Origin of the sequence: Cupriavidus sp. 2SB, from assembly GCF_005503625.1 — a bacterium.
In the GTDB taxonomy this organism is placed as follows: domain Bacteria; phylum Pseudomonadota; class Gammaproteobacteria; order Burkholderiales; family Burkholderiaceae; genus Cupriavidus.
Genome location: NZ_SCMX01000060.1, coordinates 1 through 43,767 on the forward strand (window position 1 = coordinate 1; position 43,767 = coordinate 43,767).

The window sequence follows — 43,767 nt, forward strand, 5'->3', positions numbered from 1 at the left end:
TTCACGGCGTCAGCCTTGAACTCTTCCGTAAAGCCCTTGCGTGCCATTTTTCACCTCTCCAGTTGACTCGAAGTCTACCTTTTGAGGTGTCCAGGTTTATTGGACCACTACACCCCGCCCCTCTCCCGCGAGCGGGAGAGGGGAGAAAACCAACAGTGTTCGAGATGCTCGTGGTTGGCTCCCCTCTCCCATGCAGTGGGAGAGGGGAGAAAACCATCGGTCAAGGAAAAATCAGCCCTTGCGGCACATGCCCTGCGCGATATACGTCCATTGCACCGGATCGGATGCCTTGGCATTGACCTCGGCATAGTAGGCCATAGTCTGCGCGTCGATGGGCATGAACACCTGCGTGCGAAGGCCGCTTGCGGCTTCCTGCGAGATCCAGTTCACTGACAGGACACCGGGTACGGCAGCAGGGAGCATCATGCCAATCAGATTATTGGCCGCATTCAGCGTCACCGCCGCCGACAGATTCGTGCGTGCACTGACGATCAGACCCGCATCGTCGATCGTCAGTGTTTCCTCCTGCACCGATCCATCCAGCGCAACGCGCAGGCCGATGCCGGTGGGCGCGTCATACGATACACCGGGTTGCCGGCAGACCCACTGGCCTGCCACCTGATTCATCGTGAGGGTCTGCGCCTGCCGGAAGACACCCGATCCCGCGATGCGATTGCCGCCGGTGTCCATCTGGTTGTGATCGAAGTACAGCGTCGTCACGCCGTTCTCGCGCCGCGCAAACACACGGCCCCACACCTTGCCGCCCAACGTCAGCGTGTAGGCACCGGGATAACTGGTCTGGTCGGCCAGCACAAGCGTGCCAGTCAGGCCCATGCCGCAGGCATCGCTGTAGGCGCTCGTCTGGCACATCCGCACGGCCCCGTCCGCGCCGACGCGCATCTGGCCGCCGTAACCATACTGGACCTGAAGGTTGCCGGAACTGGTGTAGTACGTGGACTGGGCGCGCACGAAGGTGTACGTGGCAGCCAGATCCGTGGCACTGACCGGCGCGGTCACACTGCTGGCCGTTACCTGGCCGGTGAGCTTGCCATTGCCAAGCTGTTTCGGCAGCCCCGCGATTTCACCGGTCAGCGTGGTGCCCGATACCGTGAACGTTGCCGTGACCGAACTGAGTAACGCAGTGACAAAAGCAGGCGGCGGCTCGGCATCGTCCGCCTTGAGGCCGCTAACGGTGTAGACATCGCCGCTCCTTGCGTAGTTGCCGATCACCGCACCGGCCAGACCGAAAGCGGAATCGGAGAAGCGGATACGGACCTGACCCGCAGCGGGCGCGTCGAGCGTCACGGCGATGGTGTCGCCGAAGCTGATCACGCCCAGGTATGTCACGGCCTGCGGCGTGGTGGGTGTCTCCGGTGTCCCTGGTGACTGCGGCGTATCCGGTGTGGAAGGAGACGAAGGCGGGGTGCCACCTCCGCTCCCGTTCCCCGCGCTGCTTCCCGCACCGTCGCCATCTCCACCGCACGCAGCCAACGCCAAGCTGACCGTCACGGCCCCTGCGATCCGCCACACCCGCCACCTCGACAACCCGCTGCCGTGCTTCATTTGCGACCCCTTCCCCGTCCCGTTGAGTTCTTGACTCCCAACACCAGGAGCCTGTTGTTTTGGTGCATGCCCCCATGGGCTGTCTTTGCATACAGTCCCATGCGTGCAACAATTCGGCTGGATCATAGCCCTGGCGTTTCGGGCTGTATGTCCCCTGATCGTGCGACGGGCGTGCATTTCTCATGCCCCCACTTCGGAGGGGGTATAGCGGTAGCACGAGCCGCTGCTTGTCGTGCGTCGATTCGCTCGCTCCGCACCTACACCCGCCGTGTCCACTGCCCCCTCCCTGCCAATCCGCGTTGCACTGATCGAAGACGATTCCCGTTTTACGGCCGCTTTTCTCGAAGCACTGGAAAGCGCGCCCGACATGTGCAGCGCAGGGACGGCGGCAACGTTGGACGATGGGCTCGCGCTGCTGCGGCAATTGCCTGCCGCAGACATTCTTGTCGTGGACCTCGGACTGCCCGATGGATCGGGCATCGATGCCATTCGCGCCGTACGCACCGCGTGGCCGGCATGCAATGTCATGGTGGCAACCGTCTTTGGCGACGAGAGCCACGTCATGCGGTCCATTGCGGCGGGCGCCACCGGCTACCTGCTCAAGGACAGCTCCGCCGCGCATATCGTCAGCGAGTTGCGCTCGCTCCATGACGGCGGCAGTCCGATCAGTCCGCTGATCGCACGGCAGGTGCTGACGCGATTGCAGGCGCCCGCGGCCGACGCGCCGCAGACACCCACGGGCCCCAAACCCACCGAACTGTCGCCAAGGGAATACGAAGTGCTGGGCGATATCACGCGTGGCTTCTCGCACGATGAAATCGCGCAGCGCATGGGGGTATCGCGGCACACCTTGCTCACGTATGTCCGCCGCATTTACGTCAAGCTCGACGTGCATTCCAAGGTAGAAGCCATCAACGTGGCGCGCCAGCACGGATGGCTGCGCGATGTGTGAGCGCGCCTTGCCGCTGGGCTGGCGACGGTGGATCGTCGCCATGGTGCTGTGCCTCGCCGGCTTGTTGCACAACGCCGCCGCCGAATCCCTGCCGTGGCACGTGATCACCGGACAGGTGCTTGTCACGCCGGACGGCACGCTCGGCAGGCTCTCGCCGCAGCTTGCCCTTCCCGACGTACGCGAAGATTGGGAAGCCACGTCATTGCCGCTGGTGATACCGCGCCATGTCGCGCCCGACGACGTCAGCGCAGGCCAGATCGAAACCGTATGGCTGAAGCTCGACCTGCCGGCCGCGCGCGCATCCGCGCGTACCAATGAACCGCTCTACCTCTACGCGCCGCGCTGGCAGACCGTGGGGCGCCTGACCGTCTACGCGGATGGCCTGCAGCTCTGGCAGTCGCGCGGCGGCCCCGTGTGGAACGGCTATAACTATCCGCTGTGGATTGCACTCGGCCATGTGCCGAAGGATCTCGTCATCCGCATCGACGTGGTCGGACAGGTGGGCGCGGCGATGTCGACGGTGCGCATCGGCACGCGCGGCGAACTGTTCTGGCGCTACGCGATACGCAGCTTCCTGCAGACCCAGTTTCCATACTTGTCCAGCGGTGGCCTGCTGGCCGTGGGCATCTTTTCCTTGCTGGTCTGGATCAGGCGTCGCCACGAATCGCGCTACCTGCTGTGCTTTCTGGCCGCGAGCGCCTACTTCCTTCATACGCTGCAATACCTCGTCGGACAGGACCCGCTGCCCATCCCGGAGGAGTGGTTCAGCTGGCTCGCGTTCAACAGCATCGCCTGGCTGATTCTGACCTGCTACATCTTTGTCTTTCGCTACCTCGGGCTGCGCTACCGGCGCTTCGAGGCCGTGTTGTTCTGCACGGTCATCTTCCTCGGCACGAGCACATTGCCGCTGTCGTGGCTCACGCACCTCGTCTTTCTCTATCCGCTGTCGCAACTGCTGCTGGTGGCCTTGAACCTCGTCGTCTCAGTGGCCGCACTGCGCGCAGCGTGGCGCGCCAGATCGCAGGAAGCGCTGGTGTTTTCGATCTGGAACGCGATGAGTACACCCATCGCCTTGCACGACATCCTGCTGCAGAACTATCGCGTCGATATCGAGAGCATCTACCTGCTGGCCTACCTGGGATGCGTGCAGCTTCTGCTGTTCATGTACCTGATGTACCGGCGCTACGTCAGTGCGCTCGACGATGTCGCGCAGGCCAACGCCAATCTTTCGCTTCGTCTCGCACAGCGCGAAGCGGAGCTTCTGGAAAGCCACCGGCAGCTGCGCGAGGTGGAGCGTCGCGACACCCTCACGCGCGAACGGCAACGCCTGCTGCAGGACATGCACGATGGCCTGGGATCATCGCTGATCAGCGCGTTGCGCGTGGTCGAGCGCGATCCGGGTGGCACGGCGCGCGCCGATGACATCGCGCAGATTCTCCGCGAATGCATCGACGACCTGAAGCTGACCATCGACTCGCTCGAACCCGTTTCGACGGACCTGTTGCTGCTGCTGGCAACGTTGCGCTATCGGCTGGGGCCGCGACTGGAATCGGCCGGTATCGCGCTCGCCTGGGACGTCGGCGATATTCCAGAACTGCAATGGATTGATGCGCATAGCGCGCTGCACATCCTCCGCATCTTGCAGGAGGTGTTCACCAACCTGCTCAAGCACAGTCACGCCACCGCCATTCGCGTGCAGACGCGACACGACGCACAGTCCGTGACGGTGCGCGTGCATGACAACGGCACACCGTTCGATCCCGCTCACGTACCCGCCACACACAGCGGCCGGGGACTGGCAAACATGCGGCGCCGGGCGCAGGCACTTCACGCGGAAGTGTCCTGGCAACCCGACGCCACCGGCACATGGTTCACGCTGCAATTGCCGTTGCAATATCCCGTCATGCCTCCCGCTACGCCACCGCGTGGGCTTCCCGTGGACGCGGCTTGAGCCATGGCGTGAGCACCAGCAGCGCAATCGATGCGGCCACGAGCAGCCCATACGGTGCGCGATAGGCGCCAGTCACATCGCGCAGGAAGCCGAACACGAACGGTCCCAACGCTGCGACGAGGTAGCCGACGAACAGCATGAATGCGGTCCACTGGCTGGCTTCATGATGCGATGTGGTGTTGTCCAGCGGCAGCGTCATGGCAAGTGCGAAGCACACCCCCTGCCCTGCCGCGATGGCGAGCACGGGCATCGCGCCCAACGTGCCCGGCGACAGCCACAGTACCGCCGCACCACCAATCGACAGGATTGCGGACCATGCCAGCCAGCCCCGACGATCCAGCGCCCCCCTTGTCACGATGCCTGCCAGGAAACTGCTGAGCGCGATCATTGCGGCGAACAGACCCAGGTTGACACCGGAACTCAGCGCGTTGATCTGCAACTCGCGGCTGCTCTCACCCACCCACGCAAAGCACGCGTAGCAGATGAACTGGCCGACGCCGAAGTACACCGCAATCAGCCATGCACGACCGGATCGCAACGGTGAACGGGCCGGCGCAGCACTCACATGCGATGCATGCGGCTTCGAAGGATACGTGGACGTCAGCCGCTTCCAGCTCACAATCGCCAATACGCAAACCACTGCCCAGATACCGGCACCCAGCCGCCAGCCGCCACCGGCCAACGCAATCGACTCGCTACCCACCGCAGCCAGCGTGGCACCGACACCGAGCCCTGCCGCGTAGATCCCCATGAAAAGCGCCGCCTCGCCCGAGAAATGGCTCTTGATCCAGCCGCCGATCAACGGCCCTGAAATCGCGACGCCGATGCCGACCAGCAATGTCGCCAGCAACAGGCTGGCAGGCGATCCGGCCAATGCGCGCAGCACGAGCGCCAAACCGAGCAACACCAGCGAGAACAACACCACACGATCACTGCCGAAGCGGCGCCCCAGTGCCGGCACGAAGATCGCGAAGACGCCCATGCAAATATCGGGAATGGCGGTCAGCAGCGCGGCTTCTGCATGCTTCATTCCAAATTCCGTCTGAATGGCATGCACGAGCGGGCCGATCGACACGATGCCGGGCCGCAGCGCCAATGCCATGATGAACAGCCCCACGCCCGCGAACAGCTTGAGCGCCCTCGATTCCCGCCTGTCCTGTCCGATTTCCGCTAACACTGGCTTCTCCCGAAAATTGATCCGATGAACGCGTGCGTTCCGTGATCAAATGGTAGGCGCGCCCCACGATGACAAGAACCGCATGAATGCCAGAATTCGTCGCCAAAGTGACAAACCCGCCGTGACCGGCCGGAGCGACAACTACCACGACTATCAGGAAGTCCCCCGCGTCATTACGGCTTTCGCGAGCGAGAAAAAGGCAGGCAGCTACAACGCCCCGCACAGCCATCCGCGCGGACAGTTGCTCTACGCGAGCAAGGGGTTGATGCGCGTGGCCAGCGCAAACGGCATCTGGTTCATTCCGCCGCAGCGGGGTCTGTGGATTCCGGCGGGAATCGTCCACGATCAGGCGATGCTTACCGCGACGCAGATCCGTACGATCTACATCGACCAGAAGAAGGCGCGGCAATTCGGAGATCGCGTGAAGGTGGTGGAAGTGGATGCGCTGCTGAGCGAGCTGATCCTCGCGCTGGTCGAGCAGCCGATGCTCTATCCCGACGATGCGCGCAACCGGAGCATCGTGACGCTGATCCTCCACAAGCTCGCGACGTCACAGACACTACCGATTGAAATCCCGTGGCCGGGAGACCGGCGACTGATCGCGATCTGCGAAACCATTCTCGCGTCGCCGGGCGATCAGCGCACCATCGAACAATGGTCGGAAGTGGTCGGCGCCAGCAGCCGCACCCTGATTCGTCTCTTTATCAAGGAGACAGGCATGACGTATCGGCATTGGGTGCAGCAGGTCCGCCTCGCGCAGGCACTCACCATGCTGGAGGCGGACACCCCCATCAACCGCATTGCCGACGAACTGGGCTTTGCCAGCCCCAGCGCGTTCTCGGCCATGTTCAAGCGGATGCTGGGCGAAGCCCCCCGCAACTATCGCAGCGAAGCGTGAATGCCTGCTGCGCCTGGATCGATCGGCGCAGGCGGCGTGCCGCGCGCCTCGATGGCCTTGCCCGCCAGCAGGCACAGATCTTCGCGGAAATGGCTCGCCACGATCTGCACGCCAACCGGTACGGAGTCGATCAGGTTCGTGGACACCACGAGTCCCGGCAATCCCATCGCCGGCAGCGCGCGCATGGTCAGTTGTGCTTCCCATACCCGTGCGAAACCTGCCGCACCCTGCAAGTCCAGTCCATCGGGGAACGGTAGTTCGCCCGACACCGGAAGCAGCAACACCGGATACTTCGCGAGGAACAGGCGCCACTGCCGCGTCAGCGTCGTGCGTCGCACCAGCGAACTGTTCACCACATCGGCAGGCATCGCACTGACCTTGGCGCGCACTTGCTCCACCACGGCGGCAGCACCGGGATCGCCATCACGCGCCACCGCGTCGGCAAACGCCGCGAAACCATCGCCCAACCACAGGCGCTCCTGCACTTCGGCAGCGTCGCGGATCAGCGGGGTATCGTCGATTTCTTCCACGATCCATCCCGCATCGACCAGCCTGCGCCCCGCATCGCGCAGCGCCGCTTCCACTTCCGGCGAGATCGTCATGCCACCCGGACGCAGACAGATGGCAGCGCGCAGCGGCACGTCGGGACCATTCAGCGGTGCAGGCACCCACCATGGATCACGGACATCGGGCGCCGACATCGCCGCCAAGGCGACTTCGAGATCCGCCACGGTCCGTGCCATCGGACCCGTTGCGGACATCAACTGCGCGCCGATAGGACGCTCGGGCAGCGCAGCATTGAAAGCCGGAACTCGACCGAACGAGGGGCGCAAGCCATGGATGCCGCATGCATACGCGGGATAGCGGATCGAGCCGCCGATATCGGTGCCCAGTCCGATGCAGCCGATGCCGGCTGTCACCGCCGCTGCACCGCCGCCGCTCGAACCGCCAGGCGTCAGTGCCGCATTGCGCGGATTGAGCGTCTTGCCGTGGACAAGGTTGCTCGTGAACCAGCGCAGCGCAAACGTCGGCGAATTACTGCGCCCCAGCAGGATGGCACCGGCACGCGCGAGGTTATCGACGGCCGGACTGCTGGCCTTGGCCACCACGCCCTCTTGCAGGCGCGTGCCGTTGGTCGTGGCATATCCCGCATGGTCAGTGTTGATCTTGGTGGTGACGGGCACACCAGCCAGCGGGCCGGGGTCTTCGCCGCGCGCCAAGGCCTTGTCGATATCGTCCGCCTGCGCCATCACCCATTCCGGACGATGCGCGACCACGGCGTTGATCAATGGATTCACCGCGTCGAGGCGTTCGAGCGCCGAGGCAGCAGCCTCGCGCGCGGACACCTCGCGATTGCGAACCAGCGATGCCAGTTCGGTTGCCGATAGACGCCAGAGTTCGTTCACGATCACGCTCCGGTGTCAGTTCAGTTCGGCAATCAGTTCGATTTCGAGGCAGGCATCGAGCGGAAGCTGTGTCACGCCGAACGCGCTCCGCGCATGCTTGCCGCTCTCGCCAAACACCTCGGCGAAGAATTCCGATGCACCGTTGGTCACCAGATGCTGCTCGGTAAAAGCAGGCGTTGAGTTCACGAGACTCGTCATCTTGACGATGCGGCGCACCTGGTTCAGATCCTTGATCTGCGCATGCAGCGTGGCCAGCAGATCGATGGCCACGGCGCGCGCGGCAAGCTGTCCGTCCTGCGTCGTCAGCGTTTCACCGAGCCGGCCCTTCCACACGATGCCATCCTGCTTGGCCAGATGGCCCGACAGATAGGCGAGCTTGCCGCTTTGCGTGCACATGGTGTACGCCGCTGCGGGAAACGTTGCGGTGGGTAGCGCCACACCGAGTTCCGTGAGTCGCGTGTAGATGTCGGGCCGGTCCATATTGTCTCCTTGGTATTGGCAGGGACAATAGCCTCGGCGTGGTGTGCCGCATTCCCGTCAGCGATGGAAATTGTCGAAAACGCACGGCTTTCCCCCGCAGGCACGCAGTAGAATGGGCGCCCGCCCACTCCCGGTATTCTGCAATGCAGATTCTCGTTGACGCAGACGCCTGCCCGGTTGTCATCAAGGACATCCTGTTCCGCGCCGCCCAGCGCGTGGAAATCCTTGTCACGCTGGTGGCGAACCAGTATCTCCGCACGCCGCCTTCCCGTTTCATCAAGTCATTGCAGGTGCCTGCGGGCTTCGACGTGGCAGACCAGCGCATCGTCGAACTGGCGGAGTCCGGCGACCTCGTCATCACCGCCGACATCCCCCTTGCCGCTGCCGCGCTCGACAAGGGCGCGCACGTACTCGATCCACGCGGCACCTGGTTCAGCCGCGAGAACATCCAGGAGCGCCTGACGATGCGCGACGTGCTGGACCAGCTCCGCGCCTCGGGCATCGACACGGGTGGCCCCGCGCCGTTCTCGCCGCAGGACAGCAAGACCTTCGCCAGCCAGTTGGACAGGTTCCTGGCGAAGAATGCTGCCCGTTAGCGATCAGCCGCGCCCCTTCCACGGCACCAGTCGACGTTCGAGCCAGCGCATGACCACGTCGAACAACAGAGCCATGGCGCCGATGACGAGGATGCCCATGATGACGACATCGGTCACCATGAACTTCGATGCGCTCAACACCATGAAGCCGAGCCCGGCCGTGGCAGCCACCATCTCTGCGGCCACCAACGTGGTCCAACCGAATCCGATGGCGATCCGCATGCCGGTGAGGATGTCGGGCAACGCCGCAGGCGCGATCACGTACCAGAGCACTTGCGAGCGCGTGGCACCCATCGAATACGCGGCGTGGATCTGCTCGATGGCTACCGAGCGTACGCCCGCACGGGCACTGAGCGCGAGCGGCGCGAACATCGCCAGATAGATCAGTACGATCTTCGAGACTTCGCCAATGCCGAGCCAGATCACCACCAGCGGCAGGTATGCCAGCGGCGGCAGCGGGCGATAGAACTCCACCAGCGGATCGAGCAGACCGCGCGCCACGCGGTTCACGCCCATCATGACGCCAGCGGGCACTGCGGTCAGCACGGCCAGCACGAATGCGCCGAAGACCCGCATCGCACTCCATCCCACGTGCGTCATCAGCGTGGCATCGGCAAACCCTTCGGTCAGCACGTCGATGAACTGCAACCAGACCGATTGCGGTGACGGCAGGAATAGCGGTTCGATGTAGCCGAAATGCGTGGCAGCGGTCCACGCCGCCAGCACCACGATCACCGTCAGCAAACTGATACGCCAGCTCGACCCATTGCCGGGCGCGCCGTATTGCTCGCCTGGCCGCGCCGGGGCCGCGCGACGCATACGTGCAAGCAGACTCGTGCGCGTTGGCGCAGCCATGGGAATGTCCGTCATGCCAGACTCGCTGGATGCGGGATTCACGGATTGGATGCTGTTCATGCCGCGATCTCCTCATCGCCGTGGATGATGCCCAGCACGCGTTCCCGCAATGCGATGAATGCCGGACTCGACTTGACCTCTCGCGCGTTGCGCGACTGCAGGAACTGCCGCCCAAAATCGATCGGGATCTCATGACTGATACGCCCTGGCCGCGGCGACATGATGATCAACCGCGTACCCATGAACAACGCCTCTTCCACGTCGTGCGTGATGAAGAACATCATCTTGCTGGTGCGATGCCAGATATCGAGGATCAGTTCCTGCAGACGCTCGCGTGTCAGGGAGTCGAGCGCCCCCAGCGGTTCATCCAGCAGCAGCATGTGCGGATCATTGGTCAGCGCACGCGCAATGCCCACACGCTGCTGCATGCCGCCCGACAACTGATAGACGGCGTGATGCCGGAAATCCGCCAGCCCTGTGAGCGTCAGGAAATGCATCGCCCGCTCTTCCCGCTCCTTCTTTGCGACACCTTTGAGCTTGAGCCCGAACGCTACGTTCTCCAGCACATTGAGCCACGGCAGCAGCGCGTGTTTCTGGAAGACCACGCCCCGATCGGCGCCCGGTCCGGTGATCTGGTCGCGCAGACCCGTGCCAGCCTGGGCGTCCACCGGCGGCGTGCGGGTGTAGTGCCCCAGCGTCATCAGCCCCCGGGTCGGCTGGATAAAGCCAGCCATGAGGTTCAGCAGCGTTGTCTTGCCACAGCCCGACGCGCCCAGCGCCACAACGAAATCACCGGCAGCAATCTGCAGGTTCACGCCGGACAGGGCAACGACCTGCTGGCCCTTGGTCCGGCCGGGATACACCACCGACACATCGCGGAGGTTCAGATTCAAAGTCATGTTGCCGCTCCCGGCGTGTACGTGATTGCCATGCTTACTTGACCGTCCCAACCGCTTCGACAAAGGCCGGATTGATGGCGACGCTGTAGTCGGGCAGCACGGCCGGCACCTTCTTCTGTTCCTTCAGGAACTCTGCCGTCGCGGCCAGCGCGCGCGCTGCCACACCATCCTTGCCACCACCGAGCCATGCCTTGCCCGATTGCTCTGCTGCCAGCGGAAACTGGTAGAGCGCCAGCACGCCGGGCACTTCCTCCGGCGTGGCGCCCGATTGCTTCGCCACTTTGATCACCTGCTGCGAGCTGGCCGTCCACGACTTCGGTGCCTTCACATAATCGGCAGTCGATTGCTCCAGCACACGCGTGAACGCCTTCATCCCGTCGGCGTTCTTTGCCGCGAAATCCTTGCTGACCACGAGCGCATCGAACGTGGCCTTGCCCAGCTTGGTCAGGTCACCCGACGTCAGCAGCACCTTGCCGTCGCGCTTGAGTTTGCCCAGTGCCGGGTCCCACACAAACGCGGCATCGATGTCACCGCGCGACCATGCGGCCGGCATGTCAGAGGGCTGCAGGTTGATGACCTTCACCTTACCGGCGATGCCGTAGTGCTCCAGCGCGAACAGCGTATGGAAGTGCGTCGTCGACACAAACGGTACGGCCAGGCGCTTGCCCACCAGATCCTGCGGCTTGTCGATCCCCGCACCGTTGCGCACCACCAATGCCTCGGCCTCGTTGATGTTGTCGAGAATCCAGAACACCTCCACCTTCACGCCCCGGCTGACGGCCGCCGCAACGGGACTGCTGCCCGCCACGCCGATCTGCACATCGCCCGATGCCATGGCGGTCATCACATCGCCACCACTATCGAAGCTGCGCCACTTGATGTTCCATCCGGTGGCCTTCTCGAACTCCTTGTCCGCGATGGCCTTCTTCCACGGGCCAAACATGCTCTGCACGCCGATCGTGACGGTGGGTGCGGATGGTGTCGATTGCGCCAGCGTCGGCAGCGCGACGGCACCGGACAACATCGCGACACCACAAGCCAGCAGGCACCGGCGAACGCGGGAAGCAACGGAATGATTCATGACTAGCTCCGAAATGATGGGATGGGGATAACGGAACCAATGGTAGGACTGGCTTGCAAATTGCTTTGGATCCAGAAGCGACCTGGGCTGGTGCCAGGTTCGCAAGAAGCGAGCCAATCAACCCAAACAAGGAAGTCCCCGATGCTGGAGCGGTATCTGCGCCCCTTCGAACCTGGCCGCGGTCTGCAGGAGCAACTGCGCGAGAACCTGCTCAATGCCTTGCTGGACGGTGCACAACTCCCCACGGAGCCCATGCCTTCCTCGCGCGAACTCAGCAAGCTGCTGAAGGTCTCGCGCAATACCGTGGTGCTGGTGTACGAGCAACTGGTGCAGGACGGTTTCCTCACACCCGCCAGCCGCCGTGGCTACTTCATCAACGAAGCTTTCGTGCGCCAGCAACTGCGCATGCGCATCAAGCCCGTGCCGGATTCCCTGTTCGAGGGCGTGCCGCTATCCCTGGACTGGGGCACGCGCCTGCGGCAGCGTCCCTCGACGCAACAGGTCATCGTCAAGCCGCAGAACTGGCGCGAGTTCCGCTTTCCGTTCATCTACGGTCAGGTCGAGTACGACGAGATGACCGCCGCGCGCTGGCGCAACTGCAACCGGCTGGCCACGCTGCGCGCCCATATGTCGCGCTGGGTTGACGATCAGGTCACGCTCGACGATCCGCTGCTGGTGGAACAGATCATCCAGCGCATCCTGCCGCGCCGCGCTATCCAGGCCACGCCGTCGCAGGTACTCGTCACGGTTGGCACGCAGAACTCCCTCTATCTGCTCGGTCAGTTGCTGGGCCACGGCGGTATGGTCATGGGCATGGAGAATCCGGGCTATGTCGATGCGCGCAATATCTTTTCGCTAGCGGGATGCCAGCTCAAGCCGTTGCGGGTGGACAGTCAGGGACTGGTGCCCGGTCCGCAACTCGATGATTGCGACGTGGTGTTCTGCACGCCTAGCCATCAATCGCCCACTGGCACAACCATGCCCGTGTACCGCCGCATGGAATTGCTCGAACGCGCGCGCAGCCAGGATCTGGTGATCATCGAGGACGACTACGACACCGAGCACAACGACCTCGGCGGCAATCATCCTGCACTGAAGAGTTTCGACAACGGCGGCCGTGTGATCTATCTGGGAAGCCTGACCAAGAACCTGTTGCCCGGTGTGCGTCTGGGCTTCGTGGTGGCCGATCCACCGCTTATCGCGGAACTGCGCGCGCTACGCCGCTTCATGTATCGTCATCCTCCCCTCAACAACCAGCGCGCAATGGCGCTGTTCCTGTCAATGGGCTATGGCGACGATCACGCAAGACGCAATCGCGAAGTGCTCGCGCGCAAATGGCGCACCATCACCGCTGCCGTGCAGCAGCATATGCCTGACTGCCGTTTCAGCGGCACCTCGGGCGGCTCGTCGCTCTGGATGCAGGCGCCGTCCGGCACCGACACGTGGATGCTGCAACGGCTGGCCGCACGGCGCGGGGTGCTGATCGAGCCGGGCGACATCCACTTCTTCGGCGCAGATCGCCCTTCGGAGTATTTCCGTCTGGGCTTCGGCGCGATTGCGGAAGCGCAGATCGAACCCGGGATCGCGTTGCTGGGCCAGGTGTTCCGCGACATGCCACGCTGACGATTCGTAGCGAACCGTTCGCGGCTGGCCTCATGCCCTCGCGCGAATGGACCCATTGGCTGCACGTTGTGACTTCTAAGATCGCCAAATTCGTCAATCCAGGCGATATCGATTCAGGAGAACAACGTGAAATTGCAGGGTCGCCCTACGCTTGCCCCCTTCTTCCCGCTCATTCCCCTCGCGCTCTGCGCGGCGCTTGCCGGCTGCGGCGGCGACGAGAATGCAAAGGCCGCCGTCGACAAGAGCGGTAACGCCGCCGATGTCGTCTATCGCAATGGCGAAGTGCTGACCGTCGACGCCGCCGATACCCAGGCACAAGCCATTGCGGTACGCGATGGCAAGGTACTGGCGACCGGCTCGACAGATGCCATGCGCGCGTACATCGGCACGCAGACCTCGGTGGTGGATCTCGCAGGCAAGACGCTGATACCGGGCTTCTACGATGGGCACAGTCACTTTCTGTACTCGGGGCTGACGGGGCAGTTCGATGTCGATCTCAACAGCCCGCCGCTTGGCACCGTGGACAGCATCGACACCATTCTTGCTCGCCTGCGCGCGAAGCTGGCCGAAGCCGATGCCGCAAGCTGGATCACCGGGTCCGGCTACGACGACACCTTGCTGGCCGAGCAGCGCCATCCGACGCGCGAAGACCTGGACAAGGTGTCTGCCACGCGCCCGATCTTCATCAGCCATATCTCCGGCCATCTCTCCGTGGCCAACTCCGCCGCGCTCGCTGCAGCAGGCATCGACGCCAGCACGCCGGACCCGGCAGGTGGCGTGATCCGGCGCGACTCGTCGGGCAAGCCCACTGGCGTGCTCGAAGAATCGGCTTCCAACATGATGCAGGTGAAGGTGCCGGCCAAGACCGCTGCGCAGACGATGCAGGTCATCCGCTACGCCTCCGGCAACTACGCCGCGCACGGCGTGACCACGGCCAACGACGGGGCATCGTCGGCGGGAGCCATCCAGGCGCTCGAAGGTGGCGCGCTGAGTGGCAACCTCTCCATTCGCGTGGTGGCATGGCCCACGTTGGAAGAAATGGAGAAGTCCGACGCGGTCAAGCTCACCAGCAAGAAGGTGCGCATCGGTGGCATCAAGGATTTTGCGGATGGGTCCATCCAGGGCTACACCGGCTACCTGTCACACGCCTATCACACGCCGTATCACGGCGATGCCGCGTATCGCGGATCCCCGCGCTACGACCGCGATACGCTCGCCGCGCGCGTGACAGCGGTCTACAAGGCCGGCAAGCAGTCGCTGATTCATGGTAACGGCGATGAAGGCATCGCCGACATCCTCTACGCGTTCCGCAAGGCGCAGGAAGCCTATCCGCGCAGCGATGCGCGCCCCATCATCATCCACTCGCAGATGGCGACCGAGTCCGAACTCGACGACATGAAGACGCAGGGCGTCATGCCATCGTTCTTCGTGCTCCACACCTACTACTGGGGTGACCGTCATCGCGATATCTTCCTGGGCCCCGAACGCGCGCAGCGCATCAGCCCCACCCACTCCGCCGAGGACCGCGGCATGCGCTACACCCTCCACACGGATACGCCGGTCGTGCCGATGGACCCGCTACGTCTGATCTGGTCGGCCGTGAATCGCGTATCGACCAGCGGCGCTGTCATTGGTGCCGAACAGCGCGTCTCCGCCAGCCACGCACTGCGCGCCACCACGATCAACTCGGCGTGGCAGAACTTCGAGGAAAAGGAGCGCGGCTCGCTGGAAGCCGGCAAGTACGCCGACATGGTGATTCTCTCGGCCAATCCCACTACCGTTGCGGCCGATACGATCAAGGATATCCAGGTGCTGGAGACCTTTGTGGAAGGCAAGTCCGTTTATCGCGCAGCGCAGTAGTTGTCGCGGAGAATGGTCTGGGATGATTGAGATCGCCGCGCAATGCCTCCATGGATTGCGCGGCGACGGGATGGCAAAGCGGCTTACAGCGCCCCCGGACGCAAACGGAAGCTGTCGAGCAGCGTGTCCCAGGCTTGCAGGGCGCCGGCTTCGTCGACCAGCGAGGTAGATTGCTCGGCTGTTCGATAGTAGCGTGGCTCGGCGCCGAGTCTAAGCTCCAGTTCCGCATATGGCTTGGCATTGTCACCTTCGGTGCCCGGCGCAATCAGATGGAAGCGGAACATCTCGACCCCGTTGTCCTTCATCGCGAGTAACACCTCTTCCGCCTGCATGCCCGCGAACTCGCGCTTGCCGGCACGCAGAACGCGAACCTTGTTGAACAGCAAGGCTTTATCAAGACGTCGACGTAGATCGGGAATCGCATTCAGCAGCGAGGTCTTCTGATCGAAGTCGAACGAGTTTCGCATCTTGATACTGAACAACGCCGGGCGCCCCGCATACATCTGGAATATCTGCTTTACGTTTTCCACGGGGAACGGCGGCCCGCCAATCAGCGCGCTTTTGATGCAGAAGCCGCGCTCGGTGGGGACGGTCCAGTCGTCTCGGGCGACGGTCTCCTTGTACCAGACCGAGTTTCTTCGGATGACGTCATCCACCGCGGTTTTGTTGAGCACGCCCTTTAGCTTCAGGAGATTCCGGCCCGCCAGAATGTAGCCTTCTGCGTCGAGCAGAAGGCTATAGGCCGTGACATGTTCGTCCACGTGGATGAAGAGTCGGCTGTTCGGTGATGGAGTCGCCATCTTCTCCAGGTACGGAAGGGACGTCTCAACATCCATGGAATTCAATCCTTTACTCAACATTTCCTTGTAAGAGATCGTGAACGTCCGCTTCTTCTCCCGCAGTTCCTTTTCTCGCGCCGCCATCAGACGATCGAAGCGTTCCTTGCTGTTATCGGGCTCCACAACAATTTCGCTGCCCGCATATTCATATCTCTCGGCATGCATGCTGCTCGCGGCCGGTCGATCAAATACCATTCGACCGATACACCAAGGACGCAGGTTGGCGATAACGGGGTTGTCTTTCATCATGGGTTCCTGATTGGGGGAGTTAGCGCAAGCGGAGATGGCGACGGCGCTCGCAAGCAACATCGCACGCAGCGCGTGTGACACACGGAGGGACATCGTCATTTGAGATTCCCCCGCTTGGCCCGATAGACGGCCTGCGCGACGCTATAGAGCGTGGCCCAGCGAGACCATGGATGCAGGCAACTGGACTGATGTTCGTATCCTTGTTGCCTGAACGCCATGTGCACGCCCTTCGCACGGTTACCTGCCACGCCGGGAACCAGCCCGCGCCCTTGTGCCTCCGCAGAAGAGTGAGGAACCGTCCCGTCGCCTGGCACTACACCGTTGTCCTTCAGATAGCCATCCTTGCGACTCAGCGCGCGCGTCTCGTTCTGCACGCGTAGTGTCACGGTTTGCCCAGCGACCTGCAGCTTCATCTCCCCCTTGCCGTTATCGTAGTGCAGTGTTCCGGCCTTCAGTTGCTCGGCGGTGATGCCATCCGGGATGTCCCCTTGCCAGATCACCTTCCCGAATGCCAGCAGGTCGGCTTCCGCTTTGCTTTTTTCGCGGATTTCACCGCTTTCATTTGGCGCAATCGCGCCGCTCCCAAATAGCGCATAGGTGTTGGGGTGATAGGCATTGGTCAATGCTCTGTGTCTTTTCCCAACCTGCTTCATTGTTTTGATGTAGTGCTCATGGACACTGTCTTTGCAGTGGATACTATCGAGGTACTTCCTCACTACGCCAGCCGGATCCAGAATTCCCGGGGCGGGCAATAGCCCGTACCATGCACTGCTGGTGTAAAGATCGTTCACCGCAGTGGTCTCCGGCATTCGCAACCGCTCCCGCCCCGTTCGATCCACCACAATCCACCAGGGTTGACCGTTCATGTAATCCGGCATCGGCGCCAACTCCATCGGCCCCTGTGCATAACTCGCAACGGCAACAAACTCCGCCGCGTCCCGGCCCATCAGGAACTGGTTGATCAGTCGTTCCAGGAAACTGTCACCTTCCGCCCCGGTGCGGAATCGTTTGGCAAACACCGGCGCGCCGGTTGCGGGCTGCACGCCGTGGACCACGCCGAGAATGTCTTCCGATCCACCGCATAGTGCCGAAGCCATGCGCGCCACTAACCCGCCCATCGAATGCGTGATGACGATGGCCTTGTCCGTGCGGTTCTCGCGGCAGATTTCCCGGATGCCCATGACGTGGAAGCGATTCCCGTCTTCATCCTCGAACTTCACCCCATCCAGTACATCCTTCGCCGACTGTTCATTCGACTGCAGGAAGTTGTAGCCAATCGCATAAACCGGATAGCGGTACTTCATGAAGGTCTTGAACACTTCCGAATCGGGCGTGAGCGCTTCGCCTTCACCAAATCCGCCGTACTCAGAGGGGTGCGTGCCCAGTATCGCCTTGAGTGCCGTGATCTCGCCGTCCTCGCTGCCGTGGATCCATTCGCCCTGTAGTACGCCGCGGTACATCGGTTTGTCGAGGGCAATTTGCAGCCATTCCAGCACGCGCTGATAGCTGGAACGGTGGACGGTGGCCCAGCCTCGGCGGCGCGCTTCGTCGGCGTCGAAGCCGAGTTTGTCGGGGTCGATGTCGATCAACGTGCCGCGCGGGTCCACCATGGCGGGCACCGGATCAAAGCGTTCGGCGCGGGTCTTCGCGCTCTGGAACCACCCGCTGATGACCGTTGGCAGCCCGGCGATTTCTGCGACGATGCTGTCCGTGTTGGGCGGGTCCCACACCTCCTCGCCCGTATCCTTGTTCATCAGGATGCTGCCCATGACGCCTGGCAGGAAGATCACCGGAATCGGCCTGCGCGGATCGATGAGAATTTCCTTGATGCGCGTGTCGCTGCTGGGTGTCAGTGCGACACGGACGATCTGGCCGCGGTCAGCCTCGAAGCGGGCCTGATAAACGACGATCTCGTCGTTATCCACGATGGGTGGGGTGAGTTTCGACCGATCGATCATGGTCGCCCCCTCTTTGCGCCACCGCTGCGCACCACCTCATGAGAATACGACTGCTGCTTTCCTGCTACCAACCGGAATCTATCTCCGACGCTTGTCATATCAGCTTCAATCCGAGCGTTGACGTGGACCTGCGCGCAGCACGTTATCCAGCTTTACGCAGCCTGAAAATCTCGGAACTGAGGTATTTGCAATGCGCTCGATGCAACGCAATCCATGCGTTTGTGAACCTGACAATCTCGGCGTTTTGCGATGGCCGCGGCCATCGCGGTCTGCTACGCGCGAGGTCCGCCGCGTCCCATTTCTTTCACCGCCGCTCGTCGCGCGCGTGATACCAGTGATACAGCACCTGCTGCCCAAGGCGACGTACCGGGGCAAACCAGCGCGACTGCGGCAGGCCGATGTTATTGAACAGGAAGGGGTAGTCGAGTGCCGAGCGATAGATCGGCAGATCCAGATCCGCGCCGCGCTTGCCCGCGATGCGTTCCGCCAGCCGGCGCCCTGCGTGCGCGGAGAACGATACGCCGTTGCCGCCATAGCCCAGCGCGTAGAACACGCTTTCGTGCGTATCGGGCTGCGCCACGCGCGGCATCATGTCGTGGCTGACATCGACCCACCCCCACCACGAGTAGTCCACGTCGATCCCCTTCAGCGCGGGGAATTTCCGATGCAGGCCATCCACCAGCACCGCCATATGGCGCGGATTGGGCGCATCGGCACCGGTGATGGCGCTACGGCTGCCGATCTGGATGCGGCGATCCGGCAGCAGGCGGTAGTAGTAGCGCAATGTGCGCGTATCGGTGATGACCTGATGCGTGCGGAATCCCGTGGCCTCGATCTCGGCGTCGGTCAGTGGGCGCGTCACGAGCGAGTTGGACAGGATCGGCATCACCTTGGCATCCAGACTGGGATGCAGGCCGAAGCTCGTATAGCCGCCCGTGGCAAACCCCACGGCACGTGCGCGGACCACGCCGCCCGGTGTCTGCAGGTGATACACGCCGTCGCGCGCCGCGAAGCCCGTCACAGGACTGGCCGTATGGATCTTCGCGCCCAGCGCACGGGCGCGCCGATGATAGCCGTGAGCGAGCCTGAGCGGATGCACGCCGATACCATCGGGCTCGTGCTGCGCGCCGAAGCATTCGGCATCGCCAACATATTGCTCGCGCACTTCCTGTGCGCTCAGCATGCGGGCGTCGTATCCGAACACATCGCGCATCACGCGGGTCTCGTTGCGCAGGAAATCGAGCTTGTGCTCGCGATGCGCGATGTAGAGGTGGCCGCCCGGTTGCGGCTCGCATTCGGGAATTTCCTCCACGAGACTGCGAAACGTTTCGAAGCCTTCGCGAATCTCGGCATCGAGCCGCAACGCGGTGGATTTCCCCCAACGCTCGATCCACTGCGAACGGTACAGCCGTCCGCTCGCGTTCTGCCCCTGCCCGCCGTTGCGACTGGTGCATCCCCACGCGGTGCGGTTCGCTTCGAGCACCACTGCGCGGATGCCATGTTCTCGTGCCAGGAACAGGGCCGTCGAAAGTCCGGTGAAGCCGGCGCCCACGATCACGACATCGGCATCGATATCGCCCTGCACGGGGCCATCGTCCGGCGGCGGCGCGCCAGCGGTATCCACCCAATACGTTGGCGCGTACTCGGTGCCGCGCCCCGGTGTACGGGCGACGAGCGGATCGTACCGGGGGTCATAGGGCGCGAGGGGAGCCGTGGCGTCGACCACGGGATCTTGCAAGGACATGGCGGCGTACTCCTGCTGTAAGCATGGGCTGATCTTTGGCCAAGACATGTTGCACCGGGCGATCGGCACACGATGGAGCCAGACCTCCCCACCGATGGATCCACGCATGCATCTGGTCGCACGCCATGGCGCATCTGGACCCATGCCCACGCGGGGTGCCCCCATACGATGTCGAACGTGCATTCTTCCTCTACGCAAACCGGTTACACCATGCCCCTCGATACCAGTACTCACTACCTCGCCCTGCTCGATACCTTCTCCGCCGCCTGGAACCGCCACGACATCCACGCGCTGATGGCATGCATGACCGATGACTGCACCTTTCACGCGGTGGCTGGCGATGCCCTGCTCGGACGCAGCTTCATCGGCCGCGAAGCCGTGCAGGCAGGCTTCGCACTGGCGTGGGCAACCTGCCCCGATGCGAGCTGGCGCGACCCGGTTCATTTCGTTGCTGATGATCGTGGCGTCACGGAGTCCACGTTCCGGGGCACGCGCGCCAGCGACGGCAAGCGCATCGAGGCGCGCATGGTCGACGTCTTCACGTTTCGCGACGGCAAGATCGCCGTGAAGAATGCCTATCGCAAGGACCGGCCCGCGCAATGAACCGGACCTCAGCAGCAAGATCGGCCACCGCCACCACCTCGGCGATGTCCATGGCCGACCTCGCCGCCGCGATGACGGTCGTGGTGATCTGGGGTCTCAATTTCGTGGCGATGAAACTGGCGCTACGCGAGTTCACGCCCATGCAACTTGGCGCCGCCCGCTACGCATTTGCCGCGATGCCGCTATTGCTGATGATTCGCCGCCCTGCGCTGCCTTTGCGATGGGTGGCGGCGTACGGCCTGCTGCAGGGACTCGGGCAGTTCGGCTTGCTGTTCATGGCATTGCGGCTCGGCATGACCGCCGGACTCGCCTCGGTGCTGATGCAGACGCAAGTCTTCTTCACCGCGTTGATGGCATTCGCCTTCCTTGGAGAAAGACTGAGCCGCCCCATGCTCGGCGGCCTGATCTTCGCGCTGGCGGGACTCGCCTGCTTCGGCATCGAAGTTGTTGGCGGTCGTGGCACAAGCGCCGATGTCACGCTGGCGGGACTGCTGCTGACCATCGGCGCGGCAGGCATGTGGGGCGCATCGAACATTCTTGCGCGCCATCTGCAGCGCCACTATCCCGACTACAACCCCATCCAGTTCGTGGTCTGGTCGAGCCTCGCACCTGTACTGCCATTCCTGCTGCTCACATGGCTGGTCGATGGACCCAGCGCGCAGCACCAGTGGATGGACGCATCGATCAGCGCCTGGGCCGGTGCGGCCTATCTGGGGTGGTTCGCCACGGTGATGGCGTACGGCCTGTGGACCGGCCTGCTCAAGCGCCATCCCGCCAACCAGGTTGCACCGTTCGGATTACTGGTGCCCGTGGTCGGCCTGCTGGCCGGCATGCTCCTGCTGCATGAATCGCTCTCGGGGTGGCAGTTGGCAGGCACTGCGTGGATTGCTGCGGCGCTGGTGATTATCTTGTTAGCGGCGCGGGGGCGGTAAAGGACGGATTGCCGACCTGCCGACTTGCCGGCCGATGCCCGTCGATCCCAGGACCGCCACCAACCTATCGTTTACCCGATGCGCCACAAGCCGCTCGATGGCTCCCACGCCGGCGACACCTCAGGAATGTTTTGATATATTACATACCACCGTGGCGCCGTGATGGTCCGCGGCGCTTGTTGATATGTGATGTAGAGAAGTTGCCGGTTGAACCGAGGACAGCCGAACATGACAGCTACGATCATCTACACCCACGCGGCGTGTCTGGAACACCGCCCTGGTCCGCATCATCCGGAGTCTCCCGAACGTCTGAGAGCCGTAATCAGTGCGCTGCAAACACCGGACTTCGCTTCGCTGGCGTGGCGCGAAGCGCCGATGGGCACCGTCGAGCAGTTACGGATGATCCACGAGGCGGACTACATCGAAGAGATCGAGCAAAGCATTCCCGCTCATGGATACGTGCCACTCGACGCGGGCGATACCGTCATGTCGCCGGGTTCATGGGAAGCCGTGATGCGTTGCGTCGGCGCGGCGTGTGCGGGCGTGGATGCGGTGATGGACGGCCAGGCGCGCAACGTGTTTTGCGCAACGCGGCCGTGCGGCCACCACGCCGAACCGGCGAAGGCGATGGGCTTCTGCATTTTCAACCAGGCGGCCATCGCGGCAGCCTATGCGTATGAAGTCCACAAACTCGAACGCGTCGCCGTGGTCGATTTCGATGTGCATCATGGCAATGGAACCCAGAATGCATTCTTCGATCGTCCGGAGCTGTTCTATGCGTCCAGCCACCAGTCGCCTTTCTATCCCGGTACGGGTGCGCGGTCCGAAACGGGTGTGAACCACAATATCGTCAACGTTCCGTTGCCTCGCGGCTGCGATTCCAGGCAATTCCGCGAAGCCATTTCCGCTCACGTATTGCCCGCGCTAACGGCGTTCGCTCCCGAAATCCTGATTCTCTCCACGGGATTCGACGCGCATCGCCTGGATCCCCTCGCAGGCATGAACCTCGAGGACGGCGACTTTGAGTGGATCACCAGGGAATTGATGCAGATCGCGGACAAGACGTGCGATGGCCGCATCGTGTCGATCCTCGAAGGGGGGTATAGCCTGGACGCATTGGCCACGAGTACGGCGGCGCATGTCAGCGCCCTGATGCAAGCCGAAGCCGCGTGAAGAATCTACACGCGATGGCTTGGCGTACTCAGTCCCTGCAGTAGCCTTCACCGGTGCGAACCGTCAAACAGTTCTTCTTGTCGGCGAGCCATTTCATGCCGGTCTCGGCGCCATTGGTCGCGCGAATGACCTCCCTGGTCCCGTCACGCTCGAACTCGATACCGCCGTCGGCATACCGGCCCTCGAACTTGCGCGGACCATCCAGGTTCTGCACGGTGACGTCGTACTTGCCATGGCCGCCGGCCAGTTCGAGGAACGTGCCTTCCGGGCCGGTCCACTTTCCGAGCCATTCGTCAGTGCGCGGTGCACTGGCTGTCATTGGCGTGTTGTCCGCAGTCTTCTGAGAGGACGTGTTGCGGTCCGAGCATCCTGCGACGACTACGACGGCAACTAGCAATACGGCGAGGGAGAGAGCGGGTGTCTTCATGGGTCGATTGACATGGAGGGGCATGCGCGGATATGCGGGCGCACCGTGCGCAGACAACGCTCGATCACGGCGGCCTCGTTCTTGACGATCATCGACAGGCAGATTCGCATTCGATTTCGCTCTCCAGACGGACGATATGAACCAGCATGGGCACGGCGCAACACCTTGCACATGCTACCAGTCGTCTGGCTTCGTCGATCTCCCGCGCAGCGGGAGAGGGGAGAAAACGTTGTCACACGTTCTGGGGACATCCGGAATCCGTTCGTTCTGGTACTTTGCACGCCAAAGATGTCGGCCGCGTCGATGCATGGGCTGGCAGACCACATGACGATGGAACGGGGATGGGCGGCAGATGACAGGGCGAACCACAACACGTATTGGACTATTCGGGATCTTGCAGACAGCTTTGCTGGCATCGGCACTCTCATTGGCCGGTTGCGGCGGCGATTCACCAGACGCCGAGTCGCCCGCGTCCGTGACACCTCCCGGAGCCGTAGCACCACCGCCTGCACCTTCGACACCAACCGCGCATGCCGTCGGCGGAACGGTCAGCGGACTGACGGGCAAGAGCCTGGTACTGCTGTTGAATGACGACAGCAGCGTCGCGGTATCGTCCAACGGAAGCTTTTCGTTCCCGGCGCGGCTGGAGGCCGGTGAGTCGTACCGCGTCGCCGTGAAGACCCATCCGGAAACACCCACACAGCTTTGCACCGTCGATGCTGGTTCCGGTGTCGTCAGCGATGCCGATATCACGAGCGTCAAGGTGGTGTGCGCCGATGCATTCCGGATCGGCGGGACGCTCGGCGGATTGAGTGGCAACGGACTCATCCTGCAAAACAACGCTGGCGATCTGCTGACTGTCGATGCCAATGGCAACTTCACGTTCCCGACGCCACTGCTCTCCGGCGCGTCCTACGGCATCAAGGTATTGCGGCCCGGGATTCCGGCACAACGCTGCATCATCAACGCGGGAAGCGGCGTGGTGAGCGGTGCGGACATTGGAGACATCGCCGTCATCTGCACCACCCCGACAGCGCGCAGTGCCTACGTGAGCAATCTCTGCACCAACAGCATCGTCACATTCGACGTGGACCCGGCAACGGGCGCGCTGAACAACGCTGTCTCCGTTCCCGCCGGGGACTTTCCGGAATACCTCGCCATTGCCCCTGGCGGAAAGTTCGGCTATGTGCCGAACTACGGAGACGGCACGATTCACGGGTATGCGATCGATGCGGCAACGGGCGCGCTAACCGCCTTCGGCACGCCGGTCGCCACCAACCAGGCCGCACCTGTCACCATGACGTTCCATCCGGCCGGCGGCATTGCCTATGTGCCAAATCTCACCGCGAACACCTTGTCGGTGTTCTCGATCGATGCATCTTCCGGCGCCTTCACGGCAATCGGTGCGCCTGTTGCGAGTCCGGCATACCCCAAGGACATCGTATTGGACTCCATCGGCAAGTTTGCCTACGGCCTTCACAACAACCTCGCGACGCCCCTTTCCGCATACGCGATCGATGATGCGACGAAGATGCCGACCGTGATAGCCGATGCGGTACCGTCGGCCCTCCCCCTGGCAACGGACATTGCCAAGCATCCGAACGACAAGTACCTCTACGTCACGAACAACAATCAGACCCTGACCGCATTTGCCATCGACCGCACCACAGGGAAACTGACGCAGATCGGCGCTCCTGTCCCAACGGGCTGGCAGCCGGATTCCCTTGCCATCGATCCCTCCGGGCGGTTCGCCTATGTCGCGAATCACTCAAGCGACTCGATCTCGGCATATCGAATCGATCAGCAAACCGGCGCCTTGTCCTCTCTGGGTCCGGATGTTGCCACGGGCAGGAATCCTACTGGCCCCGTCTTCGATCCATCTGGAAAGTACCTCTACATCATCGGATTCCGGGATGGTCAGATCTGGCGCTATGCATTCCATGCAGCAACGGGACAACTCGATGCCGGCACGCTGGCCAGCTCCGGAAATTGTCCGCTGAGGCTCCGATTCGGCATACCCTGACTATCTGGACGCCAACTACCGCAACGCCCTGCCCCCGTACCATCCGCCGCCAAACGCCAGCGGATGCAAACGGTCGATCAGTGCGCGCGCCTGTGCCACGGTCTCGATGGCCAGCGCGCGCTGGACTTCCAACTGGCTGAGTCGCGCGGTTTCCACGTAGATCGCTACAGCAGTCACCACCGCGGCCTTGGCCAGCGGTTCCAGCAACGATGTGGGGTCCACGTCGAAGTGCCGCTGGCTGGCGATCCAGCGGCCGCAGGCGTAGTCCGCCTGCTCCAGCGCCTGCCGCACGAAGACCTCGTCCTTGTTACCTCTGAACAAGACTCGCTCCGATAAAAGATCAACGCGCCGCAGGGATCGACTGCATCGGCATCATGTTCAACGTCGCGTTGTGCATGACCCAGAGCGAACCGGACACGACGATGGCAATCAGGAACACCGTGCAGGCGAAGATGGCCGAGTTGCCGCGCTGGCCCTTGCGTGGCCCCAGGTGCAGGAAGAACACCAGTTGCACGATCAGTTGCGCGACGCACAGCGCCACGATGATCGCCAACGCAGCAGACGGCGGCAACAGCTTGCCCATCACCGCACCGAAGGAAACAAGCGTCAGGACGACGGACAGCGCATAGCCCACCAGATGGCTGCGCAGGCTGCCGTGCGAGCCGTGCGCAGCATGCTCGCTGTCGTGGGTATCGGTAGTGCTCACAGGAATTCCCTCAGATAAACGATGGTGAAGACGCAGATCCAGACCAGATCCAGGAAGTGCCAGAACAGGCTCAGGCATGCGAGCTTGCGACGCACGGTGCCATCGAGCCCGAACACCTGGATCTGATGCACCATCACGGTCAGCCACAACAGGCCAGCCGTGACGTGCAGGCCGTGCGTACCCACCAGCATGAAGAACGCCGACAGGTAGGCGCTGCGATGCGGACCCGCACCTTCGTGCAGCAGTTCGCGGAACTCGTAGATCTCCATCCCCACGAAGGCGGCGCCCAGCGCGAAGGTCAGCACGAGCCAGCGCACCACATGGCGCGCATCGCCCGGTTGTCCAGTCTTGCCGCGCTTGTCGAGTCCGAGCATCGCCACGCCGAACGTCAGGCTGCTGGTCAGCAGCAGCATGGTTTCGCCCAGTACAAAGCGCAGGTCGAACAGTTCGCGGCCGGAAGGCGCACCGGCCGTGTTGTTGACCAGCACGCCGAACGTCGCGAACAGCACCGCGAAGATCAGGCAATCGCTCATCAGGTACAGCCAGAAGCCCAGCGTCAGGCGCGATTGCACTTGCTCGTCATGATGCCCATGGTCATGATCGGCATGGGTGTCGTGCGGATGGATGACCGCGCCCTCAGCAGTCGTCGCCGCATCCGCGCGCAGTTTCAGGGTTGTACTCATCTCAGTTCACCGTCCGCAGGGTATCGAAGCGCGCACGCTCGATCTTTTCGACTTCCGCCGCCGGCACGTAGTAGTCCACGTCGCGGTCATAGGCGCGCGCGATGAACGTGCCGATCATCGCCAGAAGGCCCGCGCCCACCATCCACCAGATATGCCAGACAAAGCCGAAGCACAACACCAGCCCGAACACCGAGACCAGGAATCCGGCCGAGGTATTGCGTGGCATATGGATGTCTTCGTACTGCTTCGGCTGTTGCCACGCACGGCCCGATTCCTTGTCGTCCCAGTGCTGCTCCAGCGACGTGATCTGCGGCACGTGCGCAAAGTTGTAGAACGGCGCGGGCGATGACGTGGCCCATTCCAGGCTGCGTCCGTCCCACGGATCGCCGGTCAGGTCGCGGTTCTGGTTGCGGTCACGCACGCTGACGAACAGTTGCCACAGGATCGCGAGAATGCCGCAGCCGATGATCACCGCACCCACCAGCGCCACGATCAGATAGGGCTGCCAGTCGGGATTGTTGTAGTGGTTCATCCGACGCGTCATACCTTGCAGACCGAGTGCGTACAGCGGCATGAAGGCCAGGTAGAAGCCCACCAGCCAGCACCAGAACGCCACCTTGCCCCAGAACTCGTTCAGCGTGAAACCGAACACCTTCGGGAACCAGAACGTCATCGCCGCGAGGCAACCGAACACCACGCCGCCGATGATCACGTTGTGGAAGTGGGCAATCAGGAACAGGCTGTTGTGCAGCACAAAGTCCGCACCCGGCACGGCCAGCAGCACGCCGGTCATGCCGCCCACGGCAAACGTGCACATGAAGCCGATGGTCCACAGCGTGGACGAGTGGAAGCGGATACGCCCCCGGTACATCGTGAACAGCCAGTTGAACAACTTGACGCCCGTGGGAATCGAGATGATCGACGTCATGATGCCGAAGAACGCATTGACGCTGGCGCCCGAGCCCATCGTGAAGAAATGGTGCAGCCAGACGAAGAACGACAGCACGCCGATCGACGACGTGGCGTAAACCATCGACGTGTAGCCGAACAGCGGCTTGCGCGAGAACGTGGCGATGATCTCCGAGAACGCGCCGAAGCACGGCAGGATCAGCACATAGACCTCGGGGTGGCCCCAGATCCAGATCAGGTTCACGTACATCATGGCGTTGCCGCCCAGCTCGCTGGTGAAGAAGTGCATGTCCAGGTAGCGGTCGGCCGTGAGCAGCGCCAGCGTGGCGGTCAGCACCGGGAAGATGGCCACGATCAGGATGTTCGTGATCAGCGCGGTCCAGGTGAACACGGGCATCTTCATCAGCGTCAGGCCCGGCGCACGCATGCGCAGGATCGTGACGATGAAGTTGATACCGGTGAGCGTGGTGCCCAGCCCCGATATCTGTAATGACCAGATGTAGTAGTCCACCCCTACCGTTGGGCTATACCCCAGGCCCGACAACGGCGGATACGCGACCCAGCCCGTCGCGGCGAAGTCGCCGACGAACATCGACATCATGACCAGCACCGCGCCCATCGCCGACATCCAGAAGCTCAGCGAATTGACGAACGGATAGGCCACGTCGCGAGCGCCCACCTGCAGCGGCACGATCACGTTCATCAAACCCAGGATGAACGGCGTGGCCACGAAGAAGATCATGATCACGCCGTGTGCCGTGAAGATCTGGTCGTAGTGATGTGGGGGCAGGTAACCCGCTGCATCGCCCACGGCAATGGCCTGTTGCGCGCGCATCATGATGGCGTCGGCAAAGCCGCGCAGCAGCATGATCAGCGCCATGATGATGTACATCACGCCGATGCGCTTGTGATCGACCGAGCAGATCCATTCGGTCCACAGGTAGCGCCACTTGCCGAAGTACGTGATGGCGCCCAGCAACGCGGCGCCGCCGAGCATCACCACCAGCAGCGTGCCCATGATGATGGGTTCGTGCAGCGGAATGGCGTCGAGAGAAAGTTTTCCGAACATGGTGTCAGCGCTCCAGCGTGGTGGGTGCGGCCTCGGGCAGAGGCGGCAGTGCGGCGCGCAGGGTCACGGGACTGTCGGCGCGGCAGATGTCGTCGCTGGCAGCCATGTACTGATCCACCACGCCCTGGAACAGGCGCGGCGATACGTTGGCGTAAGTCTTCACGGGGTCTTTGCTGCTGGGCTGTTCCAGCTTGCGGTAGGTGTCTGCGTCAAGCGTGCCGCCCGACGCGCGCGCACGCGCCACCCACGCATCGAACTCCGCGCGCGAGGTGGCAATCGTCTTGAAATGCATGTCCGAGAAACCCGCGCCGCTGTAGGCGGCGGATCGGCCCTCGAACACGCCGGTCTGGTCGGCAATCAAATGCAGCTTGGTCTGCATGCCGCTCATCGCGTAGATCATGCTGCCCAGCTTGGGGATGAACAGCGCGTTCATCGTCGATTCCGCCGTGATGCGGAAATTGATCGGCGTACCCACCGGCACCGGCAGTTCGTTCAGCGACGCCACACCGTATTGCGGATAGATGAACAGCCACTTCCAATCCAGCGCAATGACATCCACTTCGATGGGGGCCACCTTCGACTCCAGCGGACGGAACGGGTCCAGCTTGTGCGTGGAGTCCCAGATGATGATGCCCAGCATCGCCACGATCACGCATGGAATGCCCCACACCACCACCTCGATCTTCGTCGAGTGCGACCACCGCGGCGCGTATTCGGCTTTGGTGTTGGTCTCGCGATAGCGCCATGCAAACACCAGCGTCAGGATGATCACGGGGATCACCACCAGCAGCATCAGCGCCGTGGACAACACGATCAGGTGCCGTGTCTGTTCGGCCACGGAGCCGCCGGGTGACAGCAGATCCCATGAACAACCGGTGAGCCAGAGCGGCAACGCCAGGGGCGCCACGCGACGAATCGTTGAAACGAGAGGGGTGTGGAGTTTTCGCCGACGTTCCCTTGTCGGGTCGGCCGATGGCGATGGCTTGCGCATATCAATACCTTGATGTCCGGGGGCGCGGCGAAATGCTGTTTGTATGGATTTCCCCGCGATGCGCGGCATGCTAAGGTAAGACAACATCCATACAAGGGTTTCACCTCATGCCTACAACGCCGCGTGACGCCGACTTGCCGAACTGGATCGGCACCTTTGTGGCAGGCCCCCGCTATGTGCAGATTGCGGACTTCCTGGAGCGTGCGGTGGCAGGCGGGAAGTTGTCGCCGGGAGACCGGCTCGCGCCGCAGCGCGAACTCGCCGCCATGCTGGGGGTCGACTTGACGACCGTTACCCGTGCACTGGCCGAAGCGCGCCGGCGCGGCCTGATCACCGCCCGTGGATCGCAGGGCACGTACATCGCCGCGCCCGCGTTCGATCTGGTGCAGGCCGTGGACCTGAGCATGAACGTGCCGCCACCGCCCGCCGAGATCGACTTCGACGACATGCTGCGTCGCGGACTCGCACAGGTGACCGTACGCGCCGATGCAAGCCTGCTGATGACCTATCAACTGGGCGGCGGCACGCAACCCGATCGCACGGCCGGTGCGCAGTGGCTCGCGCCGATACTTGGGACGATTGCGCCAGCATCCGTGATCGCATGTCCCGGCGCGCAGTCCGCGCTGGCCGCACTGATCCTGTGCCGCACGGCGCCGGATGGCGTGGTGGCGACGGAACCGCTGGTCTATCCCGGCATCCGCGCCGCCGCCAAGCAGTTGGGACGCGAAGTCGTGACCATCGCCGTCGATGACGATGGCATGCGGCCCGATGCGCTGGACGCCGCATGCGCGTCGCAGCGCGTGCAACTGCTGTATCTCAACCCCACATTGCAGAATCCCACCACGCACACGATGCCCGAGTCGCGCCGACGCGAACTCGCGCGTATCGCACAGCGCCGGGGCATCACGATTGTGGAAGACGATCCGTACTGGCTGCTGACGCCCGATGCGCCACCGCCCTTTGCGGCCATCGCGCCCGCCGAGACCGTGTACATCGCCACGCTATCGAAATGCCTGAGTCCGGGATTGCGCACCGCCTACGCGGTAACACCGGACACGGCGCTGCAGGAGTCTTTCCTTGCGGCGCTGCGTGCCTTGACATTGATGGCATCGCCCGTGGCCACGGCGCTGGCTACGCAGTGGATCCACGACGGATCGGCTCTCGCGCTGCTGATGGGGATACGCGAAGAAGCCGCAGCGCGGCAGGATATCGCGCGCCAATGGCTGGTCGGCAACGGACCGCAGACGCCGTGGGGCATTCACGTCTGGCATCCGTTGCCGAGCTACTGGAATGCGGCGGCATTCAGCCGCGCCGCGCGCGATGAAGATCTGCGCGTCACCGCATCCGATGTGTTTGCCGATGGCAGCGGCTCGCCCAACGCCATCCGCATTTCCCTGGGCGGCGCGGCCACGCGTGCGCAGTTGTCTGCGGCATTGCGCAAGCTGTCGGGATTGTTCGCACGCAAGCCGTCCGATGCGGGGTTGATGGTGGTATAGATCGATACCCGCTACGCGGCCCGCAGTGCCCATAGCGCGTCCAGCACGTACTGCGTCGCGCGATCCACGTGCTCCCCGCTGTGCGCCAGGCCCAGCCGACGCCACAGCGCCGGCCGCAGCGGGCGCATCACCACGCGTGCATCGGGCGCGGGCGTCGTCACCTCGTGCGGCAACAGCGCAGCCCCATAGCCAGCCGCCACCAGGCTCTTGATCGCGTCGTTGTAGTTGAGCTGGATACGCGGCACCGGCCTGTGCCCACCGCTGGCGAACCACTCGGCGGTCAGGCGAGATAGCCGCGTGGTGTCGTCATTGAGGATCAATGGCCGCGCAGCCAGCCATGCTGGCGTGATACGTGCGGGGCACGGCCAGCTTGCGGGCAGGAACGCCTGCACCGGATCGCGCCGCCACGGGCGAATCGTCAGCCCCGCCACACGCGCCTGCGGCAAGGCCACCAGACCGACCTCCAGCGTGCCGCCCGCCAGTCGCGCCAGGGTCTCCTGCGAAGTCAGCACGGCCACCTGCACGTCGATATCGGGATGCTGCTCCGCCAGCGTGGCCAGCGCCTGTGGCAACAGATGCGCGATGGCGCCGGTCGATGCACCCAGACGCACACGCCCCGTCAATCCTTGTACTTGCCGCCGCACATCGTGCAGCGCCACCTCGGCATCGGCCAGCAGGCGCCGGGCGCGCTCGATCAGCGTTTCACCGATGGACGATGGACGCACCTCGCCGCGCTTGCGCGTCAGCAGTGGCGCACCAATGCGCGCTTCCAATTCCGCAATGTGCAGGCTGACCGTGGGCGGCGCCAGATGCAACGCGCGTGCCGCTTCGGCAAAGGAGCCGAGGTCGGCAATGGCAACGAGGGTACGCAAACGGTCCAGGCTGATCTCGCGCATGGGCACTCCGAATCCATCATTCAGGAAACCTGAATCTCATCGTCATGAAATTCAACTTTTGCGATTCTAGCCGGTGGCGCAAGATGGCGTCTCTTCCGCATCCATCGTATCCATCGCAATCTCTATCGCAACTGCGCAGAGGCCACCATGACCTACCCCCTTGTTTTTATCGACGGCGACCAGGGCACCACCGGCCTGCAGATCCATGAACGCCTGCGCGGCCGCGACGATCTTCGCCTGCTGACGCTCCCCGCCGGCCAGCGCAAGGACCCGCGCGCCCGCGCCGAAGCCATCAACAGTTGCGATATCGCCATCCTGTGCCTGCCCGATGCGGCCGCACGCGAGGCCGTGGCATCCATCGTCAATCCGGATGTGCGCGTGATCGATGCCAGTTCGGCGCACCGCACGCAAGCCGGTTGGACCTACGGTTTCCCGGAAATGGCCGAAGGCCAGTCGCAGCGGATTGCCAGCGCACTGCGCGTCACCAATCCTGGCTGCTATCCCACCGGTGCGATCTCGCTGTTGCGCCCCCTGGCAAAGGCCGGCCTGCTGCCAGACAACTACCCGATCACCATCCATGCGGTGTCGGGCTATTCGGGCGGCGGACGCGCAGCGGTGGAAACCTACGAAGGACCCGATGCTGCACAGGCCCTGCCCTTCCAGGTCTATGGATTGGAACTCGCGCACAAGCACGCGCCTGAAATCCAGTTGCACGCGGGTCTGGCTCGCCGCCCCATCTTCGTGCCGTCCTATGGCGCGTTCCGGCAAGGTATTGTGCTGACCGTCGCGCTGGAACTGGATCTGCTCGCACCGGGCACCGATATCGAGACACTGCACGCCACGCTCCAAGAGCATTACGCGGGCGCTCGTCATGTCGAGGTATTGCCACTCGCCGAATCCTCCGCGCTCAAGCGTCTCGATCCGCAAGCGCTGAACGGCACCAACGACCTGCGCCTGGGCGTCTTCGGCAATCGTGAACATGGACAGGTGTTGCTGGCCGCCGTGTTCGACAACCTCGGCAAGGGCGCGTCCGGCGCTGCAGTGCAGAACCTCGACCTTATGCTCGGCGCCGCGACGGCGGTGCAGCAGGCGGCCTGACCAGTTCCTGCTCCAGAAATTGCATCAATGCCTGCACGCGCGCGGTACGTCCGCGCCGTGTGGGCACGAGCAGTGTCACGGGTGCGCTGTCAAACGCCCAATCCGGCAGCACGCGCACCAGCCTGCCGCGCGCCACGGCCTCGGTGACATCCCACTCCGAGCGCAGCACCAGCCCCAATCCCTGCTCCGCCCAATGGCGCGCGATGCTGCCGTCATTGCTGGTATAGGCCGGTACGACACGCACGGTATCGGGCTTTCCCGACAGGGACGGACGACACCGCCACAGCGTCACGTCCTCGTCGTTCTCGCGGATGCAGATACACGCATGATCAAGCAGATCGCGCGGCACCGTTGGCGTTCCGTGCTGGCGCAGATATTTCGGACTCGCACATAGCCAGCGCGCATTCGGTGCGAGCGTGCGGGCAATCCACGACGAATCGCGTACCGCGCCGATATGGATCACGGCGTCCGAATCGTGGCGGTCGGGCCATGGCGTTTCGCGCAAGTCCAACTGCAGCCGCAGACCCTTGTGGATTTGCGCAAAACGCGCGAGCAGCGGGGCGATGTGTTGCCGTCCGTAGCCGAACGGCGCGGCGATGCGCAGCGTGCCCGTCAGCGCGCTGTCCTCGCGCCGAAACGATTCCGGCAGCGCATTGAGTTGCGCAAGAATCGCCGCGCCTTCCCGTGCGAAGCGTTCGCCTTCGGCTGTCAGACTCAGTCGCCGCGCCGTGCGCGTGGCCAGCGCGAGCCCCAGGCTCGCCTCCAGCTTGCGCAGTCGCGCAGACAACGCAGGCGGCGTCACATTCAGTGCGCGCGCCGCCGCACTCAGCGAAGGCCACTGCGCCAGCGCCTCCACCAGCCGCAAATCCTCGATCTGGATCATTCACTTCTGCTTAACGATTGATGTTCCAAAATTTAACCACAGGTGGCGTTATCGCGCCTACAGTGGGAACCTCCGCAATCCCCACGCACACGCCATGACCGCTTCCGCTGCCGCGCCCATGCAACTGACGCAACTGGAAACCCCGGCCGCCATCATCGACACCCCGCGCATGCTGCGCAACATCCGCCACATGCAGGCGCGCATGGATGCACTGGGCGTGCGCTTTCGTCCGCACGTCAAGACCAGCAAGTGTTCTCCGGTGGTACGCGCGCAGATCGCGGCGGGGGCCACCGGCATCACTGTCTCTACGCTGAAGGAGGCCGCCCACTTCTTTGACGATGGCACTACGGACATCCTTTATGGTGTGGGAATGGTGGCGACCAAGCTGCCGCAAGCACTCGCGCTGCGTCGTCGTGGATGCGACCTCAAGATCGTGACGGACAGCGTCGATTCGGCGCGCGCCATCGTCGCGTTCGGTACGGAACATGACGAAGCATTCGAAGTGTGGATCGAGATCGATACCGACGGCCACCGCTCCGGCATCCGTCCCGATGAAACCGCGCTGATCGATGTGGCCACGGTGCTGCACGAAGGTGGCGCACGGTTGGGCGGCGTGATGACGCATGCGGGCTCCAGCTACGACCTCGATACGCCCGAGGCATTGGCCGCAATGGCCGAGCAGGAGCGCGCCGGTTGCGTGCGCGCCGCCGAACGGCTGCGCGCAGCGGGATTGCCTTGCCCGGTGGTCAGCGTCGGCTCCACCCCTACGGCCCTCTCGGCCGCCAGCCTGCATGGCGTCACCGAAGTGCGCGCCGGTGTCTATGTCTTCTTCGATCTCGTGATGCACAACGTCGGGGTCTGCGGCACCGATGATCTCGCGCTCAGCGTGCTGACCACCGTGATCGGGCATCAGGCGGAGAAAGGCTGGGCCATTGTCGATGCGGGCTGGATGGCGATGAGCCGGGATCGCGGCACGCAAAAGCAGAAGCACGACTTCGCCTATGGTCAGGTCTGCAGCCTCGATGGCACGGTGCTGCCGGGCTATGTCCTGAGCGGCGCCAATCAGGAACACGGCATCCTGTCGCGCGAAGGCGGTGAAAGCAACAAGGACGCCGATATCGCCAGGCGCTTCCCCATCGGCACGATGCTGCGTATCCTTCCCAATCACGCCTGCGCAACCGGTGCGCAGTTCCCCTCGTATCAAGCGCTTGCCGAGGACGGCGAGATCACGGAATGGAGCCGCCTGCATGGATGGTAATCACAAGCAACGCGATGGCGCAGTCCGCACCATCCAGCCCGCCACGATGGCAGCGCCCGGCGGCCACTACAGCCACGCGACCGTGGCCAACGGCATGGTCTTCGTGTCCGGACAGTTGCCCGTCACAGTGGACGGCCACAAACTCGTCGATGCCTCGTTCGAAGCGCAGGCGCAACAGGTGCTGGACAACGTGAAGGCCGCACTGGTTGCCGCAGGCAGTGGCATCGAGGGACTGGCGCAGGTACGCGTCTATGTGGACGACATCGAGAACTGGCCCGCCTTCAACAAGGTCTACGCGGCGTGGATCGGCGAGGCGCGTCCCGCGCGCGCCGTGGTGCCCACTGGTGCGCTGCACTATGGATTCAAGATCGAGGTGGAAGCGGTCGGCGTGGTGCTGTAGGCTGCCGATCTGAAACCGCACAACATCAATCTGCAGGCATGGCGCATTCTTGCCGCGCTGCGCCATGAAGATCATCAGCGGCTCTCGGATCTGGCGAGCCATACTGGCGCCGAGCTTTCCTATCTGTCCCGGGCGGTCGTTGCACTGGAGGAACGCGGCTTTCTCCGCCGCGATGCGTCAGCGGAAGACAAGCGCAACATCCACATGTCACTGACGCCTGCAGGCCGCGCCATCGTTGCGGAGTTGGCACCGCGCGCGTGGGACATCGAACGAGCGTCGGTGTCGGGTGTGTCGCCGGAAGAGCTGGCGGCAACGTTGAAAACCTTGCGCGCCATTTTTTCGAATCTCGTCGATGGCTGCCAGGGTGCTACGGGCGTCAATCGCAAGCTGACCGTGGCGCGCCGGGTTCGTAGCAAGGAGATTCAGGATGAGACCGAGGCATAGAGCAACGCCGCTGCCGCCGCAAAATATGTGACATAGATCACATATACGCCTTAACTCACGTCCCTATGACAATACGCGATGCTAGGATGTTGTCATAGACGACGATGGATGTTGACATATGCGTACAGATCCAAGCATGGCTCGGTTCCTGGCGGCACAGTTTGCTGATAAGGCGGAGGTTGCGCTCGCCGCTCCGCTACAGGAGGCAAGGGGTATCTCACGCCAGGCAGCCACAGCATTGCTGGGCCGCATGGTGAAAAACGGTTTGCTGGTGCCAGGCACGGGGCAACGTCCGAAAACGTACTTTCTGGGCATATTGAAGGACGTTAGCAAGGAATTCCTGTTGGACGGCCTGGAGGAACACGTTGTTTGGGCGGAGTACCTGAAGCCCGTCCTGACTGACCTGCTCACCCCAGAGGCTCTGAATGTTTGGGAGTACGGCGTGACCGAGATGATCAACAACGCTATTGATCACTCCCAGGGCACGAAGCTGAAGGTCCAGCTCTACGCCAACGTGGCATTCACAAGTTGCTACATCGGTGACGATGGGGAGGGTATCTTTCGAAGAATCACCCGGCTGTGCAATCTTCCAGATGAGCGCCAGGCCATTCTGGAGTTAGCCAAGGGCAAGCTAACCACCGATCCCACCCACCACTCCGGCGAAGGCATTTTCTTTTCTTCCAGGGCATTCGATAACTACCGGATTCTGTCCAATGGGCTGACGTTCGACCATGTGCATGACGAGCCGGACTTCCTGCTCGAACACGGGCGAGGTGAAAGCTATGGCACGACGGTCTTCCTCCGTCACGGCAATGCATGCACCCGGACGTTACGCGAGGTGTTTGATCAGTTCGCAGAGCCTGATGAGTACACGTTCAGCAAGACCATCGTGCCGGTGAGGCTTGCCAGGATGGGTGCGGAAAGCCTCGTCTCCCGATCGCAAGCACAACGATTGCTTGCGCGCATCGACAAGTTCAAGACGGTGATCCTGGACTTTGAAGGCGTCGAGACCGTTGGGCAGGCATTCGCAGATGAGATCTTCCGCGTATTTCAGGCGGGACATCCCGATGTGGAATTGCACCATCAGAAAGCCAACGATCAGATTCTATGGATGATCAAGCGGGCGATTGCGCACGGAGCGCAGCGTTAGCGGTGCTGCCATTTTTCGAGAGGGAACGGCTGCTTGCCGTTGCTGTGCTGCCTCGCCGCTCCCTCCCGCCATTCCCTCAAAACGTATGCTTCACCCCCAGCATTGCCCCCAACTGATTGCCACCCGGCGAAGCTGCAGCGCCCGGATTGCTGCTGACTGACTGCGCCAGTTGGCCGCTGTTGTTGATATAGCCCGCCGTGGCATACACGGCCGTACGCTTCGAGAAGCTGTACGTACCGCGCACCGCATAGAGCCACGCCTTGTTGGCGCTGTCGTGATAGCGCTGGTGATAGACCTGCCCTGCCACGTTGAAGGCCGGCGTCAGGTCGTACGAACCACCGAGCCATAACAGATCGCTGCGCGGCGCCGTCGGATTGCCGTCGTTGTCGTGCCGCAGCCAGCCTACCCCGGCCTTGACCCGATCGAACAGCGTATAGGCGCTGAGCGACAACCTGTCGTCCTTTCTCCCACTGCTGGTGAGTCCGGCAAAGGCGCCCGGCCCGCCGCGCCATGAATCGTAGGCGGCGGCCACGCCGAAGCGCGAGGTCTCGTACATCAACAGCGCCGACCACTCGCGGCAAGCCTTGGAATCGGCGGGATTCTCGCCCGCGCAATTCGTGCTGCCGGGGCTTGGCGCGGCCACCGCCGCATCACGGCCGAAGCTGTAGGTGGCGCCAACCGTCAGCCCACCGAACTTGCCCTTGTACGAGATGGCATTGTCGGCGCGCGAGTTGGGAATCGTCGGGTCCAGCGCACCCGATCCGAATGTGTTCGGACCCAGGATGTCGGAATCCAGCGTGGCCCAGAACATCATCGTGTACTGGCGACCGAAGGCCACCTGTCCCCAGTTGCCCGACAATCCCACCCATGCCTGCCGGCCGAACAGCCGGTTGCCGAAGTTCGCCACGCCGGTGTCCGGTGCGAAACCGGATTCGAGAACGAACTGCGATTTGAGTCCGCCGCCAAGATCTTCGGTGCCACGCAAGCCCCAGCGCGAAGGCACCGAGGCGGAGAGATTCGGCATGCGCGCCACCGTGTTCTGCGTCGTCGGCTACGGACGATGTTCCAGCGCTTGCCGCAGATAGGCCGCGGTCACGCTCGTACGCATGCCTGCTATATCGGCGGGCCGCCCGCTCCCCACGATACGGCCCCCCTCTCCGCCCGCACCGGGGCCGATGTCGATGACCCAGTCCGCCTGCGCCACCACGCGCATGTCGTGCTCCACCACCACCACGGTGTTGCCTGCCTCCACCAGCGCCTGCAGTTGCACCAGCAAGCGGTCCACATCGGCGGGATGCAGGCCATTGGTCGGCTCGTCCAGTACGTAGAGCGTGTCGCCGCGTTGCGCGCGCTGCAACTCGGTGCCCAGCTTGATGCGCTGCGCCTCGCCGCCAGACAACTCCGTGGCGGGTTGACCGAGGCGGAGATAGCCGAGTCCGATATCGCGCAATACCTTCAGCGAGCGCATCGCCACGGCTTCCCCTGCGAAGACCTCGCAGGCCGCATCCACGGTCAGGTCCAGCACTTCGGCGATATTGCGGCCCTGCCAGGTGATCTCCAGCGTCTGCGGCTGATAGCGCGTGCCGTGGCAGGTAGAGCATGGCGCGTACACGCTGGGCAGGAACAGCAACTCCACGCTGACGAAGCCCTCGCCCTCGCAGGTCGGGCATCGTCCCTGTGCCACGTTGAACGAGAATCGTCCGGCGGTGTAGCGCCGCTTGCGCGCGGCGGGCGTCTCGGCAAACAATTTGCGCACGTGATCGAACAGCCCGGTATAGGTGGCCAGGTTCGAGCGCGGCGTGCGGCCGATAGGCTTCTGGTCGACGCGCACCAGCCGGCGCACTGACTCCATGCCGCCCGCAATGCGTCCTTCGGTCGGCGCGTCGGTCACCGCGAACAGCGGATCGCGTTCCTCGTCCGCATCGCTGTCGTTCGCCCGGCCCAGTTGCCGGTTCACCAGTTCCGGCAGCGCCTGGCTGATCAAACTCGATTTGCCCGAACCCGACACGCCAGTGACCGCGGTGAAGCAGCCGAGCGGAATCTCCGCATCCACGCGATGCAGGTTGTTACGCGAGACGTGCGCAAGCCTCAGCCATCCCGCAGGTTCCCGTTGCCGTCCCGCCATCCTTGCCTGATCGCCAAACAGATACGCCGCCGTGCGCGACGCCTTGACGCCCGCAAGACCTTCGGGTGGCCCGCTGTAGAGCACCTGTCCACCATGCTCGCCTGCGGCCGGCCCCACATCCACGAGCCAGTCCGCCTGACGCATGGTCTGCGTGTCGTGCTCCACGATGAAGAGCGAATTGCCGGCTGCCTTCAGCCGGCGCAGTGCGATGAGCAACGCTTCGCCATCCGCAGGATGCAGCCCCGCCGACGGTTCATCGAGCACATAGACCACACCGAACAATTGCGACGAGATCTGCGTGGCAAGCCGCAACCGTTGCAACTCGCCTGACGACAGCGTTGGCGTACTGCGATCCAGCGACAGATAGCCGAGACCGAGGTCGAGCAGCGTGGACAGCCGTTCCATCAATTCTTCCGCAATGCGCTGCGAGGCCAGCCGCTTCTCTTCGGAGAGATTGGGGGTGCGCCGTACGTCCGGTGCGGCCTGATGCGCGGACCCACCAGCGGCGACGCGTCGGGCCGTATCGGCGCGCGCGGCCTTACGGCTCACGATATCGCGGGTAGCATCCGCTGGCTGCGATAACTCGCCACGCGCCACCGGACGCATGATCTCTGCTACCTGCGCGAGCGGCAGATGCGTGAAGGCGCCGATATCGAGGCCCGCGAACGTGACGGACAGCGCCGCCTTCTTGAGTCGCTTGCCATGGCAGGTCGGACAGTCGCGGCCAATCATGAACTGGGACACGCGCTTCTTCATCAAAGCACTCTGCGTGGTGGCGAACGTCTGGAGCACGTAGCGGCGCGCACCGGTGAATGTGCCCTGGTAGCTCGGCTCCATCTTGCGCTTGAGCGCCGCCCGCACCTCGCGCGGCGTAAACCCCGCATAGACGGGCACGGTGGGCTGCTCCTCGGTGAACAGGATCCAGTCGCGATCCTTTTTCGGCAGGTCACGCCATGGGGTATCGACGTCGTAGCCGAGCGTGACGAGGATGTCGCGCAGGTTCTGCCCATGCCACGCCGGCGGCCACGCGGCCACGGCACGTTCGCGGATCGACAGCGAATCGTCGGGCACCATCGACTGCTCGGTGACATCGTAGATGCGCCCCAGCCCATGGCAATCCGGACACGCACCCTCTACCGTATTGGGAGAGAAATCCTCGGCATACAGCATCGGCTGGCGCGGTGGATAGCTGCCGGCACGCGAGTACAGCATGCGCACGAGGCTGGACAAGGTCGTGACGCTGCCCACCGTGGAGCGCGCATTGGGCGTGCCGCGTTGCTGCTGCAGCGCCACCGCGGGCGGCAGTCCCTCGATGCTGTCGACCTCCGGCACGCCTACCTGATCGATCAACCGCCTGGCATAGGGCGCGACGGATTCGAAATAGCGCCGCTGTGCCTCTGCGTAGAGCGTGCCGAACGCCAGCGACGACTTGCCAGAGCCCGACACGCCGGTGAACACCACCAGCGCGTTGCGCGGGATATCGACGTCGACATTCTTCAGGTTGTGCTCTCGCGCGCCCCGCACACGGACACAGTGGTCTGCCACGTTCATCGCGTTGGACTTCTGGCGGGATTGCTTCATCACGCGCTCCTTGTTTGCCGGGCCGTCGGTATGTCACGCGTGTACCGTGCTGCAGGAAGCGTGCCAATGCGCATTTCGACAAACTTCACGTCTTTCGGGAAAGTCTGCGTCCCGCATGCGGGCTAGCATGGTGCGCAACCGTTGCCTTGCGCGAGTGCCGACCATGTCACGCCAAACCCTGATGAAGACCTCTCACGGACAGATCGCGCTGGAGGAGTCCGGCCACGGCACATTGCCCGTGTTGCTGATCCACGGCAACTCCTCATCCCGCGCAGTGTTCCGCAATCAGATGCAAGGCCACGTCGCGGACCCTTACCGATTTATCGCGTTCGACCTGCCGGGCCACGGCGAATCCTCCAATGCCATCGATCCGGACCGCACGTACACGCGCCCCGGCCTGGCCGATGCAACGATCGAACTGCTGGAGAAACTTGGCATCGACGAGGTGGTGCTGGTGGGATGGTCGCTAGGCGGACACATCGCACTGGAGGTGGCGTCGCGCTTTGCTGGCGTGCGCGGCATCATGATCTGCGGCACGCCGCCGGTGGGTCGCGACATGTCGGCCGGCTTCATCCCCGCGCCCCATATGCGGCTTGGCAGTCAGCAGGTGTTTTCTGCGGAGGATGTCGATACGTTCGGTGAGGCGATCTTTGGCGATAGCTTCACGCCGGCACTGCGCGCGGCCATCGCACGCACCGATGGCCGCGCACGCAAGACCATGTTCGAAGCAGCACGTGCGGGTGCGGGCATCGATCAGCGCACTCTGGTGGAGTCATTGCCCGTGCCGCTCGCGGTGGTCAACGGCGCGAACGATCGTTTCGTCAATCTCGACTACATCGATAGCGTGGCGTACGCCAACCTGTGGGGCGGCCACTGCCTGCGCCTGCCCGATACCGGCCACGCGCCATTCCTGGAGTCGCCTGCCTTGTTCAACCCCATCCTTGAGCGATTCCTGCGCGACGTGGCCACGGGTGATTAGCCCATGCGGCACGCCAATGATTGCGAGGCTGGCACGAGTTGCCGCAACGCGTGCCATTGCGCGGGCGATGTGGCGGCCGCCACCCCATGTTTTCCAGGCCAAGGCAAATAAACCACAGCGCCACTGCACGTTCTTGCAAATACGAATCACTATCATTTATACTCGCCAGCGCCCTCATCCCGTCGTCATCCGCCCTGATCGTGCTGCGCGATCCCGCTCATCCTCCGCTGTTCGCTGCGCTCCTGCGTCACTACGACGAGCTGGTCGATCACGTGCGCCGTCGCTTTGGCGACCGTCATTTCGCGCGCGACGTCTTGCAGGATGTGTGTGTGCAGTTGCTGGAGCGTCCGCCGTCCGGCGAGGTGAAGCAGCCGCTGGCGTTCCTGCGGCATGTCACCACCCATCGGGCCATCGATGCCTATCGTGCGCAGCGCACGCGCCAGGCCCATGCCGATGCGGGACACGCCGACGGTTCGCGCATCGAGGACCTGCAGTCTCCCGATGTGGCCGAGGCCATCGCGCACCGGCAGATGGTCGATCACCTGGAGCGATGCATTGCCGCACTGCCGCAACGTTGCCAGGAAGTCTTCATCCTTCACCGTCTTCACGATCTGCCGCAGCATGAAGTCGCGCTAAGATTGGGCATCTCGCGCGGCATGGTGGCACGTCATATGGCGCGGGCCATGTCGTTGCTGGCACCTGCACTCGACTCCGCACCGCCAGCCGCCTCACCATGAGCACCCTTCGCGCCGTGTCACCAAACCCCGAACACCCCTCAAAACAGGACGATGCGCTGTCGCCATTCGCGCAGGATTTGCGCGAGCGATTCCCGTCCGTGGAAGCCATCACCGCCGCAGCGGCGTCACGTCGCCGCCGTGCGAAGAAGACGCGTGCCGGCGTGGCTGCCGCACTCTTTTTGCTCGCGGGCGTGACATGGCTGGCCGATCCCGCGTATCGCACCGAGCAACTCAACGCCGACGCGCACGCGCCACGTACGGTGCAACTGGCCGATGGCAGCGCGGTCACGCTCGACAAGGGCACGAACCTGAAGATCGCGTGGCGCCTGCGTTCGCGCCAACTGGCGCTGGAAACCGGCGAGGCGCAATTCACCGTCGCCCATGGACTGCGCGCGTTCATCGTCACGGCAGGGCAGACGCGCGTGCGCGATATCGGCACGATCTTCGATGTGCAACGGTTACCGCAGCGTACCCGCGTCACGGTGATCGAAGGCGCCGTGGAAGTGGAAGCCGGCGGACAGGTCCGCCAACTGCGCGCGAACCAGCGCGTGGACGTGGGACCGGACGGCCAGATGCCGCATGACACCGCCACCGTGGATGTGGAACGCGCATTGGCCTGGCAGCGCGACAAGTTCTCGTTCGATGGTGTGGCGCTGGCCGACGCCATCGCCGAAATGCAGGCGCGTTCGGGCACCCCTATCGTTATCGACGATCCGCGTATCGCGCAGTTGCGACTCTCCGGCGAGTTCGATCGCGAACAGGTCGACGCCATTTTGCAATTGCTGCCCGGTGTGCTGCCGGTAACGGTACGGCGCACGGGCGATGGGGCGGTGCATTTGTCGGGGCGGTGATTCTCTGATCATTGCGGCGCCTGCTTGTTTGCTCCCCTCTCCCGCGTGCGGGAGAGGGGTTGGGGGAGAGGGCTGGCGGTGCAATCACCAACAAGTCGCAATTTGAACCGGGCCTGTCAGTTTTTTTGTGTGCAGGACAGCTAGAGGCTTGCCGGTCGAATGGATTGGCAAGCCTGCATTCTCTCAGAGGTGCGGGTGGGTAAATCGGTCTTCGTACAACAC

Annotated in this window: 38 protein-coding genes and 1 pseudogene; 19 read left to right on the top strand and 20 right to left on the bottom strand. The window is 63.3% G+C overall.

Features of this window, described 5'->3' with window-relative positions:
• Window positions 1–231: 231 nt before the first annotated feature.
• Window positions 232–1,563 (bottom strand): hypothetical protein, encoded by a 1,332-nt coding sequence (locus tag FFS21_RS23270; RefSeq protein ID WP_137927098.1) that lies wholly within the window; start codon window positions 1,561–1,563, stop codon window positions 232–234.
• 268 nt (window positions 1,564–1,831) lie between these two features.
• Between FFS21_RS23270 and FFS21_RS23275 the strand changes: the two genes are divergently transcribed.
• Together FFS21_RS23275 and FFS21_RS23280 are read left to right on the top strand one after the other, a co-directional pair.
• Window positions 1,832–2,515, top strand: coding sequence for a response regulator (locus tag FFS21_RS23275; RefSeq protein ID WP_249359589.1), 684 nt, complete (start codon window positions 1,832–1,834; stop codon window positions 2,513–2,515).
• Window positions 2,508–4,466 carry a sensor histidine kinase gene (locus FFS21_RS23280; protein WP_137927100.1) on the top strand — a complete coding sequence of 653 codons (1,959 nt, stop codon included), beginning with the start codon at window positions 2,508–2,510 and terminating at the stop codon, window positions 4,464–4,466. The genes FFS21_RS23275 and FFS21_RS23280 overlap by 8 nt, the downstream gene beginning before the upstream one ends.
• Here FFS21_RS23280 and FFS21_RS23285 read toward each other — a convergent pair.
• Entirely contained in the window at window positions 4,429–5,643 is a 1,215-nt protein-coding gene (locus FFS21_RS23285) for an MFS transporter (RefSeq protein WP_249359591.1), read from the bottom strand. The two genes, FFS21_RS23280 and FFS21_RS23285, sit on opposite strands and share 38 nt — an antisense overlap.
• A gap of 82 nt (window positions 5,644–5,725) precedes the next feature.
• Here FFS21_RS23285 and FFS21_RS23290 point away from each other — a divergent pair, with 82 nt between their 5' ends.
• Complete coding sequence (locus FFS21_RS23290; RefSeq protein ID WP_137927101.1) at window positions 5,726–6,541, top strand: AraC family transcriptional regulator; 816 nt, start codon at window positions 5,726–5,728, stop codon at window positions 6,539–6,541.
• Here the strand turns inward: FFS21_RS23290 and FFS21_RS23295 are convergent.
• Together FFS21_RS23295 and FFS21_RS23300 are read right to left on the bottom strand one after the other, a co-directional pair.
• Window positions 6,523–7,947: an amidase family protein gene (locus FFS21_RS23295; protein WP_137927102.1), complete on the bottom strand. Its 1,425-nt coding sequence runs from the start codon at window positions 7,945–7,947 to the stop codon at window positions 6,523–6,525. The two genes, FFS21_RS23290 and FFS21_RS23295, sit on opposite strands and share 19 nt — an antisense overlap.
• Before the next feature lie 15 nt (window positions 7,948–7,962).
• On the bottom strand, window positions 7,963–8,427 hold the full coding sequence (locus tag FFS21_RS23300) for a RidA family protein (protein ID WP_137927103.1): 465 nt from the start codon (window positions 8,425–8,427) through the stop codon (window positions 7,963–7,965).
• Between the two features lie 143 nt (window positions 8,428–8,570).
• Between FFS21_RS23300 and FFS21_RS23305 the strand changes: the two genes are divergently transcribed.
• Window positions 8,571–9,023 (top strand): YaiI/YqxD family protein, encoded by a 453-nt coding sequence (locus tag FFS21_RS23305; protein WP_137927104.1) that lies wholly within the window; start codon window positions 8,571–8,573, stop codon window positions 9,021–9,023.
• A gap of 3 nt (window positions 9,024–9,026) precedes the next feature.
• Here the strand turns inward: FFS21_RS23305 and FFS21_RS23310 are convergent, their stop codons facing one another.
• From FFS21_RS23310 to tauA, 3 genes are read right to left on the bottom strand one after another with little or no spacing between them, the layout of a single operon-like run.
• Window positions 9,027–9,878, bottom strand: coding sequence for an ABC transporter permease subunit (locus FFS21_RS23310; RefSeq protein ID WP_370459360.1), 852 nt, complete (start codon window positions 9,876–9,878; stop codon window positions 9,027–9,029).
• Between the two features lie 56 nt (window positions 9,879–9,934).
• A complete protein-coding gene (locus FFS21_RS23315; RefSeq protein WP_137927105.1) occupies window positions 9,935–10,777 on the bottom strand; it encodes a taurine ABC transporter ATP-binding protein in 843 nt (280 codons plus the stop codon).
• A gap of 34 nt (window positions 10,778–10,811) precedes the next feature.
• Window positions 10,812–11,858 carry a taurine ABC transporter substrate-binding protein gene (gene tauA / locus FFS21_RS23320; RefSeq protein WP_137927106.1) on the bottom strand — a complete coding sequence of 349 codons (1,047 nt, stop codon included), beginning with the start codon at window positions 11,856–11,858 and terminating at the stop codon, window positions 10,812–10,814.
• A gap of 141 nt (window positions 11,859–11,999) precedes the next feature.
• Between tauA and FFS21_RS23325 the strand changes: the two genes are divergently transcribed.
• Complete coding sequence (locus FFS21_RS23325) at window positions 12,000–13,481, top strand: aminotransferase-like domain-containing protein (protein WP_137927107.1); 1,482 nt, start codon at window positions 12,000–12,002, stop codon at window positions 13,479–13,481.
• A gap of 126 nt (window positions 13,482–13,607) precedes the next feature.
• Window positions 13,608–15,341, top strand: coding sequence for an amidohydrolase (locus FFS21_RS23330; RefSeq protein WP_171020477.1), 1,734 nt, complete (start codon window positions 13,608–13,610; stop codon window positions 15,339–15,341).
• 83 nt (window positions 15,342–15,424) lie between these two features.
• Here FFS21_RS23330 and FFS21_RS23335 read toward each other — a convergent pair whose 3' ends face one another.
• The 3 genes from FFS21_RS23335 to FFS21_RS23345 form a co-directional block, all read right to left on the bottom strand.
• Window positions 15,425–16,528 (bottom strand): T6SS immunity protein Tli4 family protein, encoded by a 1,104-nt coding sequence (locus tag FFS21_RS23335; protein WP_137927108.1) that lies wholly within the window; start codon window positions 16,526–16,528, stop codon window positions 15,425–15,427.
• Entirely contained in the window at window positions 16,525–18,387 is a 1,863-nt protein-coding gene (locus tag FFS21_RS23340) for an esterase/lipase family protein (protein ID WP_137927109.1), read from the bottom strand. The genes FFS21_RS23335 and FFS21_RS23340 overlap by 4 nt, the downstream gene beginning before the upstream one ends.
• 304 nt (window positions 18,388–18,691) lie before the next feature.
• Window positions 18,692–20,131, bottom strand: coding sequence for an NAD(P)/FAD-dependent oxidoreductase (locus FFS21_RS23345; protein WP_137927110.1), 1,440 nt, complete (start codon window positions 20,129–20,131; stop codon window positions 18,692–18,694).
• Window positions 20,132–20,341: 210 nt separating this feature from the next.
• Here FFS21_RS23345 and FFS21_RS23350 point away from each other — a divergent pair, with 210 nt between their 5' ends.
• From FFS21_RS23350 to FFS21_RS23360, 3 genes are all read left to right on the top strand, one after another.
• Window positions 20,342–20,734 carry a nuclear transport factor 2 family protein gene (locus FFS21_RS23350; protein ID WP_137927111.1) on the top strand — a complete coding sequence of 131 codons (393 nt, stop codon included), beginning with the start codon at window positions 20,342–20,344 and terminating at the stop codon, window positions 20,732–20,734.
• A 44-nt stretch (window positions 20,735–20,778) separates the two neighbouring features.
• Complete coding sequence (locus FFS21_RS23355; RefSeq protein ID WP_137927136.1) at window positions 20,779–21,666, top strand: EamA family transporter; 888 nt, start codon at window positions 20,779–20,781, stop codon at window positions 21,664–21,666.
• A gap of 228 nt (window positions 21,667–21,894) precedes the next feature.
• Entirely contained in the window at window positions 21,895–22,839 is a 945-nt protein-coding gene (locus tag FFS21_RS23360) for a histone deacetylase family protein (RefSeq protein WP_137927112.1), read from the top strand.
• 28 nt (window positions 22,840–22,867) lie between these two features.
• Here the strand turns inward: FFS21_RS23360 and FFS21_RS23365 are convergent, their stop codons facing one another.
• Window positions 22,868–23,158: a hypothetical protein gene (locus FFS21_RS23365; RefSeq protein WP_237380426.1), complete on the bottom strand. Its 291-nt coding sequence runs from the start codon at window positions 23,156–23,158 to the stop codon at window positions 22,868–22,870.
• Window positions 23,159–23,741: 583 nt separating this feature from the next.
• Between FFS21_RS23365 and FFS21_RS23370 the strand changes: the two genes are divergently transcribed.
• Complete coding sequence (locus tag FFS21_RS23370; protein WP_171020478.1) at window positions 23,742–25,289, top strand: lactonase family protein; 1,548 nt, start codon at window positions 23,742–23,744, stop codon at window positions 25,287–25,289.
• Between the two features lie 15 nt (window positions 25,290–25,304).
• On the opposite strand, the gene FFS21_RS23375 is transcribed toward FFS21_RS23370, so the two are convergent.
• Genes FFS21_RS23375 through cyoA form a run of 5 tightly spaced genes read right to left on the bottom strand, consistent with a single transcriptional unit; the run spans window position 25,305 to window position 29,647 of the window.
• Window positions 25,305–25,610 (bottom strand): hypothetical protein, encoded by a 306-nt coding sequence (locus FFS21_RS23375; RefSeq protein ID WP_137927115.1) that lies wholly within the window; start codon window positions 25,608–25,610, stop codon window positions 25,305–25,307.
• Window positions 25,611–25,629: 19 nt separating this feature from the next.
• Window positions 25,630–25,995 carry a cytochrome o ubiquinol oxidase subunit IV gene (gene cyoD, locus FFS21_RS23380; protein WP_249359593.1) on the bottom strand — a complete coding sequence of 122 codons (366 nt, stop codon included), beginning with the start codon at window positions 25,993–25,995 and terminating at the stop codon, window positions 25,630–25,632.
• Window positions 25,992–26,678, bottom strand: coding sequence for a cytochrome o ubiquinol oxidase subunit III (gene cyoC, locus FFS21_RS23385; protein ID WP_137927117.1), 687 nt, complete (start codon window positions 26,676–26,678; stop codon window positions 25,992–25,994). The genes cyoD and cyoC overlap by 4 nt, the downstream gene beginning before the upstream one ends.
• Before the next feature lies 1 nt (window position 26,679).
• Window positions 26,680–28,656 carry a cytochrome o ubiquinol oxidase subunit I gene (gene cyoB, locus FFS21_RS23390; RefSeq protein ID WP_137927118.1) on the bottom strand — a complete coding sequence of 659 codons (1,977 nt, stop codon included), beginning with the start codon at window positions 28,654–28,656 and terminating at the stop codon, window positions 26,680–26,682.
• Between the two features lie 4 nt (window positions 28,657–28,660).
• Complete coding sequence (gene cyoA / locus FFS21_RS23395; RefSeq protein WP_137927119.1) at window positions 28,661–29,647, bottom strand: ubiquinol oxidase subunit II; 987 nt, start codon at window positions 29,645–29,647, stop codon at window positions 28,661–28,663.
• Between the two features lie 107 nt (window positions 29,648–29,754).
• On the opposite strand from cyoA, the gene FFS21_RS23400 reads away from it, so the two are divergent.
• Window positions 29,755–31,143 (top strand): aminotransferase-like domain-containing protein, encoded by a 1,389-nt coding sequence (locus FFS21_RS23400; RefSeq protein WP_137927120.1) that lies wholly within the window; start codon window positions 29,755–29,757, stop codon window positions 31,141–31,143.
• A gap of 11 nt (window positions 31,144–31,154) precedes the next feature.
• Here FFS21_RS23400 and FFS21_RS23405 read toward each other — a convergent pair whose 3' ends face one another.
• The gene (locus tag FFS21_RS23405; protein WP_137927121.1) at window positions 31,155–32,039 is read right to left on the bottom strand and encodes a LysR family transcriptional regulator; all 885 of its coding nucleotides are present in this window, start codon (window positions 32,037–32,039) and stop codon (window positions 31,155–31,157) included.
• A gap of 147 nt (window positions 32,040–32,186) precedes the next feature.
• Here FFS21_RS23405 and argC point away from each other — a divergent pair, with 147 nt between their 5' ends.
• A complete protein-coding gene (gene argC, locus FFS21_RS23410) occupies window positions 32,187–33,137 on the top strand; it encodes an N-acetyl-gamma-glutamyl-phosphate reductase (RefSeq protein WP_137927122.1) in 951 nt (316 codons plus the stop codon).
• On the opposite strand, the gene FFS21_RS23415 is transcribed toward argC, so the two are convergent.
• Window positions 33,097–34,020 carry a LysR family transcriptional regulator gene (locus tag FFS21_RS23415; RefSeq protein ID WP_137927123.1) on the bottom strand — a complete coding sequence of 308 codons (924 nt, stop codon included), beginning with the start codon at window positions 34,018–34,020 and terminating at the stop codon, window positions 33,097–33,099. The genes argC and FFS21_RS23415 overlap by 41 nt on opposite strands.
• A 94-nt stretch (window positions 34,021–34,114) precedes the next feature.
• Between FFS21_RS23415 and FFS21_RS23420 the strand changes: the two genes are divergently transcribed.
• From FFS21_RS23420 to FFS21_RS23435, 4 genes are all read left to right on the top strand, one after another.
• The gene (locus FFS21_RS23420) at window positions 34,115–35,278 is read left to right on the top strand and encodes a DSD1 family PLP-dependent enzyme (protein WP_137927124.1); all 1,164 of its coding nucleotides are present in this window, start codon (window positions 34,115–34,117) and stop codon (window positions 35,276–35,278) included.
• On the top strand, window positions 35,268–35,678 hold the full coding sequence (locus tag FFS21_RS23425; RefSeq protein ID WP_137927125.1) for a RidA family protein: 411 nt from the start codon (window positions 35,268–35,270) through the stop codon (window positions 35,676–35,678). The genes FFS21_RS23420 and FFS21_RS23425 overlap by 11 nt, the downstream gene beginning before the upstream one ends.
• A gap of 24 nt (window positions 35,679–35,702) precedes the next feature.
• Complete coding sequence (locus FFS21_RS32725) at window positions 35,703–36,122, top strand: MarR family winged helix-turn-helix transcriptional regulator (RefSeq protein WP_502705194.1); 420 nt, start codon at window positions 35,703–35,705, stop codon at window positions 36,120–36,122.
• 136 nt (window positions 36,123–36,258) lie between these two features.
• Window positions 36,259–37,272, top strand: coding sequence for an STAS-like domain-containing protein (locus FFS21_RS23435; RefSeq protein ID WP_137927127.1), 1,014 nt, complete (start codon window positions 36,259–36,261; stop codon window positions 37,270–37,272).
• 76 nt (window positions 37,273–37,348) lie between these two features.
• On the opposite strand, the pseudogene FFS21_RS23440 reads toward FFS21_RS23435, so the two are convergent.
• Window positions 37,349–38,311: pseudogene (locus FFS21_RS23440) on the bottom strand (porin); the annotation flags it as partial.
• 12 nt (window positions 38,312–38,323) lie between these two features.
• The gene (locus FFS21_RS23445) at window positions 38,324–40,978 is read right to left on the bottom strand and encodes an excinuclease ABC subunit UvrA (RefSeq protein ID WP_137927129.1); all 2,655 of its coding nucleotides are present in this window, start codon (window positions 40,976–40,978) and stop codon (window positions 38,324–38,326) included.
• A 163-nt stretch (window positions 40,979–41,141) separates the two neighbouring features.
• On the opposite strand from FFS21_RS23445, the gene FFS21_RS23450 reads away from it, so the two are divergent.
• From FFS21_RS23450 to FFS21_RS23460, 3 genes are all read left to right on the top strand, one after another.
• The gene (locus FFS21_RS23450; RefSeq protein ID WP_137927130.1) at window positions 41,142–41,957 is read left to right on the top strand and encodes an alpha/beta fold hydrolase; all 816 of its coding nucleotides are present in this window, start codon (window positions 41,142–41,144) and stop codon (window positions 41,955–41,957) included.
• 200 nt (window positions 41,958–42,157) lie between these two features.
• Window positions 42,158–42,694, top strand: coding sequence for an RNA polymerase sigma factor (locus FFS21_RS23455; RefSeq protein WP_249359599.1), 537 nt, complete (start codon window positions 42,158–42,160; stop codon window positions 42,692–42,694).
• On the top strand, window positions 42,691–43,545 hold the full coding sequence (locus FFS21_RS23460) for a FecR family protein (RefSeq protein WP_137927132.1): 855 nt from the start codon (window positions 42,691–42,693) through the stop codon (window positions 43,543–43,545). The genes FFS21_RS23455 and FFS21_RS23460 overlap by 4 nt, the downstream gene beginning before the upstream one ends.
• Window positions 43,546–43,767 lie beyond the last annotated feature (222 nt).

What these genes read in the sequence shown, in the direction of transcription:
- FFS21_RS23270 (WP_137927098.1), bottom strand. Translation starts at nt 1,563, where the DNA reads ATGAAGCACGGCAGCGGGTTGTCGAGGTGGCGGGTGTGGCGGATCGCA.
- FFS21_RS23280 (WP_137927100.1), top strand. Translation starts at nt 2,508, where the DNA reads ATGTGTGAGCGCGCCTTGCCGCTGGGCTGGCGACGGTGGATCGTCGCC.
- FFS21_RS23290 (WP_137927101.1), top strand. Translation starts at nt 5,726, where the DNA reads ATGAATGCCAGAATTCGTCGCCAAAGTGACAAACCCGCCGTGACCGGC.
- FFS21_RS23300 (WP_137927103.1), bottom strand. Translation starts at nt 8,427, where the DNA reads ATGGACCGGCCCGACATCTACACGCGACTCACGGAACTCGGTGTGGCG.
- FFS21_RS23305 (WP_137927104.1), top strand. Translation starts at nt 8,571, where the DNA reads ATGCAGATTCTCGTTGACGCAGACGCCTGCCCGGTTGTCATCAAGGAC.
- FFS21_RS23310 (WP_370459360.1), bottom strand. Translation starts at nt 9,878, where the DNA reads ATGGCTGCGCCAACGCGCACGAGTCTGCTTGCACGTATGCGTCGCGCG.
- FFS21_RS23315 (WP_137927105.1), bottom strand. Translation starts at nt 10,777, where the DNA reads ATGACTTTGAATCTGAACCTCCGCGATGTGTCGGTGGTGTATCCCGGC.
- tauA (WP_137927106.1), bottom strand. Translation starts at nt 11,858, where the DNA reads ATGAATCATTCCGTTGCTTCCCGCGTTCGCCGGTGCCTGCTGGCTTGT.
- FFS21_RS23325 (WP_137927107.1), top strand. Translation starts at nt 12,000, where the DNA reads ATGCTGGAGCGGTATCTGCGCCCCTTCGAACCTGGCCGCGGTCTGCAG.
- FFS21_RS23335 (WP_137927108.1), bottom strand. Translation starts at nt 16,528, where the DNA reads ATGACGATGTCCCTCCGTGTGTCACACGCGCTGCGTGCGATGTTGCTT.
- FFS21_RS23340 (WP_137927109.1), bottom strand. Translation starts at nt 18,387, where the DNA reads ATGATCGATCGGTCGAAACTCACCCCACCCATCGTGGATAACGACGAG.
- FFS21_RS23345 (WP_137927110.1), bottom strand. Translation starts at nt 20,131, where the DNA reads ATGTCCTTGCAAGATCCCGTGGTCGACGCCACGGCTCCCCTCGCGCCC.
- FFS21_RS23350 (WP_137927111.1), top strand. Translation starts at nt 20,342, where the DNA reads ATGCCCCTCGATACCAGTACTCACTACCTCGCCCTGCTCGATACCTTC.
- FFS21_RS23355 (WP_137927136.1), top strand. Translation starts at nt 20,779, where the DNA reads ATGTCCATGGCCGACCTCGCCGCCGCGATGACGGTCGTGGTGATCTGG.
- FFS21_RS23360 (WP_137927112.1), top strand. Translation starts at nt 21,895, where the DNA reads ATGACAGCTACGATCATCTACACCCACGCGGCGTGTCTGGAACACCGC.
- FFS21_RS23365 (WP_237380426.1), bottom strand. Translation starts at nt 23,158, where the DNA reads ATGACAGCCAGTGCACCGCGCACTGACGAATGGCTCGGAAAGTGGACC.
- cyoC (WP_137927117.1), bottom strand. Translation starts at nt 26,678, where the DNA reads ATGAGTACAACCCTGAAACTGCGCGCGGATGCGGCGACGACTGCTGAG.
- cyoB (WP_137927118.1), bottom strand. Translation starts at nt 28,656, where the DNA reads ATGTTCGGAAAACTTTCTCTCGACGCCATTCCGCTGCACGAACCCATC.
- cyoA (WP_137927119.1), bottom strand. Translation starts at nt 29,647, where the DNA reads ATGCGCAAGCCATCGCCATCGGCCGACCCGACAAGGGAACGTCGGCGA.
- FFS21_RS23400 (WP_137927120.1), top strand. Translation starts at nt 29,755, where the DNA reads ATGCCTACAACGCCGCGTGACGCCGACTTGCCGAACTGGATCGGCACC.
- FFS21_RS23405 (WP_137927121.1), bottom strand. Translation starts at nt 32,039, where the DNA reads ATGCGCGAGATCAGCCTGGACCGTTTGCGTACCCTCGTTGCCATTGCC.
- argC (WP_137927122.1), top strand. Translation starts at nt 32,187, where the DNA reads ATGACCTACCCCCTTGTTTTTATCGACGGCGACCAGGGCACCACCGGC.
- FFS21_RS23415 (WP_137927123.1), bottom strand. Translation starts at nt 34,020, where the DNA reads ATGATCCAGATCGAGGATTTGCGGCTGGTGGAGGCGCTGGCGCAGTGG.
- FFS21_RS23420 (WP_137927124.1), top strand. Translation starts at nt 34,115, where the DNA reads ATGACCGCTTCCGCTGCCGCGCCCATGCAACTGACGCAACTGGAAACC.
- FFS21_RS23425 (WP_137927125.1), top strand. Translation starts at nt 35,268, where the DNA reads ATGGATGGTAATCACAAGCAACGCGATGGCGCAGTCCGCACCATCCAG.
- FFS21_RS23435 (WP_137927127.1), top strand. Translation starts at nt 36,259, where the DNA reads ATGGCTCGGTTCCTGGCGGCACAGTTTGCTGATAAGGCGGAGGTTGCG.
- FFS21_RS23445 (WP_137927129.1), bottom strand. Translation starts at nt 40,978, where the DNA reads ATGAAGCAATCCCGCCAGAAGTCCAACGCGATGAACGTGGCAGACCAC.
- FFS21_RS23450 (WP_137927130.1), top strand. Translation starts at nt 41,142, where the DNA reads ATGTCACGCCAAACCCTGATGAAGACCTCTCACGGACAGATCGCGCTG.
- FFS21_RS23460 (WP_137927132.1), top strand. Translation starts at nt 42,691, where the DNA reads ATGAGCACCCTTCGCGCCGTGTCACCAAACCCCGAACACCCCTCAAAA.